The 57,421-nt window shown below is 64.8% G+C and carries 51 protein-coding genes (2 of these 51 cut by a window edge); 25 read left to right on the top strand and 26 right to left on the bottom strand.

Annotated features, from left to right (window positions below; translation table 11 throughout):
• Positions 1-1,095: the 5' portion of a hypothetical protein gene (locus AC3A35_RS05560; protein ID WP_487434924.1), read on the bottom strand. It extends 603 nt beyond the left edge of the window; the window shows 1,095 of its 1,698 coding nt (coding positions 1-1,095); it begins with the start codon at positions 1,093-1,095; its stop codon lies beyond the left edge, outside the window.
• Positions 1,096-1,444: 349 nt separating this feature from the next.
• Between AC3A35_RS05560 and AC3A35_RS05555 the strand changes: the two genes are divergently transcribed.
• The 3 genes from AC3A35_RS05555 to AC3A35_RS05545 all read left to right on the top strand — a co-directional run bounded on the left by AC3A35_RS05555 (position 1,445) and on the right by AC3A35_RS05545 (position 4,882).
• On the top strand, positions 1,445-3,157 hold the full coding sequence (locus AC3A35_RS05555; protein WP_487434922.1) for a hypothetical protein: 1,713 nt from the start codon (positions 1,445-1,447) through the stop codon (positions 3,155-3,157).
• A gap of 641 nt (positions 3,158-3,798) precedes the next feature.
• Positions 3,799-4,581 carry a hypothetical protein gene (locus AC3A35_RS05550; protein WP_487434921.1) on the top strand — a complete coding sequence of 261 codons (783 nt, stop codon included), beginning with the start codon at positions 3,799-3,801 and terminating at the stop codon, positions 4,579-4,581.
• A gap of 70 nt (positions 4,582-4,651) precedes the next feature.
• Entirely contained in the window at positions 4,652-4,882 is a 231-nt protein-coding gene (locus tag AC3A35_RS05545; RefSeq protein ID WP_487434920.1) for a hypothetical protein, read from the top strand.
• 810 nt (positions 4,883-5,692) lie between these two features.
• On the opposite strand, the gene AC3A35_RS05540 is transcribed toward AC3A35_RS05545, so the two are convergent.
• From AC3A35_RS05540 to AC3A35_RS05465, 16 genes are all read right to left on the bottom strand, one after another.
• The gene (locus AC3A35_RS05540; RefSeq protein ID WP_487434919.1) at positions 5,693-6,448 is read right to left on the bottom strand and encodes a hypothetical protein; all 756 of its coding nucleotides are present in this window, start codon (positions 6,446-6,448) and stop codon (positions 5,693-5,695) included.
• A 41-nt stretch (positions 6,449-6,489) separates the two neighbouring features.
• Positions 6,490-7,521 carry a hypothetical protein gene (locus AC3A35_RS05535; protein WP_487434918.1) on the bottom strand — a complete coding sequence of 344 codons (1,032 nt, stop codon included), beginning with the start codon at positions 7,519-7,521 and terminating at the stop codon, positions 6,490-6,492.
• Positions 7,522-7,608: 87 nt separating this feature from the next.
• The gene (locus AC3A35_RS05530) at positions 7,609-8,856 is read right to left on the bottom strand and encodes a hypothetical protein (protein ID WP_487434917.1); all 1,248 of its coding nucleotides are present in this window, start codon (positions 8,854-8,856) and stop codon (positions 7,609-7,611) included.
• 257 nt (positions 8,857-9,113) lie between these two features.
• Complete coding sequence (locus AC3A35_RS05525) at positions 9,114-10,175, bottom strand: 2Fe-2S iron-sulfur cluster-binding protein (RefSeq protein WP_487434916.1); 1,062 nt, start codon at positions 10,173-10,175, stop codon at positions 9,114-9,116.
• 10 nt (positions 10,176-10,185) lie between these two features.
• Positions 10,186-10,542, bottom strand: a complete 357-nt coding sequence (locus AC3A35_RS05520; protein ID WP_487434915.1) for a phenol hydroxylase subunit P4 — start codon at positions 10,540-10,542, stop codon at positions 10,186-10,188.
• Between the two features lie 68 nt (positions 10,543-10,610).
• Complete coding sequence (locus AC3A35_RS05515; protein ID WP_487434914.1) at positions 10,611-12,128, bottom strand: YHS domain-containing protein; 1,518 nt, start codon at positions 12,126-12,128, stop codon at positions 10,611-10,613.
• Positions 12,129-12,142: 14 nt separating this feature from the next.
• On the bottom strand, positions 12,143-12,412 hold the full coding sequence (locus AC3A35_RS05510; RefSeq protein ID WP_487434913.1) for an MmoB/DmpM family protein: 270 nt from the start codon (positions 12,410-12,412) through the stop codon (positions 12,143-12,145).
• 9 nt (positions 12,413-12,421) lie between these two features.
• The gene (locus AC3A35_RS05505; protein WP_487434912.1) at positions 12,422-13,414 is read right to left on the bottom strand and encodes an aromatic/alkene monooxygenase hydroxylase subunit beta; all 993 of its coding nucleotides are present in this window, start codon (positions 13,412-13,414) and stop codon (positions 12,422-12,424) included.
• A 15-nt stretch (positions 13,415-13,429) separates the two neighbouring features.
• Positions 13,430-13,696, bottom strand: coding sequence for a phenol hydroxylase subunit (locus AC3A35_RS05500; RefSeq protein WP_487434911.1), 267 nt, complete (start codon positions 13,694-13,696; stop codon positions 13,430-13,432).
• A 7-nt stretch (positions 13,697-13,703) separates the two neighbouring features.
• Positions 13,704-14,633: a catechol 2,3-dioxygenase gene (locus AC3A35_RS05495; protein WP_487434910.1), complete on the bottom strand. Its 930-nt coding sequence runs from the start codon at positions 14,631-14,633 to the stop codon at positions 13,704-13,706.
• A gap of 41 nt (positions 14,634-14,674) precedes the next feature.
• Complete coding sequence (locus tag AC3A35_RS05490; protein ID WP_487434909.1) at positions 14,675-14,992, bottom strand: 2Fe-2S iron-sulfur cluster-binding protein; 318 nt, start codon at positions 14,990-14,992, stop codon at positions 14,675-14,677.
• Positions 14,993-15,403: 411 nt separating this feature from the next.
• Positions 15,404-17,074: a sigma 54-interacting transcriptional regulator gene (locus AC3A35_RS05485; protein ID WP_487434908.1), complete on the bottom strand. Its 1,671-nt coding sequence runs from the start codon at positions 17,072-17,074 to the stop codon at positions 15,404-15,406.
• 150 nt (positions 17,075-17,224) lie between these two features.
• A complete protein-coding gene (locus AC3A35_RS05480; protein ID WP_487434907.1) occupies positions 17,225-19,624 on the bottom strand; it encodes an efflux RND transporter permease subunit in 2,400 nt (799 codons plus the stop codon).
• Positions 19,624-20,742, bottom strand: coding sequence for a WD40/YVTN/BNR-like repeat-containing protein (locus AC3A35_RS05475; protein ID WP_487434906.1), 1,119 nt, complete (start codon positions 20,740-20,742; stop codon positions 19,624-19,626). The genes AC3A35_RS05480 and AC3A35_RS05475 overlap by 1 nt, the downstream gene beginning before the upstream one ends.
• A 134-nt stretch (positions 20,743-20,876) precedes the next feature.
• A complete protein-coding gene (locus AC3A35_RS05470; RefSeq protein WP_487434905.1) occupies positions 20,877-22,229 on the bottom strand; it encodes a DUF1329 domain-containing protein in 1,353 nt (450 codons plus the stop codon).
• A 31-nt stretch (positions 22,230-22,260) separates the two neighbouring features.
• Positions 22,261-23,949 carry a DUF1302 domain-containing protein gene (locus AC3A35_RS05465; protein ID WP_487434904.1) on the bottom strand — a complete coding sequence of 563 codons (1,689 nt, stop codon included), beginning with the start codon at positions 23,947-23,949 and terminating at the stop codon, positions 22,261-22,263.
• Between the two features lie 202 nt (positions 23,950-24,151).
• Here AC3A35_RS05465 and AC3A35_RS05460 point away from each other — a divergent pair, with 202 nt between their 5' ends.
• Positions 24,152-25,060, top strand: a complete 909-nt coding sequence (locus AC3A35_RS05460; protein WP_487434903.1) for a LysR family transcriptional regulator — start codon at positions 24,152-24,154, stop codon at positions 25,058-25,060.
• A gap of 326 nt (positions 25,061-25,386) precedes the next feature.
• Here the strand turns inward: AC3A35_RS05460 and AC3A35_RS05455 are convergent, their stop codons facing one another.
• Positions 25,387-25,881, bottom strand: coding sequence for a cupin domain-containing protein (locus AC3A35_RS05455; RefSeq protein ID WP_487434902.1), 495 nt, complete (start codon positions 25,879-25,881; stop codon positions 25,387-25,389).
• Positions 25,882-25,941: 60 nt separating this feature from the next.
• Positions 25,942-26,919, bottom strand: a complete 978-nt coding sequence (locus AC3A35_RS05450) for a class I SAM-dependent methyltransferase (RefSeq protein ID WP_487434901.1) — start codon at positions 26,917-26,919, stop codon at positions 25,942-25,944.
• Positions 26,920-26,922: 3 nt separating this feature from the next.
• Here AC3A35_RS05450 and AC3A35_RS05445 point away from each other — a divergent pair, with 3 nt between their 5' ends.
• From AC3A35_RS05445 to AC3A35_RS05390, 12 genes are all read left to right on the top strand, one after another.
• Entirely contained in the window at positions 26,923-28,944 is a 2,022-nt protein-coding gene (locus tag AC3A35_RS05445) for a BTAD domain-containing putative transcriptional regulator (RefSeq protein WP_487434900.1), read from the top strand.
• Positions 28,945-29,164: 220 nt separating this feature from the next.
• Positions 29,165-30,478 (top strand): TolC family protein, encoded by a 1,314-nt coding sequence (locus AC3A35_RS05440; RefSeq protein ID WP_487435370.1) that lies wholly within the window; start codon positions 29,165-29,167, stop codon positions 30,476-30,478.
• A gap of 4 nt (positions 30,479-30,482) precedes the next feature.
• A complete protein-coding gene (locus AC3A35_RS05435; protein ID WP_487434899.1) occupies positions 30,483-31,883 on the top strand; it encodes a multicopper oxidase family protein in 1,401 nt (466 codons plus the stop codon).
• A gap of 93 nt (positions 31,884-31,976) precedes the next feature.
• Positions 31,977-32,477 carry a cupredoxin domain-containing protein gene (locus AC3A35_RS05430; protein WP_487434898.1) on the top strand — a complete coding sequence of 167 codons (501 nt, stop codon included), beginning with the start codon at positions 31,977-31,979 and terminating at the stop codon, positions 32,475-32,477.
• Between the two features lie 114 nt (positions 32,478-32,591).
• On the top strand, positions 32,592-32,939 hold the full coding sequence (locus AC3A35_RS05425; protein ID WP_487434897.1) for a copper-binding protein: 348 nt from the start codon (positions 32,592-32,594) through the stop codon (positions 32,937-32,939).
• A gap of 487 nt (positions 32,940-33,426) precedes the next feature.
• On the top strand, positions 33,427-34,650 hold the full coding sequence (locus tag AC3A35_RS05420) for a TolC family protein (protein WP_487434896.1): 1,224 nt from the start codon (positions 33,427-33,429) through the stop codon (positions 34,648-34,650).
• Positions 34,647-36,227, top strand: coding sequence for an efflux RND transporter periplasmic adaptor subunit (locus AC3A35_RS05415; protein WP_487434895.1), 1,581 nt, complete (start codon positions 34,647-34,649; stop codon positions 36,225-36,227). Before AC3A35_RS05420 ends, AC3A35_RS05415 begins: the two co-directional genes overlap by 4 nt.
• A 1-nt stretch (position 36,228) precedes the next feature.
• Complete coding sequence (locus AC3A35_RS05410; protein WP_487434894.1) at positions 36,229-39,393, top strand: efflux RND transporter permease subunit; 3,165 nt, start codon at positions 36,229-36,231, stop codon at positions 39,391-39,393.
• 233 nt (positions 39,394-39,626) lie between these two features.
• Positions 39,627-40,016, top strand: a complete 390-nt coding sequence (locus AC3A35_RS05405) for a c-type cytochrome (RefSeq protein WP_487434893.1) — start codon at positions 39,627-39,629, stop codon at positions 40,014-40,016.
• A 15-nt stretch (positions 40,017-40,031) separates the two neighbouring features.
• The gene (locus AC3A35_RS05400) at positions 40,032-42,413 is read left to right on the top strand and encodes a heavy metal translocating P-type ATPase (protein ID WP_487434892.1); all 2,382 of its coding nucleotides are present in this window, start codon (positions 40,032-40,034) and stop codon (positions 42,411-42,413) included.
• Entirely contained in the window at positions 42,410-42,709 is a 300-nt protein-coding gene (locus AC3A35_RS05395; RefSeq protein WP_487434891.1) for a DUF2933 domain-containing protein, read from the top strand. Before AC3A35_RS05400 ends, AC3A35_RS05395 begins: the two co-directional genes overlap by 4 nt.
• Positions 42,706-43,356 (top strand): methyltransferase family protein, encoded by a 651-nt coding sequence (locus tag AC3A35_RS05390; RefSeq protein WP_487434890.1) that lies wholly within the window; start codon positions 42,706-42,708, stop codon positions 43,354-43,356. The genes AC3A35_RS05395 and AC3A35_RS05390 overlap by 4 nt, the downstream gene beginning before the upstream one ends.
• A gap of 187 nt (positions 43,357-43,543) precedes the next feature.
• Here AC3A35_RS05390 and AC3A35_RS05385 read toward each other — a convergent pair whose 3' ends face one another.
• Positions 43,544-43,846, bottom strand: a complete 303-nt coding sequence (locus tag AC3A35_RS05385) for a hypothetical protein (RefSeq protein WP_487434889.1) — start codon at positions 43,844-43,846, stop codon at positions 43,544-43,546.
• On the opposite strand from AC3A35_RS05385, the gene AC3A35_RS05380 reads away from it, so the two are divergent.
• Positions 43,845-44,225 (top strand): hypothetical protein, encoded by a 381-nt coding sequence (locus AC3A35_RS05380; protein ID WP_487434888.1) that lies wholly within the window; start codon positions 43,845-43,847, stop codon positions 44,223-44,225. The genes AC3A35_RS05385 and AC3A35_RS05380 overlap by 2 nt on opposite strands.
• Before the next feature lie 108 nt (positions 44,226-44,333).
• Here the strand turns inward: AC3A35_RS05380 and AC3A35_RS05375 are convergent, their stop codons facing one another.
• The 3 genes from AC3A35_RS05375 to AC3A35_RS05365 all read right to left on the bottom strand — a co-directional run bounded on the left by AC3A35_RS05375 (position 44,334) and on the right by AC3A35_RS05365 (position 46,436).
• Positions 44,334-45,374: a DMT family transporter gene (locus tag AC3A35_RS05375; protein ID WP_487434887.1), complete on the bottom strand. Its 1,041-nt coding sequence runs from the start codon at positions 45,372-45,374 to the stop codon at positions 44,334-44,336.
• Positions 45,375-45,573: 199 nt separating this feature from the next.
• Positions 45,574-45,846, bottom strand: a complete 273-nt coding sequence (locus AC3A35_RS05370) for a hypothetical protein (protein ID WP_487434886.1) — start codon at positions 45,844-45,846, stop codon at positions 45,574-45,576.
• A 368-nt stretch (positions 45,847-46,214) separates the two neighbouring features.
• Positions 46,215-46,436: a hypothetical protein gene (locus tag AC3A35_RS05365; RefSeq protein WP_487434885.1), complete on the bottom strand. Its 222-nt coding sequence runs from the start codon at positions 46,434-46,436 to the stop codon at positions 46,215-46,217.
• Positions 46,437-46,621: 185 nt separating this feature from the next.
• On the opposite strand from AC3A35_RS05365, the gene AC3A35_RS05360 reads away from it, so the two are divergent.
• Both AC3A35_RS05360 and AC3A35_RS05355 read left to right on the top strand, forming a co-directional pair.
• On the top strand, positions 46,622-47,728 hold the full coding sequence (locus tag AC3A35_RS05360; RefSeq protein WP_487434884.1) for a tetratricopeptide repeat protein: 1,107 nt from the start codon (positions 46,622-46,624) through the stop codon (positions 47,726-47,728).
• Positions 47,725-48,849, top strand: a complete 1,125-nt coding sequence (locus tag AC3A35_RS05355; protein WP_487434883.1) for a HupE/UreJ family protein — start codon at positions 47,725-47,727, stop codon at positions 48,847-48,849. The genes AC3A35_RS05360 and AC3A35_RS05355 overlap by 4 nt, the downstream gene beginning before the upstream one ends.
• Before the next feature lie 104 nt (positions 48,850-48,953).
• On the opposite strand, the gene AC3A35_RS05350 is transcribed toward AC3A35_RS05355, so the two are convergent.
• On the bottom strand, positions 48,954-49,925 hold the full coding sequence (locus AC3A35_RS05350) for a helix-turn-helix domain-containing protein (RefSeq protein ID WP_487434882.1): 972 nt from the start codon (positions 49,923-49,925) through the stop codon (positions 48,954-48,956).
• 269 nt (positions 49,926-50,194) lie between these two features.
• On the opposite strand from AC3A35_RS05350, the gene eat reads away from it, so the two are divergent.
• The 3 genes from eat to eutC are packed head-to-tail and all read left to right on the top strand — an operon-like array spanning position 50,195 to position 53,819.
• Positions 50,195-51,601, top strand: coding sequence for an ethanolamine permease (eat, locus tag AC3A35_RS05345; protein ID WP_487434881.1), 1,407 nt, complete (start codon positions 50,195-50,197; stop codon positions 51,599-51,601).
• Between the two features lie 27 nt (positions 51,602-51,628).
• Positions 51,629-53,011 (top strand): ethanolamine ammonia-lyase subunit EutB, encoded by a 1,383-nt coding sequence (locus AC3A35_RS05340; RefSeq protein ID WP_487434880.1) that lies wholly within the window; start codon positions 51,629-51,631, stop codon positions 53,009-53,011.
• A gap of 19 nt (positions 53,012-53,030) precedes the next feature.
• Positions 53,031-53,819 carry an ethanolamine ammonia-lyase subunit EutC gene (gene eutC / locus AC3A35_RS05335; RefSeq protein WP_487434879.1) on the top strand — a complete coding sequence of 263 codons (789 nt, stop codon included), beginning with the start codon at positions 53,031-53,033 and terminating at the stop codon, positions 53,817-53,819.
• A 77-nt stretch (positions 53,820-53,896) separates the two neighbouring features.
• Here the strand turns inward: eutC and gcvA are convergent, their stop codons facing one another.
• Positions 53,897-54,883, bottom strand: coding sequence for a transcriptional regulator GcvA (gcvA, locus tag AC3A35_RS05330; protein WP_487434878.1), 987 nt, complete (start codon positions 54,881-54,883; stop codon positions 53,897-53,899).
• 115 nt (positions 54,884-54,998) lie between these two features.
• Between gcvA and AC3A35_RS05325 the strand changes: the two genes are divergently transcribed.
• Together AC3A35_RS05325 and AC3A35_RS05320 are read left to right on the top strand one after the other, a co-directional pair.
• The gene (locus AC3A35_RS05325; RefSeq protein ID WP_487434877.1) at positions 54,999-55,178 is read left to right on the top strand and encodes a hypothetical protein; all 180 of its coding nucleotides are present in this window, start codon (positions 54,999-55,001) and stop codon (positions 55,176-55,178) included.
• A 52-nt stretch (positions 55,179-55,230) separates the two neighbouring features.
• Positions 55,231-55,428, top strand: coding sequence for an RSP_7527 family protein (locus AC3A35_RS05320; protein ID WP_487434876.1), 198 nt, complete (start codon positions 55,231-55,233; stop codon positions 55,426-55,428).
• A 39-nt stretch (positions 55,429-55,467) separates the two neighbouring features.
• Here the strand turns inward: AC3A35_RS05320 and AC3A35_RS05315 are convergent, their stop codons facing one another.
• Positions 55,468-56,595, bottom strand: a complete 1,128-nt coding sequence (locus AC3A35_RS05315; protein WP_487434875.1) for an aminotransferase class V-fold PLP-dependent enzyme — start codon at positions 56,593-56,595, stop codon at positions 55,468-55,470.
• Between the two features lie 263 nt (positions 56,596-56,858).
• Here AC3A35_RS05315 and AC3A35_RS05310 point away from each other — a divergent pair, with 263 nt between their 5' ends.
• Positions 56,859-57,421 carry the 5' portion of a ChaN family lipoprotein gene (locus AC3A35_RS05310; RefSeq protein ID WP_487434874.1) on the top strand. 664 nt of this gene lie beyond the right edge of the window, so 563 of the gene's 1,227 nt are visible here — the first part of the coding sequence; the start codon lies at positions 56,859-56,861; its stop codon lies off the right edge, out of view.

Genomic DNA, 57,421 nt, shown 5'->3' with positions numbered 1-57,421 from the left:
CTCTTCATACGGCAGGTTGGCGAGGTACCCGACATAGGTGTGGACCTGACCGGCCTCGTTGATGTCGTAGGTTTTCAAGTACCAGGCATTCCGACAGTTGATGTAGCGGTCCTGCAGGTCATATTTCTCGGGATCATTCTTGAAGCGGGTCAAAACTTCGGACCGGAAAAATACAGGAGAGATTTCGAACGGTTTGTCGGACTGTTGGAAATAGTTGGAGAGGAATTCGGGCGCGCATGAGGTCTCCACGAGGCGCTCGTTCTTCCAGTCGTGGATCTTGAAGGTCGCGTATTGCTTGTTTTTCGGATCATCCTCGTCCTTCCACTCCTGGATTAGGTCATCAACCGTCACCGCTGGTCTGAGGATCATGCAGCCATTGGCGTAGCTAGCGTTGGCCGAGATGCCGAGCGTGTAGAAGAGATCGGCTGCGGACGTTCTCTGCACTTGGCGGTCCTGGTCCCATCCGCCGAAAGCCTTCGGTTCGAACCGCGTGAAATCGAACTTCAGGACCAGAGACATCCCGGCGACGGCCATATACGTGGCAAGGTCCTTGATGAGGATGGTCACGACAACATCACCCTCTTTCGCCTCTGGGCCTTTCAGCCAGATCACGCGAATCATGTCCTCAATATCGCCGCGCCTGTCGAGGCGGCAGTAGGCGCTGCGTTCCTCCACCCAGTACAGGTCGAGACTATGCACGAGCTTTTGATTGAGTTCGACTGGGGCGGGGCCCTCGGCGACGCCGGTGAATGACCGGCGGAAGATCAACTTCTCACCGCCGACTAGTGACTTGCAGCCCGGGTGACTCAGCGGCGGCTCCAGATAGATTCGGTGTCCTTCGCCACCGCCCCACACTCGCTGAATGGACCAGCTATTGTCGGGCATGATATGGGCATTCAGGAGGTCAGCCTGGTCAGCCGGCGTGACCTGCTCCGTCGGGGCTAGCACGCCATGGATAAGGACGGCGTCTGCGCTGGCGTAGATCACCATCTCGTCGCGCTGCGCATTGCCCTTCAGGAAGGTGATTGAGTCCTCCGCCCGGAGAAGCCATTCGGCCTTGCCAGCATTCGGTGCACGGGCAATCTCTCGGAACACCCTTTCGTCAAATCTTTGCATACGTCTGGAGTTGAAGTTGGCCCGTCTTATCGAATACTCGACCTTACGAAACCGTTAGTCTTGGTCAATGAGCATACATAGCATCGGGATACTCGTGTTTAATTGCGGCACGTCGCCGGCGATTACGTTGGCTGGCGTCGACGAGACCGTGCGGGCGCATCCGAACTGCAAGCGCGGGCTTGAATGCGGGCACGAGTGCAGGTATTGCCATGTGCCCACGAGCTGCAGCGACCGGAGCGGGCGACGATCGTAACGGGTTTTCGCGTTCAATATGTCCGCTTGCGATTGCGGATCATGGGTGTATTAGGTACTGGCAGTGAGGACAAGGATGACTGCAGAGAAGGACTTCGACTCCGACACAGCGCAGCGACTGTTGGCTACTTGGCATGCTTTGCGTGAAGGTCGGCTGAGAGTCGCCCGGCAGTTCCGCGAGCTGGCCGCAGAGTTCATGGCCGCGCCACTGACCATGGTGGGCCTCGTCGACACGAGCTGTCTGTCTGAGAAGGCGCTTTCCTTCGGCCGGACCGCGGGCATGGCGATGGGCTTTGCTGCCAGCCAGGAGAAGGAACAGTCTCCCCCGTCGCTACCAACGGCCGAGATCCAGCCCGAAATATTCAGGCTCTTCGCGCAGGTTTTCGGCGCCCTTACTGGCAGAGCTGTCGAGCTCGTCGCCACCGAACGGGAAATCCGGGACCGAATGCTCCGGCGCATGAAGCACGAACCGGACACGATGGCCAGGGCAGCGAACGGGGCTCTCGACGAGCTCGCCGCCTTCTACAAGGCCAACGCGGTCAAGACATTCCAGCACGCAAAGACGCTCGGCGGGATGCGGCTGGTGACCGGCGGCCAACGTTTCTTCGGCCCATCGGCGCTCGATGCCGTGCGCATCACAGGGCTGTACGCGGACACACAGCTGATTCCCGACCCGATCTACCCGTTCCTGTCCGCTAACCTTCATCTGAACGCCCGACATCTCCAGCTCGCGCATGCGCTCTTCTACATCCTACAATTGCGCCCCCTAGTCGACGCCGGCTTGCCGGTGCCACCGGTATTCGTCTTCCCGAGCTTTGAGGAGAATTTGGAGGAGTACGACGCCCACACGAAGCACGGCATTGAGCAACTGGCGCTTCGCATGATTGGGCCGCTCTGCGATGGTGCCGTCACGTCCATGGACGAGCTATTCGAATACGCCCGCAAGCATGGTGAGCCCTTCGCACACGCGCTGCTGTCGAACGGCCTCTTTATCCCGCCCGGCAGTCAGCCGGACCGACAACTTGGCATCGCGCAAGCCGTGAAGGAGTACATCGGCTCCGTGGAAGGCATCCGGTCCGACGCCATACTCTCTACGATGAAGGCTTTGCCGACCGGCGTTCTCCTACTAAACGGCGTTCTGGAACGACTACGGCCTCACTACCACCTGCTCGAAAACGCAGGTGAGCTCGGAGCGCAACCGCTACTCTCGCAGCCCACTCATTGGCACTATTTCGAAAAGTGTGGGTCCGCGAACGCCGAGGAGCTTCGACGCAAGAATATCCTGTCTGACCAGGCGTTTCAGACGCTGCGGGCGGTGCAGGACGACAGCCTGTCCTGGCTGGCGAACATCCCGGTCCAGACACTCGGCGAGCTCATTGCCAACAACGAGCATCGCTGGCTCCGGGACGAGCTGAACAAATACACCGCGCAGTTGGCGAGCGCCGGCACGATGGACACGAACGAGATGGTGCGCGAAGTCAGCCATGGTCTTGCTTCGCTCGTCCAGCGGCAGCAGAAGGCGATGAACGATATTGAGCGAAAGTACGCGCCGAAGAAGATGGCGGCATACTTAGGCAGTGGAGCGGGACTGGGCGTAGCGGCTGTTGCCGCGTTGCTCCCGACGCTGTCGCCGATAATTGGCGTCGCACTTCCCGCGGTTGCCGCCGCGGCGGCGATAGGAGGCGGCGTGCTTGGTTACGGCAAGGAGAAGCTCGGTGAGCAAATTGAGAAGCGGCAAGCCGCGCGATCAATGATCGGCGTTCTCGCAATGGCCCGCCCGCGTGGGTAAAGTTCATAAGCCGTTGCCGATGCGATGCCGGACGAAGGCTGGACTCCGTTTCGTTGGGGTGAGCCCTCGTCTGCACCTCCCGATCGCGTGCATCAGATTCCGTTCGTACGTCAGTCGCGGGAACGGAATCCGTCCGCTCAACCTGCAAAAGAACTCGGGCGGCCGAAAAAGTATCCCTTGCTGTCGCTCATTCAGGAACGGCTGGACGTCCGCTACGGCCGAGAATTTTCCGGTCGGGACGGTGAGCCGTCGACGACCAGTCGGCGACACCGGACACGATCGACAGCCGAGGCCCGCAGCACGAGCAGCCGCAGTCTGCTCTACTTCCGCCATTCGCTAGCCCGTTTGAAGGCAATGTGGTCGAAAATCTCGGTATAGATCAGGATGGATTCCGTGGTTCTTGAGGTGTGGAGCGGAAAGCTGCCTCCGCAAGTGCGATGTGAGAGCGATCTGATCGCGTGCTCAAGGATTCTTACCTTAAAAAGGGGGGCCTCTCGGACGCGGCACCATGCCCTGACGGATGCCGACTCGCTGACACACGCGTGCAGCTGTGGCTGAGGCGCTTGGCTGTTCGCCTGTGGTAGGCTCCGGGGCGCCTATCACGATCGACTCCTGCTAATCAACACAACGCCATATCGTCCATGCTGATTGCTACCCGCGGGCACAAAGTTGGCCAATGCAATATATGCGGCGAACACGGACAGCTGACTGAAGACCATACGCCGCCCAAAGGCTGCCAGAAACCCACGCAAGTCGAGCTACGCCACATCGTCACGTTGCTATCCGACGAGCCATTGGCGATGAAGGGCCGCTTTTCACAGAACGGGGTCAAATACAGGACGCTGTGCGCTCGGTGCAACAACAACTTGCTCGGCTTGAACTATGACCCGCCGTTTATCCAGTTCGTGAACGACATCGCGGATCACCTCAAGAGCTACCGCGACCTTCCCCAGGCAATTTGGGTACGGGCCCAACCTCAGGCCATCATGCGCGCACTCCTCGGACACATGTCCGCCCAGGGCGTTGATCGCTACCTGAAGGGCCCACTGACCGAACCGGTGCGAGACTATTTTCTCGATAAGACGCTACCACTGCCGGCCGGGCTTCGCTTGTACTACTGGACTTACCCGCACAGGCCGCACGTAATGTTCCGGGATGCAGCATACCTTGACATTCCGGCCGGCAAGCCATTTGCAATGTGGGTGCTGAAGTTCTTCCCCATCGCGTTCATGGTAGCGTGGGACGAGCCGCATGGATTGATCTATCCTATGCAAACCTTTGATCCCTCTCGCGCCGTACCGTACGAGACCGTCGTCGAGGTCCCCCTCCGAGTGTGGCAAAGGCCGCCCATGCACTGGCCGGAAGCTCCAACTGACCGATCGGTCACCGTGTATGGACAGGAAGCGATACACGTGCTGTCTTAGCGCAGTTGGCCATACAAGCGTCGGCGTGGAAAGTGCCCAGAATGAACACGATCAAGGAGGGCGTTACTAAATGAGTGTTGCACGCAAGATTTATGAGAAGACGGAGGTCGGTGCGGTGGGGTGCGCCGAGGCAGGGGAAAGCACCGTCGCGGCTTTGGAGTCGTTCCAGTCGGTCGTCGTGGCTCTGGAGGGATTGGCAGCGGAGGGCCGCATTGAGATCATTAAAAGGCATCAGGAGTCCGAGACGAGCGGACGTTTCGTGGACTTGGTGATGTTCAGGCGTTTTAAAGTAGGCAGATAAAGTGAAAGTCGTGGACGATGCATTCGCGAACGATGTGATCGCGTTGCGCGGAGCTGTATGTCGGCGTTGCCTGAAACACGCGAAAGAAGGGCGAGCTCTCGGCCGCGGCTGAGCCTCCAGATTGAGGAGTGGGGTGTATAGTCGGCGCTCGGATTTTCAGCGTGATGACCGGGTGCAGTATGACGCGTTGCGGTCACTCGTTTTGAGAGCCCGAATGTAAGTTCCGGCCGAAGCGGCGACGCTGCCAACGGCCTCCTACTACGGACAGCTGGCAAATCGTTCCGTATAAAGGAGAGCGCAAATGCGTTACGTGGCGAATCGCACAATGAAGATGGCCCTGCCGTCTGGCAGGGCCAAGATATCCCGGTGGGATTCGAACCCACAACTCCAGCTTTGCGAAAGCCGGCCAGAATCCAATTCTGCGGGCGCAGCCGTATAGTAGAGGCGATTTCTCGCCTCTGCAATATTTGAGAGTAAGACTATGCGTTCTTGCTCGAGAAGAAAGCTGACTAGTGTGCCGTGGCCCCGCGTGTTCAGGCCGGGAGCACGCTGAAGGGCATCAATAGGGTTGATCGCAGCCGGTCGTTCAGCGCAAGCTGAACGACCGTTTCGGCCGACGACCTGTCCTCGGCCGAAGGAGTCGCACGACCGCAGTTGGTCGTATGTCTGCTCTATGTCTAACTGCCGACAGGTAGTTCGAGTAGAGCCAGGCATTCGTAATGCGAAGGTCGGGAGCGATTCATCACGCCTCCTATTACCGCACCACTTGAAGCGAAAGAACCACCCCCACCAAGGTGGCCCTCTTTGCTTTCAACTCTGGGCCTCCCGGCCACGCTTAATCTCGCCCAGTGCCTCCGCCTTCGGCTTGGTTCTGGCGAGGACTCGCTTCGTAGCCTCTGGGTTCAGCCATTTGGGGCCCGCCTGCGGTCGGATGTGCTCCGCCGTCAGCAGCAGCGCCTCCACCTCCTCTGGAGTGACAACACGCCCGTAGGTGAGCTCTGCGGCGTGGGCTACAAGTTGCTCGAACGGGCTTGAGTGACCACCCAGCGAGTAGATGTCCTCCTGGGCCACTGCGTCGATCTCCAGTACGACCTCGCTTTGGCGATCCCAGTAACGACCGGCTCCGTCCGCAAAGCCTCTGATGACCGACTTGCTTCTTTCCATCGCGGCGCAGAACGCCGGACTCTGGTATAGCTCCCGCAAGTTGACGATGACTCGACTTGATGGAGGGGGATTGATGCAGAAGATAACGCCTTGGTATCCCTGGCCATCGGGCGGTACGCCGTTCTTAAACTCCTTGGCGACCTCAATGTCGAAGGTCCAGGAGGATGTTTTCTCGGTGAGGCGATCCTCACCAATGAGGTTCCACACACTGCCCTTCTCAAGGCCGACCTGCCTAAAGCAAGCCAAGGCGCAAGTACGATAACGATCCGGGAGGTAACAGCATGCCTCCTTCAGGGCCTGACCACGGCGCCTGTTTTGCTTGACATCGCCGCCGCGTTGCCAGTCACTAACTGCCTGAAGTAGAGAAATACTGAAGGGATCCGTACCGTTGTCCTGCGTCATGAGCAATCAATCCACTTTGTCTTCAGCTTGACCGGCTTTTCTCATTGATGCGAGTCACAGCCTGGCTCAGCGGTGAGCAGGAACGCCGGCATGGCATGTGGTCGCACATGGAATACGTGAGACACTACCTTCTGCCGGAAAGCCGCTTCTAATGCAGCCGAGAAATTTGCCACGTTCGCGGTAACTTGTTCTTTCCGCAGCAGGCCGCGCCAGTGCGGCCGCCCACGGTGCGGCGACTCCCAGTTCAGCAGGTGGACGAGGGCCGTGTGGGCGAACTGCACTCCTTCGTCTCCGGCGACGAAGTGCAGATGGACGTGCGAGTGGGTGTGCTCCTCCAGCTCCTTCAGGTCCCACGCGGTGAATAGCGACTGAACCTCGCCGTCGAGGTTCTCCAGACGGTTGCCCTCGCGGTCGGTGAAGGTCACGTCATCGGCGGTCATCGCCCACTGCTCCGTGTAGCCGTCGTCGGTCTTCTCGGTGCCGAGCAGCTTGTCCTTGCGGAAGCGGAGATGCACCCCAGCGCCGGCGCCGATCTTGTAGGCGACGTCGCCTGCCAAAACGCCAAGAAGGTTCTCCCGCATCGCGGTCTCCAGCGTGATGTTGAAGTTCTTGTCGGCCTTCTTCATATGCCTTGCCTCGAACAGCATCCAGAGGCTGTGGAACTTCCATGCCACCAGCAACGGCATGCCCACCAGATCCGCGTAGTTCTGTAGGCGACCCATGTATTCGGGCTTGAACGATAGGAATTTGTTCTTCTTCGACTTCACCTCGATCAGTACGGGGGACTTGTTGGTCTGGGCCGAGAATTTGGCCAGCAGATCGGGCACCTGGAACTCCTGCTTGGAGGCGATAGGCACCTGATGCTGGTCGAGCTTGTGAAGGAGCTGGCACTGCCCTAGCCAGGCGCACACAACCGAGAACTCGTCCTCAACCGGCAGGCCGATGTCCAAGCGTCGAACTCGCTCGGCCACCGCCGTAGCATCCGCGTCATATCCCAGCTCTGCCAGAACGTCCTGGATAAGTCTCGGCAGATCGGCCGGCTCGGCCCCTGTCTTCTTAGCTGCTATCTCCACGGTACGCACTCCCTGCGACGAAGTATGGAAGGATAGCCGCCGGCTTGGTATGTGGGGTAGGTCTGACATACTCCGACCGCGTGGCGGTCAGGATGGGGTCGCCCGACGCTCAAAGAAGTGTTGAATCACGCGCCTGTTGAACGCAGCAACAGCTTCCTCTTCGTTACCCTTTGCTAGTCCTTTCCGAGCAACCAAGCCGGCATCAAGTTGCGCCACTAGGGACTGTTGGCACAGCTTGAGTAGTCCGCGACGAAAACGCTGGGTGCCCGATGTGACCCAGCGAACCACGTCATGAGCACGCGCCGCCGCCCGATGCTCACCGGCCTCGGCTTGTCGGATGCGATGAGCGAACAAGTCGGAGTAGGTATCTAGGTGTCCGACCTCGTAGACCGCCTCCAACGCAGCCCACTCGTTAACGGAGATGGCGTCGAGAAGCGGTCCGTCGGCTTCAAGCGCAACGAGCTTGCGCAATCGATTGGCATCGACATAAGGCAGCGACAGCTCGATGCCAATGTGTTTGGCAAACTCATAGTGCTTCTGGATGAGGTCCACCGCCCGCGAGAACGCGTTCCCTGAAAGGCCGAACCTGTCAATGAACTCTTTCTTGACCACATTGAACTTGGGATCGGTTGCCCAAGTGGCGCGAGGAGGCAGTGCCTTTGCTAGCTGCTCCAGTTCAGATCGAGATAGTTCGGGCGTGACAGTTCCTTGGGCGTACTCATAGCTCAAAGCATCAACCTGGCGCTCGAACTCTTCGGTGCCCTCGTGCAGTTTCCTGAAGGTCTGCTCCAGCGGCGCAAGGTTGATGTGCAGCAACTGGTTCAAATGCAGTTCATCCGTTCGGGACCGGCGATACCGGAACGTCTGTCCCGTGGGGTCGATCTCCGCAAACGCTTCTATGGACGACCAAAGGGGCTGCAGATGCATCTGAAGACGCCTGTCGGCGAGCTCGCACAGCCTCGCGAATTCCTCGACCAGACGACCGAGGTCATGTTCGCCAAGAAGGGACTGATCGAAGGGCGTTTGGCGCAGGCCGGATACACGTTGGATCTGGCGTTTCAGGAATAGCTCGATGTGATGGCGCGCGTTGAAGCAGATGGGGTAGATAAGCGCATCTTGATAGACGAAAACCTGCTCATCCGTATCCGGGGACACGTAGTACTGCAGTTTGGCCACAGCAATTAAAGCGAGGGCCGCCTGCGCGAACCCTACGACATACCCATAGTCGTCATCGCTGCCGGTGTTGCCGCCAACGCATGCGTTCAGCGAAAAGTCGGGGCCGGACCTAAATACCACCTCCTGAGAGCACATTTCGCGAGCCTCCTTCTTGCTCATGTATGAGAAGCTGCCACTCAACGCGATTTACGGCTGAGCGGCAAGTAACTGCTGCATTGCTGACCGACCCAAGCGGCAGGTTGAAGGTCAGCAATGGCCGACCTGCCGTCATCGCGGCAAACGGAGCACGCCATCGCTCCAACACAACGATGACCATGCCAGCACCACCGGCGCGCCGACGCACATGACCCTGTCGGGCTTTTCTGTCGGGTGAACATGCCAGGCAGAAATCTGTATGGCCATCCACCCGGCATTGATCAGATGGCCTTGAACAGCGGACTCCTCACCTGCTGCGCATCTGCGGCCGAGATGAATTTCTCGGTGTAGATGTCGCGCTCGAACAGGCGGCCCTGCATCAGGGTGGCAATGCAAGCCTCGATCATCAGCGGCGGACCGCACAGGTAGGCCTTGTTGCCGCGAAAATCGTTATCGAAGGCTGCCTTTGCCGCCTCGTGGACGAAGCCGCGGAAACCCTGCCAGCCACTGCCTTCGGGCTCGTGCGAGAGCGCCGGGACGTAACGGAAGTTGGGGTGCTTCTCGGCCAGCGCGAGAAACGCGTCGTGATAGTAGAGTTCGTCGCGGTTGCGCTGGCCGTAGACCAGCGTGATCGGCTGGTCGAAGCCACCTTCCAGCAGATCGAGGATCATCGAGCGCGGGCTCGACAAGCCGGAGCCGCCCGCCATGAAGATCACCGGCACATTGGCGGATTTCTTGACGAAGAAGCGCCCGTAGGGGCCGGCGATGCGGATGCGGTCGCCGGCGCGCAGCTTTTCATGCACATAGGTCGTGCCCTCGCCGCCCGGCACGATGCGGACGTTGAGTTCGATTTCGCCCGCCACGGAGGGCGCACTGGCAATCGAGAACGCACGACTGCCGATGCCGCCAGGCAAGGCCAGGTTGACATACTGTCCGGCCTGGAAGCGCATGCCCTCGGGCTTGTCGAGCTTGATCCAGACGCCCTTGATGGTGGGCGTGAGGCTCTCGATGCGGCTCACGGTGCCGTCGAAATCCCGCACCGGCAGATTCTCGGCATCGGGGTCCTCGTCGATCTCGGCTTCGATCACGAGGTCGCTCTCGGCCCGGGCGCAGCAGGCCAGGCACTTGCCCTCGTCGCGCTCGAAATCCATCAGCGCAAAACTCGAGGCTTCGCCGTGCTCGACTTCGCCGTCGGCGACCTGCACCTTGCAGGTTGCACACAAACCGTGACAGCAGGCGTGGGGCAGATAGATGCCGGCACGCAATGCGGCGTCGAGAATGGTCTGCCCCTCCTCGATCTCGATGGTCTGGCCCAGGGGCTCGATGGTCAGCTCGTAGCTCATGGCCCTGCCCTTACGCTGCGTTCAGGAGCGCGTTCAGACCCGGCGTGCGAAAGCGGATCTGGTCTTTGTGGCCGATGCCGTTGGCGGCCAGGCTGCGGGAGAAATCGGGGGTAAAGGGCGCGTTGTCCTTCAACCATTCCACCGTGCTCCAGTCCACCGCAGCGGCGTCCGGGTCGGGCTGCACCAAGGCCGTCAGCGGTCCGCTTACCAGCTCTGCGAAGGGCGTCTCGGGCGGCAGGCACAGCAGAAACGGCGAGGCGAACAGCAGGTGATGGTCCCAGCTCACATACACCAGTTGCTTGCCGTTGAAGTTCTCGACGCGATCGCGCGATACGCCGACATAGTCTTTCATTGATTTGACTGTCATCTCGAAGATCCTTTTCTCGCGGCAGGGGCGCCCCGTCGCCGGGGCCACCCGCTACCGCCGGTTTCACATCAGAGGTTGGAGGTCGCGAGGCCGCGCCATTCGTTGAAGTGCTTCTGGTCGGTCGATCCGTCGTAATCGCCGTTGTCGTCACCATCACGCAGGCTGACCCAGTTCATCCACGCACCGACATCGCCCCCGAGCTCGCTGAACAGGGCCGGCATCGGCAGCCAGGACTGGATGTACTTCTCCGGCTCGTTTTCGAAGATGTCCATGCAGCCGTCCGAGCAGAACTGGTACTTCTCGCCCTTGTAGACCGTCTCGCGGTGGCAGGTCAGGGTCGGGTCGTCCGGCTCGGTGAACACGCTCGGCAACTGGCAGCACTGACACAGCCTGGCCAGGCCATAGTTCTTGAACGGCGTGCCGGCCGCCTTGAGCTTCTTGATGTGTGCCCAGCGCGGGCGGTAATACTTGTCGAAGGTGTCGGGGTACTTTGCCGACAACCAGTCCATGTCCTCGTCGGACGGAATCCAGCTGTGGAAGGACGTGCCGAAGCTCCACTGGTACAGCCCCAGCATGAACTGGTGCGACATGTGGTCGATGGCTTTCTCGGCGTCGTCCCAGCCCTTGGGCGGACGGATGCCGTAACGGGCCAGATCCTTGAACAACGCGCCGCCGTTTTCGACACCGTAGATCTCCCACGCCTCGCGCCACGACATGACCCGCTTGGGCAGCATGTAATCCATCATCGTGCTGACCAGGCCAAGCACGCGGAAGCCGCGCCAGAACCACTTGTCGATCCAGGCCTGCACGATGGGCAGGTTGTCCGGGTCCTGCTCGAGCATGAACTTGATGCATTCCAGCCCGAGCGTCATGTGGCGCGCCTCGTCCGACTGGGCCGAGAAACCGAAGGTGACGGTGGCCATGTCGCCGTTGTAGGCCGCGCCCGACATGAAGGGCACGAACAGCAGGTTGGTGAGCACGTACTCGAACGAGAAGCCGATCGCGATCATGAATTCGAAGGGGCCGGCCGACATCGCATCGTCGAAGAAGGAACGCGCCACCGAGGTGTACCAGATGCGGTCGCGCGCATCGGCGAAGGCATGAAAGCCGTCGTAGTAGCGGTTGTAGTTCGACATCGCATGGATCTGGGTCTGCGCGTGGCGCAGTTCGTCGATCGCCTGCATCTGGCAGGCGACCTGGGTGCCGACGCCCGGAAACTCGCGCCCGGCGCGGGCAAAGCCTTTATGCGCGGCATACTCGCCGGGGCTGATGGCCTGCAGGAAGATCTTCAGCGCCGACAGATAGCGCGCATCGGTGATGTTCAGGTGGCCGTTGTTCTGCGCATGGGCGTCGATGATGGCGTAGAACTTGCGCTCCTTCTCGGCCTGGTATTTCCAGTAGGCATCCATGGTCAGGCGGAAAGGGTCTTCCCACTTGTCCCAGTCGTGCACCTTGATGCCCTCGTAATTCACGTAGGGAAAGATCGCGTCCTTGTCCTGGTAGCTGGGCTCCCAGCCGAGATCGCGGGTCAGCGCGCGATAGCGCTCCTTCATACCGAGTTTCTTCTTGGTGGCTTTCATGTCCATGGCGGGCTCCTTGCTCAGCTATTCCAGGTCAGGGTCAGCGTGTCTTCGTCTTCATCCACGTTGCCCGAGAGGGTGATCAGGTTGATTTGCAGCTCTTGCAGGTCGTAGGCGCGGCCAACCTGCTCTTCGATGGTTTGGCGCCGGATCACGAGATGGTCAGGCGCGTCGATCTTGACCATCGCCGGCTGTCGATTGATGACCGCAGCCGGGTTGTCGAGCGCGATCGCGTCGATGATCGGACGGGTATCTTCGTTGGCTTGCAGGGCAATGAATACGGTTGACATGGGGGCCTCTCAGAGATCGATGCCGGTTTTGCGGATGCGCGCCTTGAAGGCTTCGACCTGTTCGGCCACGGCCTCGTCGGCCCGTACGCCAAGTGCAATCTCGATGACCGGCACCATGGCTGCAGCAGCACGACAGTTCCAGTCGGCGATCCATTGCCTGAGCTGGGTGCGGTTGTCGTCGGATTCGGCTGCAGCCACCTTGAGCACCGCATCGACCCATTTGCGGGTCTCGTCGAACCAGTCGGTCATGAACTGGGTGAGCATGGCCACGGCGCTGCCGCCCTTGACCGAGAAGTCGTCATCCACCACCCGGCCATAGACCAGCGGATACAGCAGACCGTCCAGCGCCACGTTCTGCGCCACGAACAGTTCGAACGGATCGCGCACCACCATGCAGTCCTCGACGTAGCGGCGCAGTGGTTGCCAGGCTGCATCGTCGAGCCAGGCACGCTTGCCCTCCTCCAGCGCCTCGGTGTCGCCCAGCAGCAAGCCGAGGCGCGACAGATACTGGGCGATGCCCAGGTTGTCCATCGCGTGGTACATGCAGGGCTGGGTGAAGACCGTGGCGTAGCCGTAGCCACAGATGAAGGTGTTGTTCTGGTTGGCACCCCAGGCGGCATGACGCAGGGGCATCAGCACCTTGAGCGCGGTGGCAGCCAGGTCGGGCACCATCATTGCGGCCAGCCCGCGCGACTCGACGAAGGCGAAGTTGGCTTCGGTGGTGTCCTGCTGGCGGGCGCGCGTCAGAGTGTAGGTGCTGTAGTAGAACTGGCGCGGGTCCTTCAGTGCGTACCAGTCCTTCATGACGATCCGGGTGATGCGCTCGTCGTAGAGCGCCTGATCCGGATCCCAGGTGGGACGATAGTGAAGGTTCTCCGCCGCCTGGATGTCGTAGCTACCCTCCTGGTAGCGCGAGGCCGGCTTGTCGCCGAAACGGCGGACGAGGTGGTCGAACGCATTGCGCTGCGGCTCGATGGCAACCGTGCGAAGGTCGATCTGCATGAGGTGTCTCTCCTGCTACTGTGATTGTCTGAAACGGGTGTGGGTGGCATCGGCAAGACGCCAGTCCCAGTCGCCCTGGGGGGCATCGGGATCGCGGGGCGGCAAGATCTCGACCCGGTTGGCGGCGCAGAACTCGGTGAGTGCCTCACGGGTGAGGATCATCTCGACAAAGATCTCCGCCTCGCCGATGGCAAACTCGAATTCGATGAACCCATTGCCGCGCTCGCCGCAGATGCGGACGAAGCGCCGGGTGGTGTCCATCGCGAGGGAATCGACGCTCATCGGACGCTCAGCTGACAACAGTCAGGAAGGTCTCGTGCAGCTTGCGCTGCGGGTAGTCGAGACCCTGGCCGAAGTTGTCGAAGGTCCACGTCAGCGGACCATAGTCGGGATAAGGCTGGTAGCCGCCCATGAAGGTCTCGAAGCGGTTGCCTGACGGATCCCAGGCGTAGATCGTGCAGCCGCGGGTAACACCGTGGCGGGTCGGGCCGATGTCCACCGGCACCAGGTTCATCGACATGATGTCGCCGGCGCGCAGCACCTGCTCCCAACTCTCCATCAGGAAGGAGCAGTGATGCAGCTTGCCCGGCTCCGGATACTCGGCAAAGGCAATGTCATGGACCTTGTGCGAGCAGGACAGCCAGATCGCCACATTGCCTTCACCGTCCGGAGTCAGCACGCGCTCGACGAGGTAGAAGCCAAGCACCTCGGTGAAGATCTTCTGCACCTCGGCGACGTTCGGGCCGTAGAGCAGTGCATGGTCAAGCCGCACCGGTGCAATGCCATGCTCACGCTGCGGCCCCCACGGCGCCGGATTCACTTCCGCAAGACCGTTGCCGATGGAGGTCTTGTCGGCATACAACTCCATCACATGACCCGAGGGCAGGGTGAAGCGCACCCGCTCGCCGGTTTCCAGCATCTCGCCCGCGGGGATGCGTTCGGTGGCAAGACCATAGGCCTGCAGATCGGCGTCGAGCTTGTCGAGGGTCGCCTTGTCGAGCACCTTGAAACCGAAGAAATCCAGCCCGGCACGGTCGGCCTGCCGGATCACGTAGCTGTTGTGATCGCGTTCATCCCAGCACTTGAAATAGACCCGCCCTTCCGCATCGCGCCCCGTCTCGACCAGCCCGAGCACGTCGCGATAGAAGCGCACGCTCTCCTCCAGATCAAGCACGCGAACCTGGGCATGGCCAGGGCGAAGAACACCAGTGAGTGCCATATCTCATCTCCTCTTTCTTGTGGATATATCGAACGGAAAAATCAGCGAACGGAAGCGGGATGGCAGACCTTTCTCTGCAGTTTTCCGATCACCTTCAGGGAAAGGTCGCTGGAGGGGTACACACGGCAGGCCAGCAGCCTGTGGTGCGCGACATCGTCGTCACTGACGTGATCCCGACTCATCACGCGGGCGTGAAATTCGCCGGCAAGCACTTCGATCTTGCACACGCCGCAGCCACCGCCCCTGCACCCCATGGGTATCCCGCGCAGCCCGAGGCGATTCAGGCCTTCCAACAGCGACTCGCGCGGCGCGCAGGCATAGCTGACGCCCGTGCCTTCAATCCTGACCGTGTGTGACATGGCCCCTCCTTGTGTGTATCGACGCGTTTGTCAATCGGCGGCTTGAATCAACCCTGTTAATGCCGCGCTAAGCATTACTAATGCACACGCCGTGCCACGCTACCAAGCAACTGATTTATATGGATAAATATGTGAGCGGAAAAATCGACCCGTCCGCAGGCCTGACGCTTTGGTCCAATTCCCCCTTTCGCCTGACAAAAGCGTCAAGCTGCAATGCAACAATCAGAGGCGACAAGGAAACGCCCGCGTAGCCATCGAACACTGGCTACGCGGGCGCGGGGACTGGATCTGGTGGAAGGCGGGCCGAACGCCCTGACGGTCGGGCGTCAGTCCGTCATCGCGACCTCGGCCGGGGCGTGTCGGCCCGAAGCACAGCGACGGGGGATCCGCCCAAGGTGGCGGCGAGAGGTATCAGGCGGCGGGGACGGCGCCCTGGCGCAAGCGGTAGGCGAGTTGGCGACGGGTGATCCCGAGCAGTCGTGCAGCGTGGGTGAGATTGCCGTTGGCACGCCGGACGGCCAGCTCCAGCAGGTGGGCTTCGTGCTGCTCGAGCTTGAAGCCGTCACGCAGGATCGCTTCGCACAAACGGCTGCGGCTCGCCTCATCCTCATTGCCGACGACGCCCGCATGATCGACTCCGGCACCGCCGGGGATGACCGGCGCACCACCGGCAAACAGGTGGTCGATCTCGATCAAGCCCCCGTTGGGTGCCAGCAACACGCCGCGTTCGATGAGGTTCTCCAGTTCGCGCACATTGCCCGGCCACTGGTAGGCCGACAGCGCCTGCATCGCCCCGTCACTGATGCCCTGGAGCTTCTTGTGGTACGAAGCCTCATACTTTTCGAGGAGCGACGCCGCCAGCAGCGGAATGTCGCTGCGGCGCTCGCGCAGCGGCGGAATCACCACCGGATAGGTGGCCAGCCGGTAATACAGATCGGCCCTGAAACGCCCGTCCGCGATCGCCTGCTGGAGATCCACGTTGGTCGCCGCCACCAGGCGTACGTCGATCTTGCGTGTCTGCTCGTCGCCGAGGCGTTCCACCTCGCCGGTCTGCAACACCCGCAGCAGCTTCACCTGGGCCGCGGGCGACAGGTCGCCCACCTCATCAAGGAATAGCGTGCCCCCGTGGGCCCGTTCGAACCGCCCCGCCCGCGAGGACTGGGCCCCCGTGTAGGCGCCCTTCTGCACGCCGAACAGCTCGGACTCGATCAGGTCGTGGGGTATGGCCGCACAGTTGACCGCCACGAAGGGCTGCGCGGAGCGGCTGCCGTGCTCGTGGATCCAGCGTGCAAACATCTCCTTGCCGACCCCGGTCTCACCCAGCAGGAGCACCGTGATCGGACTGCTGGCGGCCTTGCTGACCAGATCGAAAGCGGCCCGGAAGCCGGTCGAAGCGCCAATCAGGTTACCGGCCGACTCGACCGCACACCGGCGCAGGCGTGAAAGCTCCTCGCGCATCTCATCGAGCTGACCCTGGAGGTTGTCCGGCTTGAAGTAGTCCAGGTACGCGTCATCGCCCCAGGCCTCGGCGGGTTTGCCGACAATATGGCACTGGTGGTCGCCCTTGGCGATACAGGACGTTTCGCGAAAAACAATGAAGCGGTTGAAGAACTGGGTGACGTAACCCGAGGCATAACCGACCAGACTCCAGCACGCCGGATCGTCACCGATACCGAATTGCTGCAGGTGGGAGTCGGCCTCCCAGGAGTTCTCCCAATCCACTTCGCCGACAAAACTGCCCCGCTCCCAGTCGAGCTCGGCCTGCGTGATGGTCGCCTTGACCAGCCCTTCGAAGGCATGCAACTCGGGGCCGATGCGAAACACGTCATACGGATCGCCCGCACCGTAGAGTTTTTTCGCCAGCTCCGCATCCTGTTGTCCGGATGCGAAGCCCATGCGAATCAGCAGCCCACGAGCGCGCTCCACCCCAAGGGAGTCAAACAGTTCCCGCCGCAACGCGCCCATCGCGCGAGCGTGGAACAGCAACATGCGATTCTCGTCCAGCCAGATCTCGCCCCGATCGATATTGAAGCGCAGCCGGGAACGCAGATTGAACTGTTCGATAAGCCTCTGTTGCGCCATTCCGTCTCCACCTCGGCCTCGGTGGGCCGTTGTTGTAATGTCACTGGCCGTACTTTAACCCCCAACACCGCGCGCCCCAATGTCACCGTGGCCAGCTCCGAACCATCGAGCGGCACCAGCGGGTGACGCGACATGCTCCGTTCCTCTCCTTCAGGCCACGACGCCTTCGTTCGGTCGCAGCAGGAAATGACTCAGTGCCGGCAGCAGGATCAGCGCCCCGAGCATGTTCCAGATGAACATGAATGCCAGCAGGATGCCCATGTCGGCCTGGAACTTGATCGGCGACCACACCCAGGTGGCCACCGCCAGTCCCAGCGTGATCCCGGTCATCACCACGACCTTGCCCGTGAACAACAGCGCCTTGTAATAGGCCTCGGAGAGGCTCATGCCCTCCTTCATCCGCGCCAGCACCACTGTCATCACATACAAGGCGTAATCGACGCCGATACCGACCCCGAGCGCGATCACCGGCAAGGTCGCCACCTTCACCCCGATCTTCAGCCACACCATCAACGCCTGACACAGCACCGAGGTAATCATCAACGGCAGTACCGCGCACACCACCGCGCGCCACGAGCGGAAGGTGATGAAGCTGAGCACGATCACCGCGCAGTACACCAGGATCAGCATCTGCGTGTTGGCCTTCTCGACCACGATATTGGTCGCCGCCTCGATACCGGCGTTGCCGGCCGCGTTGAGAAAGCGCAGCTCGTCCGTGCCGTACTGCGCGGCAAACGCCTCCACCGTCCTGACCACACTGTTGAGTGTGTCGGCCTTGTGATCCTTGAGGTAGGCGTACACCGTGAGCAGATCGCAGTTCTGGTTGAACATCTCGCGCGGTGCGCGGGTGATGATGGCATTGAGCATGTCCTGCGAGCGCGGGATCTCGAACCACTTCAGACTGCCCTCGTTCATGCCGGCGTTGGCAACCTTGGCCAGCCCCGCGAGCGAACTGGTGCCCTCGACGCCGGGCAGCTGCTGCAACTCACGTTCGAGCGCATCGACTGCCATCAGCGTGTCGTACTGCCCGCAGGCGTATTGCGGGGTCCTGACCATCACGATGTAGACATCGCTGCTGGCCGCGTAGTTGGCGCCCATGAAGGCGTTGTCGCGGTTGTAACGCGACTCCGGGCGTAACTCGGGCGCCCCGGGGTCGGTGTCGCCGATCTTGAGCTGGGCGCCGCCCAGTACGCCGATCGCCCCCATCACCGCGCCCGCCAGCACCCCGATGGTGGCCCATTTGCGCTGAGTGAACAGATCCAGGAAAGACCAGAATGGGTGGCGCCTGTGCTCAAGATCGCTGGCTTCGAGGCGCTCCGCCAGGTTGCTGCGCTGTGCGGCCGCCGCACTGACACCGGTGTAGGAAAGCAGGATCGGCAGCACCGCCAAGTTGGTGAAGATCAGTACCGCCACGCCCAGGCTGGCGGTGACCGCAAGATCCTGAATCACCGGGATGTCGATCACCATCAGTACCGCAAAGCCGATCGCATCGGTGATGAGTGCGATCATCCCGGTCAGGAACAGACGGCGGAAGGTATAGCGGGCGGCCACCATCTTGTGCGTGCCGCGACCGATGTCCTGCATGATGCCGTTCATCTTCTGCGCGCCATGGCTCATGCCGATGGCAAATACAACGAAAGGCACCAGGATGGAATAAGGGTCGAGCTCATAACCGAATGTTGGCAGCAGGCCGAACAACCACACCACCGCGGTCAACGAGCACAGCATGACCAGCAAGGTACTGCGCAGGCAGCGCGTGTACCAGTACAGCACCGAAGTGCAGATCGCGATTGCAGCGGCGAAGAAAAACATCACCTGCTGCAGCCCGTCGATCAGATCGCCCACCACCTTGGCAAAGCCGGTGATGTGGATGCTGATCCGCTCCGACTCATATTTCGTTCGCAATGCCTCCAGACGCTGCGACAGCGCATGGTAGTCGATACGCTCTCCAGTCTCGGCCATGCGATCCTGCAGTGGCACCATCACGATGCTCGACTGGTAGTTGGCGGCCACCAGTTGCCCGATTTCGCCTGAGCGTTCGACGTTTACGCGCACCTGCTCGAGGCTGTCCGAGGAGCCATCATAATCATCTGGAATCACGGGCCCGCCATCGAGTCCTTCCTCGGTCACGCCGGTCCAGCGTACCGCCGGCGCCCACAGCGATTTCATGAAGGGCCGGTCGACGCCCGGCATCAGGAACAGTTCATCGCCGAGCTTGCGTACCGTGTCGAGATACCCGGCATCAAAAATATCGCCGTCCCGCGCCTCGACCGCGATGCGCAGGCTGTTACCCATGCCTGAGAGCTGGCTGCGGTTTTCCAGATAGTTCACGATGTACGGATGGCCGGTCGGAATCATCTTCTCGAACGCGGCGTTGAGCGACAGCCCGAGTGCCTTGTAGCCAAAGAAGACAGTCGCGATCAGACACAGCGCGAGTACCAGCGCGCGGTTGTTGAACAGCAGGCGTTCAAGCAGCGAGCCCGAACGACGGTCGAACCCCTGGAGTCCGTCCGCAAGGCTTGGGCCGGACAATGTGTTTGCGATACTCATCACTTTGCTTCCGCTACAAGTTTGCGATGTTCGACGCGAGCAAGGCCGCGTGCACCCGAGAAAACCAGATCCCCATCTGCGGTCTCGACCATGCCGGTCAGCCCGCTACCGGGGTGGTCGGGTAGAGCGACGAAGTTGCGCGCACCGTCGGTGCTGCGCAGCACACGTCCGCTCTCATCGGCCAGCACGACCGATCCATCCGACAACAATCGTCCGGCACTAATCGTGATTTCCTGATCGATCGAAACCTGCGCCCAGCTTTGCCCGCTGTCGTGGCTTCGCCAGACGTTGCCGCGTAAGCCGAAAGCCAGAAGCGTGTCTGCATCCAGCGCCAGCACCCCGAAGTAGGTGCCGGTGTAGGGCGTGGGGATGGCCGTGAAGCTTGTGCCACCATCCTGCGAGCGAAACAGCACACCCTGCTCGCCGGCAATCAGGACGTCCCGGCCACGCGCCTGGACCTGATAGAGGTGATTGCCCCGTGCGTTCGGGATCCGCCCGGTCAGCGATTGCCAGGTCGCACCGCCGTCGTCGGTCACCAGCGCCAAGCCGTAGGCACCGACCGCGTAGCCGCGTTGATCATTGGCGAAATACACCCCCAGCAAGGGCTTGTCCGGCCCTTCTTCGACCAAACGTTCGGCATCGCGTACGTCACGCGCGGCAGACGCGTTGCCCGCGGCCAGACGCATGCGGGCCTCATCCAGCACGATGGCGGCCGCCTGACGGCCATCGAGCTGACGCGTCCAGCTGTCGCCACCATCTGCGCTATGCAGGATCACACCACTGTGCCCCACCGCCCATCCCCGATCGGGGCCGGCAAAATGTACGTCGGTCAGCGCCACGCTTACCGGTACCGCGCGGGCCTGTCGCCAACTGCGGCCGTGATCGTCGGACAACACAACGTTGCCACGCACACCCACCGCCACCACCCGTTCGGCGGCGCGGGCAAGTGCCAGTTGAGTGGAGGCCTGTGCCCGGACATCGGCCCGCGCCGCGAGCTCGAGCAGGTCGGGCACCTTGTGCGGCTCGGCCGCCACGGCGGATCCGCACAGCAGCCAGAAAAGAGAGAACAGGATGGCAACGTGGGGCACGCGCCGACCGGATGGAGTCTTGAAAACCATGGTACGTACTCGCTCGCAGCACCCGTCCGTCACGCGACACCATTGAAAGCGGTGCGAACCGACGGGCGCATCAGGAGTGGAAGGCAGCTGCCGGCCCGGAATCGGGCCGGCAGGCAACAGAGACGAACGCTGGATCAGCGCGAGGCTTCGGCAGCCACTGCGTCACCGGTGAAGTAGGTTTCCGGCTTGCGCGGCACGACCTTGAAGTCTTCATCATTGAGCGCCTGAATCACGCTCATGGTGCCAGCCTGCAGGTTGAACACGGTCGCGGTCTTGATCAGCGTCGCCGGGATGGACGGCACCACGAAGGGGGTCACCTGGGTCGTGCGCCACAGCTTGTCCTCGGCGTCGTAGCCGTCGACCAGCGCGATCAGCCAGGTGTCCTCGTCAAGGTAGTAGCGCCGCTTCGGCACCGCATGGCGCTTGCCGCCCGCGACATTGGCCTCGACCACCCACACCCGATGCTTCTCCCAGCGCACGTGGTCGGGGTTGAGGTGGTTCTTCGCGATGGCATCGTCGAGCCTGGCGCCGATGAGTCCGTTGTTGTTGTACGGAATCAGCATTTCCTGCTTGCCGACCAGCTTCCATTCGTAGCGATCGAGCGCGCCGAAGAAGCCCTGTACCTCGTCGAAGTAATTGGCACCCGACGCGACAAAGTCCGGCGTGTCGTAGGACACCGTCGGCGCCCGGCGCACGCGGCGCTGGCCGACCAGATACTGCCAGGCCTGGCGTGCATTCTTCTGATCGATGCCGTCCCGGATCACCAGCGACTCGCCGGCCTTGAACGGCGGCTCGAGGGTGTTGAAGCGAAACATCGCATACTCGCCGGACCAGTTCTCCGGCGTCGCATCCTCGTAATACTGCGGATACTGGAAGGCAATCTCGTTGCGCGTCGCCAGCGTATGCGAACCGTCGGCATTGCCGACGATGTTCTTGAAGCGATACTCGATCGATGGCGCCTCGACGCGCATCAGGAAGTTCCACATCACCTCGACCCCGTCCTTCGGGATCGGGAACGGCGTACCACCGATGCAGCCGGAGATGGAGTAGCCGCCGTCCCGTGTCTCACACCGGGTCGCATTCTTCGCGACGTTGTCGTACACACGCTGGGGTGCGGCCGCGGTGCGGTGGGTAGGATAGACGTCGAGGCGGAAGCTGTCGGGGTACTTCTGCAACAGCGCCTGGGTGCCGTCGGTCAGCAAGGCAGCATGTTCAGCCATGTTCTTGGCCGTGACCTGGAACTTCGGCTTTTCGCCAGCGAATATCTCGGTCGGAATATCCCCCATCTTCTTGCCCGGCAGCGGTTTGGTGACGCCCCCTTCCCACGGCGGAATGCTGCCATCAGTGTTTCCGGCCTTTTCCGCGCCCAGCGGCGTCAGCGTGCTCTTGAGCCTGGCCGCCTCGTCCGCGCTCACGCCGGCCTGGGTACTCTGTGCGCCCATCAGGACGGTCGCCAGCGCCGCCCACAGAAGCTTGTGCTTGATCATCGTTTGTCTCCTCGTTCGCCGATGGCTTGAATCAGAAAGTGCGCTGAACGGACAGCGAGATGAAGTCGCGGTCGCCATGGAAGTTGTTGTATGAAAGCTCGGGCACGGCCGTGTTGTATTTGATGACGGAGCCCGCACGCCCGAAGTAGTGGGTGAAATTCAGGCTGGCCTGCCAGGTTCTCTGGTAGTCGCCCTTGATCCCCAGACTCACGTTGCCGCCATGCTCGGCCGGGAACAGCGCACCATTGACCGACGAGCGCCCCCCCAGTCCATAGCTCAGCCCGATCGGCACCTGCAGATCGAGACCAGGCGTGACCTGGAAATACTCGGGAGTGAACACGAACTGGATCGCACTCGCATCTCGGGTCGCCAGCGGATCGAGCTGGTCGGCGTTGTCGGTGATCTTGAGTCGCCGGTTGTAGGCGAACTCGCCGATGAACGATGCGCCGTCCCACAGCGCGCTCGCACCCATGACGCTGATTGCCGACAGGTTCAGGTGCATCGTCCGGCCCTTCGGGAATGCGGCGTTGTCATCCCCGTCGGAAAGCGGCCCGGTGATCACGGTATTGCCGGTTGCCACCAAAGGCATGTTGTCGCGGAACGACATCTCGCCGGCAATATTCGTCTCGCCCAGCAAGGTGCTGAAGCTGCCGCCCACGGTGCGGATATTCTCGCCAAACACCTGGACGTAGTCGCCAACGCTGCCCGGCTGGACATTCACGCCAGGCCGAAGATAGAACTGCGGCATCTTGTCGTGAAACTGCGCCGCATAGAATCCGTACTCCGCATTGCCGCTCTTCAGGCGGACCTGCACACCACCCTGCCCGGAATCCTTCGCTTCGATGTCCTTGCCGCGGAACACGGCTGCACCCGGCCCGAGGATCACGCTCTCGCCCCCCTCGTCCACGAAGTCGGCAAAGCTGAAATAGCTTCCCGCCGCCGGCAGGCGCGACTTGCGCCACTCGGCCTGGAAATAGACGCCGATGGTCACATCCGCGTTGACCTGGAGTTGCGCCGACACCTGCCCTACCGGCCGCGCCACTTCCTTGAACTGCGAGTTCGGAACGGCCAGTGCGCGAGCGAGGTCGAGCGGCGTCTGCGCGCCCGCAATCCCGTTTGAACCGAAGAACAGGCTCTCACCGTACAACTGGGTGAAACGCCCTCCCTTCAGGTTCAGGCTCATGCCGGCCGGGGCCAGGTTTCCATAGACGAAGGCATCCAGAAACTCTGCGTCGCGCCCATGCAGACGCTTGGTGTCGTCGGTAAACCTGTTGTACGAGGCTGATCGCGAATTGACCAGTGCGCCGCCCAGGGCACCCGGGTTGTCGTTGGATTCGTTGTACACCTGGTCGTACCAGGCGGCACCACTTACGCGAAAGCCAAACGCGCGCTTGTAACGGAAGTCGAACTCCGACAGCACATCCAGACGGTTGGAAATCAGTCCACGATCAAAATTGAGGTCACCATCGTTGGTGTTTGCCTGCGGTCCGATCGAATTGTCGGCCACATCGGAATCAACGCCACGCACCCGCCACCCGGCGCTGTACTTGACCGTGTTGTCCCACGAGACCCGGATATCCGGATTGCCGGTATCGATCTGAACGGCGGCTGCGCCACCGCTCGCCAGCAGGGCCCCAGCGGCAGCGATCGCCGCACTCAGGCGGCTTGCGCGCGGCCCCGGTCGAGCCTGAGCACCTTTGGTGCAAGGACGCTTGTTCATCTCTTCCTCCTCATGCGTGGTGTGTCTTTCGTCTTGTCGTCCAGCTGGCGGTGAAGGTCTTGGGCCTGTTACGCAGCGGGGTAAGGCGAAAGTTATCGGCAGGGAGGATTACCGTCCAATACCATTAATCTCCCCACTCCATACCCTTAAGGTATGATTCAGCGCGAGCGACCTGTCGTCGGATGAGGAGGGAAAACGAACAATGGATCTACGTCATCTGCGCTACTTCGTTGCCGTCGCGGAAGAAGAGAACATCGGTCGCGCAGCGACACGTCTGCATATATCCCAACCGCCCCTGACCCGCCAGATTCAACAGCTTGAAGAGGAGCTTGGGGTATCGCTGTTCATCCGTACGCCGCGAGGCATGGAATTGACCCAGGCCGGCGAACTTTTCCTCGACGAGGCGCGCAATATCCGGGCACTGGTGGAGCAAGCCACCGAACGGACGCAAAGGGCCGGCCAGGGAAAACTGGGGCGCCTCGATATCGGCATCTTTGGATCCGCCATCCTGGACGTGATTCCGAAACTGCTATTGAGTTTTCGAAACGGCTATCCGGACGTCAAGGTTGTTCTTCACACCATGACGAAAGCGGAGCAGATCGAAGCCGTGCGGCAGCGCCGCATCTCGGTCGGCTTCAACCGCATGCTGGAGCCGCTGGACGATATCGTGATCAAACAGGTCGCCACCGAAGGGCTGCTGGTCGCATTGCACAATGATCATCCGCTGGCGAGACAAGCGCACATCCGCTTCGCCGAGCTCAAGGATCATCCGATGATCCTTTTTCCGACCGGCGCACGTCCAAGCTTCATCGACAAGGTCATCGGCCTTTGCATCGAGAACGGCTTCCATCCGCAGGTGTCCCAGGAAGTCGGTGATGCGGTGACCGGCGTTGCCCTGGTCGCCAGTGGCTTCGGCATCTGTCTGGTGCCGGAATCGGCAACCACGCTTCAATTTCCCGGCGTGATCTACCGACGGCTCACCGACCCGCCTCCCAACCTGATCGTGGATCTGAGCTGCATCTACCGGAGAGGCGACCAGTCGCCGATCCTCGCTGCCTTCCTGCAGACGGTTGACGACTTCAGAAACGGCACGCCCGAGCAAGCCGTCTGAGCACATGGCGAGACGGTGAAAGGCGCCCCAGCGTTGGCGCAGGTATCAGTTTTCCCCCGGTACCGCTGTATCCGGTTGACCAACACCCGCCCCAAGCGAACGCGCCAGTTCTTTCGCGCGGACCGCTTGCCACTGGGCTTCGGTCAGCCCGTGACTGCCATCGCAGTACTCGCGACGGCCACAACCGCAACGACCGACATCTTCCGGATTATTCGCAACGCGCATTTGACCACCCAATGAAAAAGCGCCTGATTATCCCTCAGGCGGGGCTCCGGTGCTTACCGCCGTGCCGCCCGGCAGGTTCGCCGGGCGGCACGGAAGGGCTGTCACTGCCCGCGCGGGTCATCCCTGGGATCGACGTACTTGACGTCGAACGGTCCCACGCCGTTGATCTGCACGATCGTCTCGCCGTCCGCCCATGCAAAGTGCGGCATGCCGGCCGGAAGATGAACGAAGCTCGCCACCGGCAAGATGTTGGCCGGCTGACGATCGATTTTTTCGCCGGAACCGACCCCGAACCGCCCTGCGATCACCGTGACCATCTCGTCCTTGGAGTGGCGGTGCGGAGGCACCGTGAACCCGGACGGAAACTTCAGCCGCAACACGAAGGGCCCTTCCTTGGCGGGGTGGCCCAGCAGGATTGCGGCCTGGGCGCCCGGCGGCAGGGACGGTGGCGCCGCGCCCCAGGCGATCGACTCGGACGACACCACGGTGTGATGCGGATCTTGCGCGCGGGCGGGCACATGTTGAAACAGGGCGATGGCCGCGAGCGACAGGGAAAGCAGGCCGGCTACGCCGCGTGCAGATGTATTGTGTGTCATGACAGAATTCCTTTTTGACTTGGTTCGGGAGGGGAGGCCTTGTCGGCATCAGCGCTGGCTTCAGGCCCGGGTGATCACGACCTCGACGTACTCGCTCGGCACGACCATCGCGCCATCGGTTGCGCGATTGAAACGAGCGATCAGTCCGATGATGTCGTCGGTCAGCGCCGCCTGCGCCGCGGGTTCCAGCGCCGCATAGGCCTTGAGCACCGGCCCGTAGTAGGACTTGAACACGTGCAGCCAGTGTTCCGGCGAGCGATAGCGAAACACGAACCGGGTCGGCTCGATCCGGATCGATGCGGCCGCCGGTCCGAACAGTTCCTCGATGCGCGGGTGCGTGCCCCACAGCGCCGGCGACTTCACCCCGGCCGGGGGTGGCACATGCTTGCCGATGGTTTTGAACAGTTGGCCGATGAAGCCATCCGGGGTCCAGTTGGCAAGGCCGATCCTGCCACCGGACCGGCATACCCGCGCCAGCTCGGCCGCGGCACGCGCCTGGTCGGGCGTGAACATCACGCCGAAGGTCGACATCACGACGTCGAAGCTGCCGGCGTCGAACGGCAGCGCTTCCGCGTCGGCAAGCTCGAAACCGATCTGCAGGCGGTCGGCGACAGCACGTTCGCGGGCGCGCTCGAGCAGGCTCGGGACGTAGTCGGTCGCGACCACCTCGCACCAGCGCCGCGCCGCCGCCAGGGCCGCATTGCCGTTGCCGGAGGCGACGTCGAGCACTTTCTGCCCGGCATGGATGTCCAAAGTTTCGCAAAGTTGTTCCCCGACGATCTGCAGCGTGGTGCCGACGACAGCGTAGTCGCCGGACGACCATGCGCCTTGCTGCCGCGCCTTGACGGCGCTAAGGTCAGGGGGTGGGGTCACCGGGGTCCGGTCGGCAACGGCATACGATGTATCCATGGTTTTCTCCAGCAGGTTGAGGGTTTCTCGGTGGCTCACGCCCGGCTGTCGATGACCGTGCCGCAAGCCTGGGATCGAATTTAGGACGCAGGAGTGGGAGCGAGCGTGGGAGCCGGCGTGGAAACGCACGAGATGGCATCCGGACCGTCCGATCGCGCGGTCGCGGACAGCTTTCGCCTGCGCGTGCAGCTACTCGGACCGTTGTCGATTTACCGGCAGGGCGTCGCGCTGCCGCTGCCGGCGTCACGCAAGGTGCGCGCCGTGATCGCCTATCTCGCACTCGCGCCGCGCGCCGTCGGGCGCGGTCAGCTGTGCGAACTGCTGTGGGATGTCCCCAACGATCCGCGCGGCGAACTGCGCTGGTGCCTCAGCAAGATGCGCAGCGTGCTCGACGAGCCCGACCGGCGACGGGTCGAGCGCCGCGGCGACGGCGTCGCGCTCGATCTTTCGGACTGTTTCGTCGACGTGCTCGAGATCGGGCGGGCGCAGCAGCAAGGCATCGATCGGCTCGCACCGGAACGTTTGCGTGCGCTGGCGGCCCTGTTTGCAGGGGATTTCCTCGAAGGGCTGGAAGTCGACCGCAGTCCGGAGTTCAGCGGCTGGCTCACCGCCCAACGCTGCCGGCTGCGCGCCTGCCGTGCCGCCGTGCTCGAACATCTGGTGGCGAGCATCGCCCCCGAATCGGACGAGGTGTTCGGCTATCTCGACGAACTGCTGCAGCTCGCGCCATTCGACCGCCGCGCCCACGCCATGCTGCTCAACGCGCTGGCGGCGCGCGGCCGCATCCACGAGGGCGATGCGCACGTACTCGCGACCGTCCGTCTGTTCGAAGCAGAGGGGCTGGACGGGGCACCGCTGCGCGAGAGCTGGAAGCTTGCGCGCGGCCGGCAGAGCACCCGGTCCGAACAATCCGGCGTGCTTGCGCTGTCGTTGCCCCAGATCCCCTCCGCTGCGGAAGTGCTGGTCGACGCGGCGCGCCGGGCCTCGATCGCGGTGATGCCCTTTGCCGACAGCACCGGCGACACCCACAGTCGGCTCGCCGACGGTCTCGCGCACGATGTCATCACCCGCCTCGCCAAGCTGCGCAACCTGTTCGTGATCGCGCACGGCACGATGTCCGCGCTCGGCGCACGCAGCGTCGGCGCCGAGGAGGCAGGCCGCCTGCTGAACGTCGACTATGTCGCCGGTGGATCGGTGCGGCACAAGGGCGACCGCGTCCGCGTGACCGCCGAACTGTGCGAGGCCCGCTCTGCCCGTATCGTGTGGACGGACGACTTCGAGCACAGGCTCGACGACGCACTCGAGGTGCTCGAGCTGATCGGCGATCGCATCGTCTCCTCGATCTCCAGCGAAATCGAACTCGCCGAGCGCAACCGTGCCATCCTCACGCCGCCCACGTCGATGAATGCGTGGGAGGCGTATCACCGCGGCCTGTGGCACATGTATCGCTACGAACCGCAACACAACCGCCAGGCCACCCAGTTCTTCGAGATGGCGGCGCGCCTCGACCCGACCTGGGCGCGCGCGTTGTCCGCGCTGTCCTTCACCCACTTCCAGAACGCCTTTCAACGCTGGGCCGAGCGCGAGCCCGAGATCGACCGCGCCTTCCGGGCTGCCGAGCAAAGCCTCGTCGCCGACGACCGCGACCCTTCCGCGCACTGGGCGATGGGCCGCGCGCTGTGGTTGCGCGGCCGTCACGCGCACAGCCTGGTCGAACTGGAGAAGGCGGTCGAACTCAGTCCGAGCTTCGCGCACGGCCACTACACATTGGCATTCGTACACGCCCAGTCGGGCGATCCGCACCTGGGCATCGGCTGTTCCGACCACTCGCGCCAGCTGAGTCCGTTCGATCCGCTGCTGTGCGTGATGCTGAGCGCGCGCGCGCTGGCCCTCGTGCGCCTCGGCCGCTTCGACGAGGCCGCGGACTGGGCAGTCAAGGGCGCGAGCCGGCCGAACACCTTCTCGCATCTGCGGGCGATCGCCGCCGCCTGCCTGGGCCTGGCAGGTCGACCCGACGAAGGGCGCGAGGTCGCAGCCACCCTTCACCGCATGCTGCCTGACTATCGCATCGACGACCTGGTGACGACGTTTCAGTTCGCGCCCGAAGCGGTCGAATTGCTGCGCAAGGGCGGGCGCCTGAGCTCGCTGACCTGATCCGGCTCGGCCTCGCCCGGTAAGGAAGCGACCCGTCGTGCACTCCCCCCGCCCGCCTCAGATTACAAATTTGTAATCTGCACCTCAGCGCGCGGTCAGGGTGCATGCACCACCATGGGCGCAGGTGTCACCCGACGGACAGCGCCCGTCGAGCGAGCCGCAGCTGCGCGCGACCGGCGCGCGACGCGCAAACCCCCGATAAAGAAGGAGCCCGGCCTTGGTGAAACCCAAAACCCTCGCCGCATTGCTGATCGCGGGCCTCTTTCCCGTGCTGGCGATCGCGGCGCAAGCATACGACCCCGACGCACCGACCCGCCCCCCCCGATACACGCCCCTGCCGGCTTCGCCCCCTGCGCTGCCGACGCTGGGGGAGCGCGATTGGCGCAGCGCCAACGATACGGTCGGCGCCTACACCCGCGGACACATCGACATCCTGAAGTGGGAGGCCGAGAACACCCCGGCGTCGACTTCGGGCGGCACCCCGGGCGCCACCGGGCTGACCCTCATGGAAGCGATGCGGATGGCCCTCGCCAGCCGACCCGAGCTCCTCGCCCGCAGCGACATGAACGCGTTCGAGCGCGCCCGTGCCGACATCGCGGTGATCGAGTTCAGCCGCGACCTGCACCACGCCTGGATCAACGCGGTCGCCGCCCGGCAGAACCTGCGCCACGCGCAGCGTGCCTTCGACACCGTTGGCACGGCAGCCGAGCTCGCAGTGCGCATGACCCAGGTCGGCAACTGGGGCCAGGACCGCCTGCTGCGCGAGCAGCTCGCATTGCGCGAGGCCGGGATCGAACTGGCGCGCGCGCGCCAGCAAGCCACCACCAGCAACGAGGCGCTGGCCCGCGAGCTCGGATCGTGGGAAGACGCGGCAACGCTAGCCCTGCCCCAGGATCTGCCCGAATTGCCCGCCTCACCACGCAGCGCGGAAGGACTGGAGGCCGGCGCGTTGCGCAATCACCCGCAATTGAAGCTGACTGCAATCGAAGCCGAGCGCGCGCAGCGCGGGCTGGGCGCACAGGCGCTGGAAGGCTGGAACCGGGCCGTGCGCGTGGCAATCGACAGCATTCCGGAGCGCACCGGCGCGGACGCCGACCCGCTGGCCCAGCTCGTCACCTCGGCGCCGGTACTCGACCTGCGCCGTGCCGCCATCGGGCACGAAGCCGAACGGGTGACCAAAGCCCATGCCGAGGCCACGGCCCTCGCGGTGAAGATCCGCTCCCAGGTGCGCGAGGCCTATCACCAGTACCGCATGGCCCACGACCTCGCCGTGCAGGCACAGGACAGCCTGCAACTGCGCGCCGCGGCCCAGGAAGACATGGTGTTGCGCTACAACGGCATGCTCAAGAGCACCTGGGACCTGCTTGCCACCGCGCGCGAGCGCCTTGCGGCCGAAGCGGCCGCGGTCGAGGCACGGCGCGACTTCTGGCTCGCCCATGCCAAGCTGCAGGCGGTGCTGGCCGGCGGCGACTATCCCGGGCCGGACCCGATCGGCGCCGGTGGCGCCGGCAAGAATGACGGTGGAGAACACTGAAACCATGAATCGACGTCAATTCATCGGCAATGCCGCCCTCGGCGCGGTCGCTGCAGCCGGCATCGGCAAGGCCGCGATGGCGGCGCTGCCCGAACCGGTCATCCAGACCTCGGCGGACACCGCGCCGCCCCTCGTACCGCCGAGCGGACGCCCCTACCACCCCGTCGCCACCCTCAACGGCTGGACCGCGCCGTGGCGGATGAACCAGGGGGTGAAGGAATTCCACCTGGTGGCCGAACCGGTCGAGCGCGAGATCGCGCCTGGCATGGTGGCCCGCCTGTGGGGCTACAACGGCCAGTCGCCGGGGCCGACGATCGAGGTGGTCGAGGGCGATCGGGTGCGCATCTTCGTCACCAACCGCCTGCCCGAGCACACCTCGGTCCATTGGCACGGCCAGCGCCTGCCCAACGGCATGGACGGCGTCGGCGGGCTGACCCAGCCGCAGATCCCGCCGGGCAAGACCTTCGTCTATGAGTTCGCCGCCCGCCGTCCGGGCACCTTCATGTACCACCCCCACGCCGACGAGATGACGCAGATGGCGATGGGCATGATGGGTTTCTGGGTCACCCACCCGCGCAATCCGCACCCGCTGATCGAACGGGTGGACCGCGACTTCTGCTTCCTGCTCAACGCCTACGACATCGACCCGGGCAGCCTCGTGCCCAAGGTCAACACCATGCTCGACTTCAACCTGTGGACCTGGAACAGCCGCGCCTTTCCCGGCATCGACTCGCTCAACGTCAGGAAGGGCGACCGCGTGCGGGTGCGCATCGGCAACCTGACCATGACCAACCACCCGATCCACATCCACGGCCACGAGTTCGAGGTGACCGGCACCGACGGCGGCCCCACGCGGCGGGAGTCGCGCTGGCCGGAGGTCACCACCGACGTCGCAGTCGGCCAGATGCGCCAGGTCGAATTCATCGCCGACGAGGAAGGCGACTGGGCGATGCACTGCCACAAGTCGCACCACACCATGAACGCGATGGGCCACGACGTACCGACCATGATCGGCATCGACCACCGCGGCCTGGTCGGCAGACTCCAGCAGGCCGAACCCGAGTACATGGTGATGGGCGAGCGCGGCATGGCCGACATGGGCGAGATGGAGATGCCGCTTCCCGATCAGACCTTGCCGATGATGACCGGTCAGGGGCCGTTCGGCGCGATCGAGATGGGCGGGATGTTTACCGTGCTCAAGGTACGCCGCGAGCAGAAACCCGGAGATTATTCCGACCCCGGCTGGTTCAAGCACCCGCCGGGCACGGTCGCCCGCGAATGGACCGGGGCGCTGGACGCGCCCGCTCGCAGCAAGGATGCCGGCGCGGCGGCAATGCCGCGCACCGACTCTGCAGCGGAGGTGAAGCTTGCGGTGCGCAAGCCGAACGGGCATGGCGGCCACTGAGCGCAAACCCGAGGGCGATCGAATGGTCGCCGCAACATGCGGTCGAATACCCACAACAATGATTGCAGTAACCCCAACGAGATGGAGCCTGTCATGAAAAATCGTCGCCGTTTCCTGTCCGCCGGCCTCGCCGCCGGTCTGTTTACCCTCGGCCGGGGCGCCCTGGCTCACAGCAGTGCTCCGCATGCCGCAAAGCCCGCCGAGCCGGTGGCGAAGGAGCAGCAGGCGTGGGGCATCGCCGGCGAGGCGAACGCGGTCACCCGCACGATCCCGATCGTGATGACCGACGCCATGCGTTTCGTCCCCGATCGCATCGAGGTGGGTCTGGGCGAGACCATCCGCTTCACCCACCGCAACGACGGCAAGGTGATGCACGAGATGGTGATCGGCACACCACCGGCGCTCGCCGAGCATGCCGAACTGATGATGAAGTTTCCCGGCATGGAGCACGACGAACCGTGGATGGCCCACGTCGCGCCGGGCGGCTCCGGCGAGATCGTATGGACCTTCAACCGCGCTGGCGACTTCGAGTTTGCCTGCCTGATCCCCGGGCACTACCAGGCCGGGATGGTGGGCCGGCTGATCGTGAGCTGACCCGGATCAAGGCAACGCGACCGTTTCTGACAAGAATGTAATCACGGGGTCAGCTTGAGGTCGTGCCGATCCCTTCATACTTTGAACATGCTGAAATCAAGACAAGGATCGATCATGAAGTTCGCAGTCGCCCTCGCTTCCCTTGCCACCGTCGCGGCCCTTGCCGCGGGTCCGGCATTTGCAGCCAATGAACATGACGCCCACCACGCAGCCGCACCGGCGGCAGCCGGCGCCGCAGACGCGGTCGCCGACGGCACCGTGAAGAAGGTGGACAAGGCCGCAGGCAAGATCACAATCAGCCACGGCCCGCTCGTCACGCTCGACATGCCGCCGATGACGATGGTGTTTCGCGCGAGCGATCCGGCGATGGTGGACAAGGTCAAGGCCGGCGACAAGATCCGTTTCACCGCGGATCGCGTGGGCGGCGTGTTTACCGTGACCACGCTCGAGCTGGCTCAGTAAGGTCAGCGTTCGAACCACCCGGGGCAAGAAAGAGTGCGTGTCGCAGAGAGGCCTTGGCGGGATCGTCGAGCGTTGCCGTGGGTACTGCTCTCCGAGTCAAGCCCCCATTGCTGGAACTGGTGCTGTAGATGCCGTTATCCGACTCAGCCCCCGCCTGGGCACAGCCGCTGTAGGGCGGGTTTCAACCCGCCGCTTCAAGCGATGCGCCGCCGGCGCCGGCTGACGTGTCGGTGGTCCTCAAGGCGTCCGTGGTCCTTCAGGTAGGCCGGGCGGGGAATTTGCTCCGCGGGCTGCGGAACTCGCCCTTCGGGCTCGGACAGTCCTCGCCCGCTCCACAAACACCCCGCCCGGCCTACTGGCCTGTGGGGTCCCGACGGCAGTAAAAAAACATCAGGAATAATCGCCGGAGTCGGTTGTCATGCAACGTAGTCCAAGCATCCAGAGACGCCCGTTCCATTTTCTCGCCGCGTTATCGCTAGGCGTTGCCTTGGCTGCAGGCACCGGCGCAGCGCTTGCCGATTCCTCTCTCGGCGCCTCCCTCCCCGCGCTGCTCGAACACGCCCGACTGCACAACCCGGCCTTCGCCGCCGATCGCGCCGAGGCGGAGGCGGCCCGCGAGCGCATCGGATCGGCCGGCGCGCTACCCGACCCGAGCTTCCAGATCGAGTTGATGGACGTCACCAACACCATGCGTGGCGGCGGAACAACGCTATTGCCGGGTCAGGTCGGCGAGACCCGCTACCGTATCGTCCAGCCGCTGCCGGCGTGGGGCAAGCGCGACATTGACAGCCGCGCCGCCGAAGTCCGAGCCGGCCGTGCGGATGCCGGGCGCGAAGCGGCGTGGGTCGAGCTCGCCGCCGAGCTCAAGGCCGCCTGGCTGCGCTATTACGCGGCCGACCGCGAGGCGGTGCTGAACCGCGAAGCGCTGGCGCTGCTGCAGGGGCTGGAGGAGACCACCCTGGCGCGCTACCGGCTGGGGCTGCTGCCGCAACAGGCCGTGCTGCGAGCACAGCGCGAAATTACCTCCCTGCGCCTGGCACAGGTGGCGGTGGAACAAAAGCGTAGCGCCGCCGTGGCGGCGCTCAATGCGCTCCTCGCACGACCCGCCGACAGCGCGCTCGCGGCGCCGTCCGATCCGCCCGCACTGCCGCCTTCGCCACCGTTCAACCGTATCGCCGAACGCGCGCGCGCAACCAACCCGGCATTGGCAGCCGCGGCACTCGGGGTGGATGTCGCCCGCCTCGAGCGCGAGCGCACCTGGCGCGACCGCTATCCCGATTTCAGCATCGGGCTGACCAACAACCGCCCGCGCGGCGGCGAGGATTCGTGGGACGTGATGTTCGAAGTGATGATCCCGCTGCAGCAGTCGGCCCGCCGCTCACGCGAGCGCGAAGCCGAGTACATGGTAAGCGCCGCCGACGCCCGCCGGGCCGCGACCGACGCCCGATTGCAGGGCGAACTCGGCAGTGCCCACGCGGCATTTGCGGCCGGACGCGAAACCCTGCGTCTGCTGCGCGGCACCTTGATGGCGCAGGCCGCAGCCACCCGCGATGCAGCCCGCAGCGCCTTCGCCAATGCCCGGGTTGACTTCGACACCGTGCTCGAGGCCGAACGCCAGCTGATCGACATCCGCATGCAGGCGCTCGACACCGAGGTGAAAACCCACCTCGCGCTCGCCGAACTCGAAAAACTTGCAGGAGACGTACAGTGAAACCCTCGGCGCAACTTACTCTGGCCGCGATCGCGGTCGCACTCGCACTGGGCGCGGGTTACTGGGCGGGCAGCGGCCACCGCACACTGCCGGCCGCGGACTCCGCCGCCCCGTCGGCGTCCGCAGCCGGCAACGACGCCCTCGCCGGTGCCGAACGCAAGATCCTCTACTACCGTAACCCGATGGGCCTGCCGGACACCTCGCCGGAGCCGAAGAAGGATTCGATGGGGATGGATTACATCCCGGTGTACGCCGACGACCGCCCGGACGATAGCGGCGTGGTCAGCGTGAGCCCGGCACGGCTGCAGATGCTCGGGGTCAAGACCGCGCTCGCCGAGGCCCGTGTGCTCGACCTCCCGGTGCGCGCCACCGGCCGGATCGAACTCGACGAACGTGCGCAGGTCGTGGTCGCGCCGCGCTTCGAAGGCTGGATCGAGCGCCTCCACGTGAATGCGGTGGGCGATCCGGTCAAGCGCGGCCAGGCCCTGTTCACCGTATATAGCCCGGAACTGCAGTCGGCCGGCGAGGAGTTGCGCATCGCCGAACGCCTGCAGCGCGACAGCGCCGCATCGGACCCGGTCGCCACCGAGGCCGCACGACGGCTCGCCGATGCCACCCGCGCGCGCCTGCGCAACTGGGAGGTCGGCGGGCAGACCGCGGCGCGCCAGACTTTCCATGCGCCGGCCAACGGCGTGGTGCTGGAAATGAATGCGGTGCAGGGCGCACGCTTCATGGCGGGCGAGTCGATCTACCGCATTGCCGATCTGTCCACGGTGTGGGTGATGGCCGACATCTTCGAGCAGGATCTGGCACGGATGAAGGTTGGCCAGATTGCGAGCGTGAGCGTCGATGCTTTTCCCGATCGCCGCTTCGACGCGAAACTGAGCTATCTCTATCCGACCCTGAACGCCGCCACCCGCAGTACCACGGTGCGGCTCGAACTCGACAATCGCGAGGGCTTGCTGCGCCCGGGCATGTTCGCCCACGTCGAGCTCGCAACCGGCGCCGGCACGCCGCGGACCACGGTGCCGACCTCGGCCGTGATCGACGACGGCACCCGCCAGGTGGTGCTGCTCGCGCTCGGCGAGGGCCGCTTCCGCCCGCAGCCGGTGCGGCTCGGCCAGCGTGGCCGGGATCATGTCGAAGTGCTCGAAGGCGTGCAGCCGGGCGACCAGGTGGTGGTGTCGGCCAACTTCCTGATCGACTCGGAGAGCCAGCTGAAGGCGGCGTTCTCCAACCTCACCGCGGCGACGCCGGCCGAGGGCGGCGCATCGGCCCCGACGCCGGTGTACGAGGGCGAGGGGACGTTCGACGCGCTCGACGCCGCGGCGGGGACGGTGACGCTGACCCACGGCGACATCCCGGCACTGAAGTGGCCGGCGATGACGATGGACTTCGGCCTGGCGTCGACCGAACTGGTGGCGGGCCTCGCCCCCGGCGCGCCGATTCGCTTCGCGTTCGAACAGCGTGCCCCGGGCGAATTCGTCGTCACCCGGATCGACAAGGCGGCCGGCGGCGCGGCCACCACCCCCGGGCCCGCGGCACCGGCCCGCGCCACCACCCACGAGGGGCACTGACATGCTCGGCCGGCTGATCGACTGGTCCACCCACAACGTCTTCCTGGTGGTGCTGGGCACGCTGTTCCTGATCGGCGGCGGGCTCTACGCGGTGAAGAACACACCGCTCGACGCCCTCCCCGACCTCTCCGACGTGCAGGTGATCGTCTATACCGAATACCCCGGCCAGGCGCCGCAGGTGGTCGAGGACCAGGTCACCTATCCGCTCACCACCTCCATGCTGGCGGTGCCGCAGGCCAAGGTGGTGCGCGGCTTCTCCATGTTCGGCGCGTCTTATGTGTATGTGATCTTCGAGGACGGCACCGACATCTACTGGGCACGCTCGCGGGTGCTCGAATACCTCAGCTCGGCGGCCGGCAGGTTGCCACCCGGGGTCGCGCCGCAAATCGGGCCCGATGCCACCGGCGTGGGCTGGGTGTACCAGTACGCGGTGACCGGGCGCGACATGTCGCTCGCCGACACCCGCAGCCTGCAGGACTGGTTCGTGCGCTACCAGCTCACCCAGGCCGGGGGCGTGTCCGAGGTGGCGAGCGTCGGTGGCTTCGTGCGCGAGTATCAGGTCACCGTCGATCCGCACCGGCTTGCCACCTACGGCATTGCCCTCGACGAAGTCAGCAAGCTCATCCGCGCGTCGAACCGCGACGTCGGCGGGCGCGTGGTCGAGATGGCCGAGAAGGAATACATGGTGCGTGGCCGCGGCTATCTGAGCGGCGTGAACGACATCGAGAATCTCGTGCTCAAGAGCGTGGGCGGCACCCCGATACGGATCGCCGACATCGGCCGCGTCGAGCTGGTGCCGGCCGAGCGCCGCGGCATCGCCGAACTCAACGGCGAAGGCGAAGTCGCCTCCGGCATCGTCATGGCGCGCTTCGGCGAGAACGCGCTCGACGTGATCGCCAACGTCAAGGCCAAGATCGCCGAGATCACCCCCGGGCTGCCGGACGGCGTCGACATCGTGCCGGTGTACGACCGCTCGACGCTGATCGAGCGCGCCATCGACAACCTCAAATGGACGCTGCTCGAGGAAAGCCTGATCGTCGCCGCGGTGTGCGTGGTGTTCCTGCTCCACGTGCGCAGCGCGCTGGTGGCCATCATCACCCTGCCGCTGGGCATCCTGATCGCCTTCATCGCCATGCGCACGCTCGGCCTCGGCTCCAACATCATGAGCCTGGGCGGAATCGCGATCGCGATCGGGGCGATGGTGGACGCCGCGATCGTGATGATCGAGAACGCGCACAAACGGCTCGAACACCTGCCGCCCGAAGCAAGCCAGGACGAACGCGGGCAGGCCATCATCCGCGCGTGCAAGGAGGTCGGCCCGGCGCTGTTCTTCTCGCTGCTGATCATCACCGTGTCCTTCCTGCCGGTGTTCACGCTGGAAGGCCAGGAGGGCCGGCTGTTCTCGCCGCTGGCCTTCACCAAGACCTTCGCCATGGCCGGCGCCGCGCTGCTGTCGGTGACGCTGGTGCCGGTGCTGATGCTGTTCTTCGTGCGCGGCCACATCCTGCCCGAGGCCAGGAACCCGGTGAACCGCTTCCTGATCTGGGTGTATCGCCCGATCATCCGCGGCGTGATGCGCCACAAGTGGCTCACCCTGGTCGCGGCCGTGGTGGCGATGGCGGTGACCATCTTCCCGGCGCGCCAGATCGGCTCCGAGTTCATGCCCACGCTCAACGAAGGGGCCATCTTCTACATGCCGGCCGCACTGCCGGGCATGTCGGTAACCGAGGCCGGGCGCCTGCTCGCCACCACCAACCGCATCATCAAGACCTTCCCCGAGGTCGAATCGGTCTATGGCAAGGCCGGCCGCGCCAACTCGGCCACCGACCCGGCGCCGCTGGAGATGTTCGAAACGGTGATCAACCTCAAGCCGCAGGCCGGCTGGCGCCCCGGGGTGACGGTGGATACGCTGATCGCGGAGATGGACGCCGCGCTCAAGTTCCCCGGCCTCGCCAACTCGTGGACGATGCCGATCAAGGCCCGCATCGACATGTTGTCGACCGGCATCCGCACCCCGATCGGAGTCAAGGTGTTCGGCAAGGATCTGGAAACCCTGGAGCAGGTCGCGCGCCAGGTGGAAGCCGCGGTGCGCACCGTGCCCGGTACCTCCAGCGCCTACGCCGAGCGCGTCGCCGGCGGCTATTACGTCGATATCGACCCGCGCCGCGACCAGCTCGCGCGCTACGGGCTGTCGGTCGACATGGTGCTGGAAGTGGTCGCGACCGCGCTCGGCGGTGACATGGTCACCACCACCGTCGAGGGCCTGGAGCGCTACAACGTGACCGTGCGCTATCCGCGCGGCCTGCGCGACGACCCGCAGCGCATCGCCAGCGAAGTCTATGTGCCGACGATGAACGGCCCGATCCCCCTCGGCCAGCTCGCCACCGTCAGCCTGCAGCGCGGCGCGCCGGCGATCCGTACCGAGAACGCGTTGCTCGCCGCCTACGTCTACGTCGACACCCGCGAGGCCGACCTCGGCGCCTTCGTCAAGAAGGCGCAGCAGGTCGTGGCCGAGCAGGTGAGCTATCCGCCCGGCTACTACGCCACCTGGAGCGGGCAGTTCGAGAACATGGAGCGCGCCAAGGAGAAACTGAAGCTCGTGGTGCCTTTCACCCTGGCGCTGATCTTCGTGCTGCTCTACCTCAACTTCCGCCGCCTGACCGAGACCCTGATCGTGATGCTGTCGGTACCCTTCGCGCTGGTCGGCGGGGTGTGGCTGATGTGGTGGCTGGGCTACCAGATGAGCGTGGCGGTGGCGGTCGGCTTCATCGCGCTCGCCGGGGTCGCGGCCGAGACCGGCGTGATCATGCTGATCTACCTCGACAACGCATGGGAGGAGATCAAGGCCCAGCGCGTTGCCGAGGGGCTCGAGCCGACCACCGCCGATCTGTATCACGCCATCATGGAAGGTGCGGTCGAACGTGTCCGCCCCAAGATGATGACCGTGGTCGCGATCATGGCCGGTCTGTTGCCGATCATGTGGGGCACGGGTACCGGTTCGGAGGTGATGAGCCGGATCGCGGCACCGATGGTGGGTGGCATGATTTCCTCGACGGTGCTGACCCTGGCCGTGATTCCGGCGCTGTACGCGCTGGTCAAGCAGCGCCAGTTGCGCCGCAGCGCGCCCCTCGTCGCGCAGTTTGCCGCGCCGGTGACGGAAACGTAATGCCCGGGTCACCCGCGAGCAAGCGTTCACGGGGCAAGCTATCAAGGTCAAGGCCGGCATTTCGGCCGGCATCGCGAACGGGAGCGACTACGATGAAGAACTGGCTAAAGCGCAAATGGGCAAATTTCCGCAATTGGTGCCGTGAGAACGAAAGCGCCCATCGCTCGGCACCCGCGTCACCATGTTGCGCTGCCCCACCACCGGGCGCAGGGCACTCTCGCAAGGTTTGAACGATGACAAGCAAGCTTCGCTGGCCACTGCTGATCGGGGTGCTGACCGGCCTGGTCAGTCTGCCGGCGGCGGCCCAGGGCTGGAAGATCCCTCAGCCCAGCCCGGGCCTGATGCCCAATCCGGTGCAGGGCAAGGCGCTTTATGCACAGCACTGTGCGTCATGCCACGGCGCGGAACTGAAAGGATCCGACCAGGGGCCGCCGATGCTGCACAAGATCTACGAACCGTCCCATCACGCCGACATGGCGTTTCAACTGGCCGTGGCCAGCGGCGTCCGCGCCCATCATTGGAAGTTCGGCGACATGAAGCCGGTGCCGGGTATCGACCCCGACGCGGTTGCGCATATCACCGCCTTCGTCCGCAGCGAACAACGCAAGGCAGGCATTCAATAGAGGGTAGCGCTCATCATGTCGACCGACCACCGTCACGCCCATAGTGCCATTTCGTCGGACCATGAAGCTGCTCATGTTGATCCGGAGCACTCCCCGGCAAGCGACGACAAGGATCCCGTGTGCGGCATGACGGTGAAGCCGGACTCGCCCCATCATGTGCTTCATGCGGGGCACACCTGGCGATTCTGCAGCGCAAAGTGCCAGACCAGATTCGAGGCCGACCCTGAGCGATATCTGAGTCCTGCTGCGGAGGACAGCGAACCCGTCGCAGAGGGTACCGCCGGGGGTCGCGCCGAGGGTACCGAATACACCTGCCCGATGCACCCCGAGATCCGCCAGATCGGCCCCGGTACCTGCCCGAAATGTGGCATGGCGCTCGAGCCGGTGATGCCCGAACTCGAGGCCGAAGACAATCCTGAACTGAGGGATTTCCGTCGCCGCTTCTGGTGGACGCTGCCGCTGACCGCGGTCGTCACCGCCATCGCCATGTCGGGCGGACTCTTCGACACGCTGCTCGGGGCGGCCCGGCCGTGGGTGGAGCTGGTGCTCGCCACCCCGGTCGTGTTGTGGGCGGGCTTGCCGTTCTTCATCCGCGGTTTCCAGTCGGTGGTCAAGCGCAGCCCCAACATGTGGACGCTGATCGGACTGGGCACGGGGGCCGCCTACGTGTATAGCGTGATTGCCACCGTGGCGCCCGCGCTGTTCCCGCCGTCGTTCCGCATGGGCGATCACGTCGCGGTCTATTTCGAGGCCGCGGCGGTGATCATCTCGCTGACCCTGCTCGGCCAGGTGCTGGAACTCAAGGCCCGTTCGGAAACGGGTGCGGCGATCAAGGCGCTGCTCGGACTCGCACCGAAAACCGCGCGCCGCATCCGCGACGATGGCAGCGAGGAAGACATCCCGCTGACCCATGTCCACGCCGGCGACCACCTGCGCGTACGCCCGGGCGAAAAGGTCCCGGTCGACGGCGCAGTGCTGGAGGGCGCCAGCGCAGTCGATGAATCCATGCTCACCGGCGAGCCGCTACCGGTCAGCAAGGCCGCCGGGGACAAGCTCATCGGCGCCACGCTCAACACCAGCGGCGCACTGGTCATGGTCGCCGAGAAGATCGGCTCGCAAACGGTACTGGCGCAGATCGTGCAGATGGTGGCGCAGGCCCAGCGCTCGCGGGCGCCCATGCAGCGCATGGCCGACTACGTCGCCGGCTATTTCGTGGTCGGCGTGGTGCTGATCGCGGTGCTGACGCTGTTGATCTGGGGCCTGTTCGGCCCGCAGCCGAGTTGGGCCTACGGCCTGATCAACGCGGTTTCGGTGCTGATCATCGCCTGCCCGTGCGCCCTCGGGCTGGCTACGCCGATGTCGGTGATGGTCGCCACCGGCAAGGCTGCAACCAACGGCGTGCTGTTCCGCGACGCCGCCGCGATCGAGTCGCTGCGCAAGGTCGATACCCTGATCGTGGACAAGACCGGCACCCTGACCGAGGGTCGCCCTGCCTTCCACGGCGTGATGGCGGCGCCGGACTGGGACGACACCGAGGTGCTGCGCGTCGCGGCCAGCCTGGACCAGGGGAGCGAGCACCCGCTCGCCCACGCCATCGTCGCCGAGGCGAACCGGCAGTCACTGAACCTGAGCAAACCGGAGGCGTTCGAGTCCTCGTCGGGCATCGGCGTGGGCGGCACGGTCGATGGCCAGGCCGTCGTGCTCGGCAATACCGCGCTGATGGAAGACCACGGCATCGACTGGCACCCCTTGCAGGCGCAGGCCGAAGCGATGCGCCTCGACGGCGCGAGCGTGATGTTCCTCGCCGTCGCCGACAAGCTCGCGGGCATCGTGGCGGTCGCCGACCCGATCAAGACCTCGACCGCCGAAGCGCTCGATCTGCTGCGCGCCAGCGGCCTGCACATCATCATGGCTACCGGCGACGGCCTCACCACCGCGCAGGCGGTCGGCCGCAGGCTCGGCATCGACGAGGTCTACGGCGAGGTCAAACCGAAGGACAAGGACGATCTGGTGGCGAAACTGCAGGCCACCGGCCGTATCGTCGCCATGGCCGGCGACGGCATCAACGACGCCCCCGCGCTGGCGCGTGCCGACGTCGGCATCGCCATGGGTACCGGCACCGACGTGGCGATGAGCAGCGCGCACATCACCCTGGTCAAGGGCGACCTGCGCGGCATTGCCGCGGCACGCAAGATCTCGGTCGCCACCGTCGGCAACATGCGCCAGAACCTGGGGTTCGCCTTTCTCTACAACTCGCTGGGGGTACCGATTGCCGCCGGCGTTCTGTTCCCCTTCGTCGGCCTGTTGCTGTCGCCGATGATCGCTGCGCTGGCGATGAGCCTCAGTTCCGTCTCGGTGGTCGGGAATGCATTGAGGCTGCGCGGCGCGAAGACTTGAGCAGGCCGACGGATCACGAAGCGGAGTACCTGGAGATCATGAAGCCGACCGAGCGACCGCAAGCTTCACCGGCCCCGGAACCCGCCTCGAAGCGGGGACGGCTGGTCTTCATCGCGTTCGTGGCAATCGCGCTCTTCTTTCTCGCGGCCGAGCATCGGGCCCACCTGTTCGGCTTCCTGCCGTGGCTGCTTGTGCTGCTGTGCCCGCTGATGCACTTTTTCATGCACGGCGGCCACGGAAACGGCGGACATCGCCACGGCGCTCACCCGGCGGACGGCACCGGAGACGACAAATGAACGAACCCTCCGCCTACGGCCTGTGGTCGCTGGTGCTGCTGAACTCGGTGATCTTCATCGCGTTTGCGTTCAGCTTTGCCAAACCGCAGACGACGCGCGACTGGCGCTCCTTCGGCGCCTATTCGGCCTTCATCGTCGCGCTGTTCACCGAGATGTACGGCTTTCCGCTGACCATCTATCTGCTGTCGGGCTGGCTGTCGGCGCGTTTCCCGGGCGTGGACTGGCTGTCGCACGACGCCGGCCATCTGCTCGAGACGATGCTCGGCTGGAAGACCAACCCGCACTTCGGCCCCTTCCACATCCTCAGCACGGTGTTCATCGTTGCCGGCTTCTGGCTGCTCGCGAAGGCCTGGCCGGTGCTGTACGCCGCCCAGCGCGCGCACCGCGTCGCCATCACCGGGCCGTACGCGCGCATCCGCCATCCGCAATACGTCGGCTTCGTGCTGATCATGTTCGGTTTCCTGCTGCAGTGGCCGACGCTGATCACGCTGGCGATGTTCCCGATCCTGCTCGTCGTCTACGCCCGGCTCGCACGCCGCGAGGAAAGCGATTCACTGGCCGCATTGGGCGACGCGTACCGCCAGTACATGGCGCGCACGCCGGCCTTCATTCCGCAATGGGGCCACACCCCGCCGCCCGCTGCCTAGAACGGACCGTCTCCGCGTGGACCACCCGATCGCCGGAAAGCGTCCAGTTCGCGAGCAGGATCGCGAGCCAGGCTTCCGTCAGCCACGAAGTCGGTAGCAAGAAAGGCCTCCAGCTTTCAGTGCGGTTCATCCGGAATTCACGCGCGGACCATGACCTCCACCGCCGCGCGCCGCACGGAACGCGGCATCACCTTCCACCGGAGCGGACCAGGCGCGCATGACGTTCGTTCTCCGCTGCCGGCTTGAAAAAGGCACCGAACAGGCTCCGCCACAGCCCGGCTTGTCCGATGCCTGCCCTCACCCGCAATACAACGAGCTTGCGCCGAACCGGGCCGCCCCGGGCACATTTGTGATGACGCGATCGTAATCGCCGCGTCACGTCGCCAACAGCAGCCAAAACAGATAATGGCTCCAGCATGAAGGAACGGAAGGGGCCGACGAGATGCGCCCCGTCCTGTCGATGATCAACTTGTCCAAGGAGCACAGTCATGAAAACCTCGAACCGCGCCATCCTCTCCGTCGTTGCCCTGAGTCTGACCGCAGCCATGTCAGGGGCCGCGCTGGCGCAGTCCCTCGAAACCCGATTCAACGCCTACGACCTTGCCGGTGAACCGGGCACGACCGCCCCGAGGGGTCAGGCAGGACGCGCCGGACCGGACGCCGTGCCGGACCAGACGACCGCAAGGGGCGCATCGACGGCGCCGATCGAGGTCCAGCACAGCGCCTATCTGCTCGCCACGGAACTGGGCGTGGCCCCCATGACGGGCCAGGCCGGGCGTCCCGGACCGGCGTCCATTGCCACGGCCAGCGCGCGCGCGGCGGTACCAGCGGAGATCCGCTTCAGCATCATCGATCTGCCTGGCCAGTAACACCGGCCGCGGCGTGGGGCGCCGGGCGTACGCCCCACGCCCGGGCGACGACGCGAGGGCGCGGAGCGGCTAAAGACCGGGGTGCTGCGATCGCGATTGCGCGGCACCTCAGTGCGGATGGCGGTGGTGGATATCCGGAAAATGCGGGTGCTTGTGGACCATCGGCGGATGACGGTGCCAGTGCTCGTGCGGGCGCTCAGGGTCCCATTCGAACGCGTGCAGATGCTGGTGGTGGGCGTCATGCGTGTGGGCGTGGCAATGCTCGAGCGGCTCGTGCACATGTTGGTGCTCGTGGTGCTCGGTCAGGTGCAGCCACACGCCCCAGCCCATCAGGCCGGCGGCCAGCCAGAATGCCGGCGGCGTCGATTCGCCGAGCACCCCCAGCGCCACCGCCGCGCCGATGAACGGCGCAGTGGAGAAGTACGCCCCGGTGCGTGCGGTGCCGAGGCCGCGCAAGGCCAGCACGAACACGACGAAGCTGGCGCCGTAGCCCAGCAGCCCGACCGCCAGCGCCGCAACGAACGTCCCCGCGTCCGGCACGGTCGCCCCGAGCCAGACCGCCAGCAGGCAATTGACCGTGCCGGCGATCAGCCCCTTGCTGCTGGCGATGAACACCGCATCCGAACCCGACACCCTGCGGGTCAGATTGTTGTCGATGGCCCAGCACAGGCAGGCAAGCGCGACCGCGAGCGGCCCGATCCGGCTCGACGCGCCGCCTTCCCCCGACGGCCATGACAGCACCACGCCGCCGGCGACGATCACCATCATCCCCAGCACGATGCGCCGGCCGGCGTTCTCCTTGAACACCACCCATGCGATCAGCGCCGTGAGTACCGCCTCCAGATTCAGCAGCAGTGACGCGGTCGCGCCGCTGGTGGAGGTCAGCCCGAACATCAGCGCCACCGGGCCGAGCACCCCGCCAAAGCCGATGGCGCCCAGCAGCCAGGGCCACTCCGAGGGCACGAGGCCCGATGGCGTCCACCCCCGATCCCGGATCAGGCGCACCAGCGCAAGGCCAAGGCCACTGCCCAGATAGAGCAGCCCGGCCAGCAATATCGGGGACAGCCCGCCGAGCAGCAACTTGGCCACGGGCGTGCTCGCCCCGAACAGGGCGGCCGCCAGCAGCGCATGGACGACACTGCGATTCATCGATTGCCGATCCGGCTCGAACGCGGCTGACGCATCATCCTCTCCATGCTCGTGGCCCCCGTTCCGACCAGACATGTCCGCGACTGTTCCCCACAACGATGCAGCTGCGTCGGCGCCCGGGCGACGACGCGCGCCGAGTACACGCAAGAAGGGCCGCGATGGCGGCCCTTGCTTTGGTGCTACGGGTGGCTGACGGGGTTCAGAACTTGGCCACCAACCCGGCTTCCGCTCCGCCCAGGGCGGTGGAGTCGTCCTGCACCTTGCGGGTGAACTTCCAGCCGACCGGGGTGTTGACGAAAGCGAATCCGGTCTGCTTGTCGATATAGACGTCGAACGATCCCGTACTGGACTTCGCGACGGCGTCGGTCGAAACCAGGCGCTTGCCATAGATGGCAGCGTCGGCCGGAGCAGCCTGGACGACGATGCTGGTGCCAACCAAAGCGGCGGCGGCGAGGATGAGGTTCAGTTTCATGGTGGACTCCTTTCCGGTAATAAAAGGCTCACCAGGGTTGCGGCGTGCCGTTGTGCAGCACACTTGTTGTCCATGGCATCATTGCTGAATGGCGCTATTAGACGGCGGAATGGCGCGTCGCAGCAAATCGTATGTACTGATGTTTCCATAAACTTCCCTTTGCCATTCCCCAAGTCGGATGGAATGGGCGACGGGCCGCCTGTGGCCAGGCAGCGCGTTGAACCGGTCGAAGGAAAGGAGAGGGCCGCCGCATCGGTCCGATGGACGAGGGCTGGGCTTCGGGGAGGACACCAGGAAGGCGCCCCGGTTCCGGTGGCACCCGCGGAGAGCGGACCGCTGGGGTCCGCCCTTCCGCCAGCATCCGGCAATTACTTCTTCTTCTCGTCCATCTTTTCAGCAGGCTTTTCTTCCAGCTTCTTGCACTCCGCCTTCATCTTTTCATCCGCCTTCATCGGATCCATCTTCTTGCAGGCCTCCATTTTCTCCGCCATCTCCTTGTCCGACATGGCACCACCGTGGGACATGGCAAGAACGCCAGCGGACGCAGTTGCGACGCTCGCAACGACTAACGCGGAAAGCAGCTTTTTCATGATTGGTCTCCTGAGGTTTTATGAGACGATCCAACGGCACAAGGGCCGTTTCTCACTGTAGTGCAATGATGAAAGCGCGACAAACTACCCGGTTGATGCTGGTCTGCCGATGCCTGCTGACGGGTGCAGTGTTGGCGTCGGCGCCGCATATCCAGGCCAGACCCTACACCCCCGCAGATGACGCGATGGTCATCGAGCGCCTGCCCTTTCGCGCCGGCGACACCGACGCGCGTGAGCTCGCGGAGCTGCGTGCGGCCGTGGCGCGGGAACCGAGCGACCAGGCGGCGGCCGTTGCGCTGGCGCAGAAGTATTTCGATCTGGCGACGGCACGAGGGGATCCGCGCTACGTCGGCTATGCAGATGCACTCGTGACGCGATTCTCCATGGACCTCACGGCGCCACTGCTGCTGGTGCGGGGAACGCTACGGCAGTACCGCCACGATTTTCAAGGCGCGCTGGATGACTATGCCGCGGCGCTGAGACTGGTTCCGGATCTTGCCGGCGCGCATGCATGGCGTGGCGCCATCTACCTGGTGCAGGCGGACTATGCGCGCGCGGCGACGGAGTGCGACGCCTTGCAGCGTCTCGGCCGCGCGGTTCTGCATGGCGGTTGCGCCGGCCTGACGCTGGCCTATACCGGGCAGCTGGACAAGGCCTACACGACATTGCAGCAGGCACTTGCCACGGCCACTGATCCTGGGCACCGGCTCTGGCTGCATACCCGACTCGGCGAAGTGGCGGCCTGGCAAGGGCGAACCGAAACGGCCGAGCGTCACTATCGACAGGCCTTGGCGATCGGCATGGACGACGGATATCTGCTCGCGGCATGGTGCGACTTCCTGCTCGACCAGGGCCGTCCGTCCGAGGTCGTCGAGCAGCTTGCCGCCTGGGTGTCTTCGGACGGGCTCCTGCTTCGCTTGTCCGAGGCCGAGACGCTGCTCGATCTGGCGGCCGCGCCGACTCACCGACAGGCGCTGGACGACCGCTTCGCCGCCGCCAGGCTGCGGGGCGATACCACCCATCTCGCCGAAGAGGCCCGGTTCCGCTTGCGATTGAAGGGGAACCCCAGTTCGGCCGTGGCCCTGGCGGCCGAGAACTTCCGCGTGCAGAAGGAGCCGCGCGACGCGCGTATCCTGCTCGAGGCCGCCATTGCCGCAAAGGATCCCGGCGCTGCCCGCGCCGCCCTGGACTGGCTGCAATCCAGCGGATTCGAAGACGCCAGGCTGCAGCGGCTCGGCAGGCAACTGACCCGGCAGGGCGTGCCCGAACCCAGCCAAGGCGTAGGCCGATGAAACGGCGCCTGGTGCTGTTGTTGGTCCTGTTGTGCGCGCACGTTTCGGCGTGGGCGCACAAAGCCAGCGACAGCTACCTGGTGGTTGAGGCGCGCGGTCCCGCGGTGATCGCGCAGTGGGACATTGCCTTGCGTGATATCGACTTCGCGCTGGGCCTGGACGGCGACGGCAACGGGGACATCACCTGGGGCGAATTGCGCACGCGGCAAGCCAGCGTGGCGGCATGGGCCCTGAGCCGGCTGGAACTTCGACGCGGTGGATCGTGCGCGCTGCGCTTGACCTCGATGCAGGTGGATGCCCATACCGACGGCGGGTACGCCGTCTTGCACCTCGCCGGGGCATGCCCTGCCTCGTCCGGGGATCTGCAGCTCGGCTATCGGCTGCTCTTCGACCTCGATGGCCTCCACCGCGGATTGTTGCGCCTGACCGTCGACGGTACGACCCACACCACCGTGCTATCCCCCGCGAGGGGAGCGGTGCAATTCGGATCCGACGAATCTTCCCGCCTGGCGCAGTTTCGGGAATATCTGGTGGAGGGCATCTGGCACATCTGGATCGGGTTCGACCACATCCTGTTCCTGCTGGCCTTGTTGCTGCCCGCCGTCCTTGTGCGCTCGGAAAACCGTTGGCACGGCGTTACCCGCTTTGGCGACGCGCTGCGCGAGGTCCTGTGGGTGGTGACCTCGTTCACCGTCGCGCACTCGATCACGCTGTCGCTCGCCGCATTGGGGTGGATTGCGCTGCCATCGCGCCTGGTGGAGTCGGCCATTGCGCTGTCGGTCGTGGTGGCGGCCGCCAACAATGTCTGGCCCGTGGTCGAGCACCGGCGCTGGATGGTGGCCTTTTGCTTCGGATTGATCCATGGCTTCGGGTTTGCCAGCGTACTGGCGGAGCTCGGCCTGCCCGCCGACGCCTTGCTGCTGTCGCTGGTCGCCTTCAATCTCGGCGTGGAGTTCGGCCAACTGGCGATCGTGGCAGGGTTTCTGCCGCTGGCCTTTGCGCTGCGTCATTCAGCGTTCTATGTGCGCGGGGTCTTCGTTTGGGGCTCGCTGCTCACACTGCTGGTCGCGTCCGTCTGGCTGATCGAACGGTCCCTGAACCTCAAGCTGTCGAGCGCCTAGCCGACCCGAACAGAAGCACAAAACCGCCTCCTGCGGCCTTTCCAGGCGATGTGACCGGGTCACGCCGGCGGCCTTTGGCGACGGCGGATAAGCACGGTCCCGGGTCAGCCCGGACGGCGCGACGCCGACGGCAGCTCGCCGAACATCTGGCGGTAGTCGCGGGCGAACTGGCTCAGGTGGGTGAAACCCCAGGCGTAGGCGATGCTGGACACGGGCCGGTGCTCGTGGCCGTATTTGAGCTGGCGGCGCACTTCGTTCAACCGCAGCGACCGCATATAGGCCAGCGGCGCCATGCCGGTCACATCCTCGACACAGTTCTGCAGCGCACGCCGGCTCAGGTGAAAGCGCGTGCACAGCTCGGGAATGGTGGGCGGGTACTCGGGATGCTGCAGCACGTAGTCCCTGATCCCATCCACCGTGTGCTGGCGCTGGAGTCGGGTCCGGTTGCCGGCGTGGCCAATCTCCCGGTCGGCCAGCAGCAGGCGGGCGAGCACGGCGAAGATGCGCTCCTGCAACGCGGTCGCGGTGATCGGGGGCGCATCGGCGGCAGCCAGGATTGCCGCCAGGGTGGCGCACAGCTCCCGTTTCAGCGCCACCGGCAGGTTGAGCACGTCGCCCTGTTGCAGCAACCGGTCCAGACTCTGGCGTTCGGTCACTTCGAGGTATTCGGCGAAGGTGTTGCGCTCCACCACGATGCCGAACAGGTTGAAGTCGGCGGCGGTCAGCAGGTCGAACTCGGCACCACCGTCGCGCAGACACACGGCCTGGGCCGAAAGCGGCTTGCCCCCCAGGGAGATCATGCCGTCGAGGGCGGCCGGCACCCCGAACCACACCGATTGCGACCACGCAGCGCAGGTCTGGCGCAGTCGCCGGTTGGCGCGCTCCACGAAGACCTGGGTCCTGGGTAGCCAGAGTTCGGTGACGGAGCCGGTGAACGCGCCGGGCGACAACTGATCGTAACGCTGATTCCAGCGCGAAAGGTTGTGGGCGTGTTCGTCCGCATCATGGGCCCGCATGACCTGCAGACGCGCAGGCTGATGCGGACCCGGGATGCGGCAGGCGGGTGCAGTAATCATGATTCGGTTCTCCGCGCGCAACCGGGGGCACGGTCACGCCCAGCAATTCATGTGCCGATGGTGAATCGCCGTGTACGCGTGGATTCCTGGCCATGCACACGACGGCCCCCGGTATTTCTGCACCGCCATAGCGCACCGGCGCCTTTTCCGGCACTGCGCTGGTGCAGTGCTGTCCGGTGTGCCGAGAATTGCTATCGCGGTGCCGAATCTTGATAGAGCGCCCGCGGGGTTTTGTTCATGATGGGCCATCAACCGACCTGGAGCACGTCATGAGCACACCACCGCACAGCCTGTCCGCGGGCAACGGAGCCCACCCCACACTTTCCGCCAGCCTGGGCACCTGGCAACTGTGGGGGATCGCCGTCGGCCTGGTGATTTCCGGCGAATACTTCGGTTGGAGCTTCGGCTGGGCTTCGGCGGGAACGCTCGGCTTCCTGGTGACCGCCATCGCGGTCGCGATCATGTACGGCACCTTCATTTTCAGCTTCACCGAGCTGACCACCAGCATTCCCCATGCAGGCGGCCCCTTCGCCTACAGTTATCACGCCTTCGGCCCGAGCGGCGGCTATCTCGCCGGGATGGCGACCCTGATCGAGTTCGTGTTCGCCCCGCCCGCCATCGCCCTGGCCATCGGCGCTTACCTGAACGTGCAGTTCGCCGCCCTCGACCCCAAGCTCGCCGCCGTGGGCGCCTACGTGGTATTCATGGCGCTCAACATCGTCGGCGTGCGGATCGCCGCCACCTTCGAGCTGTTCGTCACCCTGCTGGCGATCTTCGAGTTGCTGGTCTTCATGGGCGTGGTCGCGCCGGGCTTCTCGGTGGCCAACTTCGTCGCCGGCGGCTGGGCCGGTGCGGACAGCTTCTCCGTCGCCGCCATTCCGGGAATGTTTGCCGCGATTCCGTTCGCGATCTGGTTCTTCCTCGCGATCGAGGGCGTCGCCATGGCGGCCGAGGAAGCCAGGGACCCGAAGCGCTCGATCCCCATCGCCTATACCGGCGGCATCCTCACGCTGATGGCACTGGCCATCGGCGTGATGGTGTTCGCCGGTGGCGCGGGCGACTGGCGCCAGCTCGCCAACATCAATGACCCGCTGCCGCAGGCGATGAAGATGATCGTGGGCGAGTCCAGCGGCTGGCTGCACATGCTGGTGTGGCTGGGCCTGTTCGGCCTGGTCGCGTCCTTCCACGGCATCATCCTCGGCTACTCGCGCCAGATCTACGCCCAGGCGCGGGCCGGCTACCTGCCCGCCTGGCTGGCCGAGGTGCACCCCCGGTTCAAGACCCCTCACCGCGCCATCCTTGCCGGCGGCGTGGTCGGCATCGCCGCCATCTTCAGCGACGAGTGGCTCCAGTTCGGCGGCCAAACCCTGACCGCCAACATCGTCACCATGGCCGTCCTCGGCGCGTTGCTTATGTACGTGCTGAGCATGGCGGCCCTGTTCAAGCTACGGGCCTCGGAGCCCAGGCTGGATCGTCCCTACAAGACACCGTTCTATCCGCTCTTCCCCGCCGTCGCCCTGATCGGCGCGCTGATCTCGCTGGTCACCGTGGTCTGGTTCAACCCGATGCTGACAGGCCTGTTTGTGGTGATCCTGGCGCTCGGCTACGGCTATTTCCAGCTGACCCATCACCAGCGTGCCGCGGCGCCCTTCGACGCGCTGCTCGAAGCCGAGTAGTCGCGCTTTGCATCGGCTCCGACCGTCATGATCTACAGCTCCACCATCGGCATCCGGCGGCACCTTTTCGCCGACCTGAAGACCTTGCTGGCCAAGGCAAGCCCCCTGCGTTCCGGGGACTTGCTGGCCGGGGTGGCCGCGGCCTCGGAAGAGGAGCGCATGGCCGCCAGGCTGGCCCTGGCCGAGGTCCCCCTCGACCGTTTCCTGCACGAAGCGGTGATTCCCTACGAGGACGACGAGGTCACCCGCACCATCATCGACCACCACGAGGCGGGCGCCTTCGATGTGGTGGCCGGCCTGAGCGTGGGCGAGTTCCGCGACTGGCTGCTGTCCGATGCGGCCGACGGCACCGCCCTCGCGGCGCTCGCACCCGGCCTCACCCCGGAAATGGTGGCCGCGGTGAGCAAGCTGATGCGCAACCAGGACCTGATCCTGGTGGCGGCGAAATGCCGCGTCGTCACCCGCTTTCGCAACACCCTCGGGCTGCCGGGACGGCTCGCGGTGCGGCTGCAGCCCAATCATCCCACCGACGATCCCAGGGGCATCGCCGCCGCGATGATCGACGGCCTGCTCTATGGCGCGGGCGACGCGGTGATCGGCATCAACCCGGCCACCGACAACCTCGCCGCGATTACCGCGCTATTGCAACTCATCGACGACGTGCGCTGCAGCTACGAGGTGCCCACCCAGAGCTGCGTGCTGACCCACGTCACCAACACCGTCCGCGCCATCGACAAGGGGGCCCCGGTGGACCTGGTGTTCCAGTCCATCGGCGGCACCGAGGCGGTGAACCGCAGCTTCGGCGTCAGCGCCGCGCTGCTCGCCGAGGCGGATGCCGCTGCGCGCAGCCTCGGCCGCGGCACCGTGGGCGACAACGTCATGTACTTCGAAACCGGCCAGGGCAGTGCGCTGTCCGCCGACGGCCACCACGGCGCCGACCAGCAAACCCTGGAGGCGAGGGCCTACGGCCTGGCCCGCCGCTACCGTCCGCTGCTGGTCAATACCGTGGTCGGCTTCATCGGCCCCGAATATCTTTACGACGGCAAGCAGATCATCCGCGCCGGACTGGAAGACCATTTCTGCGGCAAGCTCCTCGGCCTGCCGATGGGCTGCGACATCTGCTACACCAACCACGCCGAAGCCGACCAGGACGACATGGACACCTTGCTCACCCTGCTCGGGGTGGCCGGGATCAACTTCATCATCGGCGTACCGGGCGCGGACGACATCATGCTCAACTATCAGAGCACCTCCTTCCACGATGCCCTGTACCTGCGCCGCCTGCTGCGCCAACGCCGCGCCCCGGAATTCGAGGACTGGCTCGAATGCATGGGTATCGCCGACGACCGCGGCCGCCTGCTGCCGCAGGGCGACGAGCAACCCCTGCTCGGGCTGGCGGCGAGTTTCTGACCTCGATGCGAGTGCGACCATGACCCGACCCGTCCCCGTCACCCGCGACCCCTGGCACGGCCTGAAGGACTTCACCACCGCCCGGGTCGCCCTCGGCCGCAGCGGCATCAGCCTGCCCACCGCCGAAGTGCTGCGTTTCGGCCTCGCCCATGCGCAGGCGCGCGATGCAGTGCATCAGCCGCTGGACGTCGCCGCACTCCGCGACCGCCTGCAGCGGGCCGGGTTCACCACCCTGGCGGTCGCCAGCGAGGCCGAGAACCGCAGCGCCTATCTGCGTCGGCCCGACTGGGGGCGGCGTCTCGACCGCGACAGCGCCACCGTGCTCGAGGAAGCGGCGGGCACACGATGGGGAGCGGCGCCCAGACTCGCGTTTGTGGTCGCCGACGGCCTGTCCTCGCTGGCCACCCAGTCCCACAGCCTGGCCCTGCTGCTCGCGCTGGAACCCTATGTTCCCGAGATCCGCACGCTGCCCGTGGTGGTGGCGACCCAGGCCCGGGTCGCCCTCGGCGACGAAATCGGCCAACTGCTGGGCGCGGAACAGGTCGTGATGCTTGTCGGCGAGCGCCCGGGACTCTCCTCGCCGGACAGCCTGGGCCTCTATCTCACCTGCAATCCCCGTCCGGGACGCACCGACGCCGAGCGCAACTGCATCTCCAACGTGCGTCCGCAAGGACTGGACTACCCCCACGCCGCGCGCCGGCTGGCCTATCTGATCGCCGGCGCGCGCAGGCTGGGCAAATCAGGCGTGGATCTGAAAGACGATAGCGACCGCCTGCCCGGCCAGACGCCTTTTCCCGCTCTGGCGTGAAGCGTTTCCGATCACCCGTTCTTGCCCCATACGCGTCACCGCGCGCTGGCGACCGTCGCGAACGGGCAACTTCTCCATCACGGTGCGGACGAGACCGTTCCGCCAGGCAGGCGCGCAACGACAGCGGCCGCCTCCGCCAGCAACCAGGATCGAAACGCCTCCACCGCCGGGCGGTCGGCGATCGCTTCGGGGGTGACGATGTAGTAGGCGAAGCTGCGCGCGATGGAGATGGCGAATGGCGCCACCAGCCGCCCGGCCGCGATCTCGCCCGCTACCAGTGGCCGCGAAAGCAGGCCGACGCCGAGCCCGTCGAGGGCGGCGGCAATGGCGAGGCCGGAGTCGGTGAAGTGCGGACCGGCGCTCGCGTCCACGCCATCGACGCCGGCCGCCCCCAGCCATTCCGCCCAGCTCGGGCGCTCCTTGTGGTCCTGGATGGTGTCGTCGTGGATCAGGGTGTGAAAACGGAGGTCGCCGGGATCGCGCAGCGGCAACTTGGAGCGCAGCAACTGCGGACTGCACACCGCGGTGTAGTCGGGTACGAACATCCGGTCGATGCGAAATCCGGGATAGCGTCCGGTTCCGTAACGGATCCAGATCTCGGGCTGATCCCGCCGCGACATGCGCCCTTCCGCAACCAGACCGAGGGCCGCATCACCGCCGTCGATCATCTTGACCGAACCGGCAAGATGCAACTCGATCTCGGGATGGTCGCGGGTGAAGCCTTGCAGACGGGGCACCAGCCAGCGCGAAGCAAAGGAGGGCGGGGCCAGCACCACCAGCCGCGCTCCGGGGGCCAAGCCGCGCACACAGGCCACCGCCGCGGCAAAACAATCCATGCCCTCGCGCAGCTTGGGCAACATCGCCTCGCCTTCCGGGGTGAGTTCCAGCGCCCGGGTCAGGCGGCGGAACAGGGTGACGCCGAGGTGCTCTTCCAGACCACGGACCTGATGGCTGATTGCGGTCGGCGTGACCGACAACTCCTCCGCCGCACGCTTGAAGCTCAGGTGGCGCGCGGCGGCCTCGAAGGCACGAAGTGCGTTGAGTGGCGGCAATCGCTCGGGCATATGGATGAGTTTTTCTTATCCGTCAGGTGATAAAGCATCGTTTGTTGCGGCGCAACATCGTGACCTAGAGTAGCACCGTACCCACACGATGGGAACAACGCCAAGGAGCATCACCATGGAACAGAACCGCAACGAGATCGAGGCCCTCATCGAGGACGCCCGCCGCCTTCGCAGCGCCGATGCCGGACAACATATCGTCGCCGGCTGGCACACCGCACTGAAATGGGTCGAGAGCCTGTCGAAAAGCGTTCGCGAAGCTGTCCATGCGGGTCACAACCAGACCGCTCACCACTGACTGACGCCCCGCCGTGCCCACACGACGGGCACGGCGCGAAGGAGCCTGGAAAATGCACACCCCGACCGATATCGAAGCGCTCGTCCGCGAAGCCAACCGGCTGCGCGCACAGGCGATTGCCGACGCACTGCGCACCGCATGGGACGGCGCAAGGCGCCTTGCAGACCGCATTATGCTGCGCAGCCCGCTCGTGGCCAGCCGGCGAGCCCGTCCACCGCTGACTCCGTGCAGGCAGCACCCGCACGCCTGACGAACGGCGGGATTGGCCGCGCGCCGTCGGCGCTGCCGCCTACAGTACCTGGTCGAGCGCCTTCTGCAGGCTGGCCACGGTGCGCTCGACGGCGTGCAGTTTGTCGAGCCCGAACAGGCCGAGACGGAAGGTCTTGAAGTCCTCCGGTTCGTCGCACTGCAACGGGACCCCCGCGGCCGACTGCACACCGGCGGCAATGAACTTGCTGCCACTGCGGATGCCGTCGTCCTCGGTGTAGCTAACCACCACGCCGGGCGCCTTGAAGCCGTCTGCGGCGACGCTGCGGATGCCGCGACCTTCGAGCAGCGCACGCACCCGGACGCCGAGTTCCTCCTGCTCCGCACGGACCTTGTCGAAGCCATAGGCCTCGGTTTCCTTCATCACGTCACGCAAGCGGGTGAGCGCATCGGTGGGCATGGTGGCGTGGTAGGCATGGGCGCCGCCCTCGTAGGTCTCCATGATCTGCAGCCATTTCTTCAGATCGCACGCGAAGCTGGTGCTGGCGGTCGCGTCGATGCGCTCGCGGGCGAGCGGGCTGAACATCACCATCGCGCAGCACGGCGACGCCGTCCATCCCTTCTGCGGCGCGCTGATCAGGATATCCACGCCGTTGGCAGCCATATCCACCCAGATTGCGCCGGATGCGATGCAGTCGAGCACGAACAGCCCGCCTACCGCATGCACCGCTTCGGTGACCGCGCGGATGTAGTCGTCGGGCAGGATGATTCCCGACGAGGTCTCGACGTGGGGCGCGAACACCACGTCCGGACGATGGTGGTGAATCGCCGCGACCACATCCTCGATCGGCGCGGGGGCGTAGGGGGCCTGCGGTCCGGACGCTGCGGGTCGCGCCTTGAGCACCACCGACTCGGCGGGGATGAGTCCCATGTCGAAGATCTGCGTCCACCGATAACTGAACCATCCGTTGCGAATCACCAGGGTGCGCTTGCCGGTGGCAAACTGGCGCGCCACCGCCTCCATGCCGAAGGTGCCGCTACCGGGCACGATGGCGACCGCATGGGCGTGATAGACCCGCTTCAGGATCGCCGAAATATCGCGCATCACCCCCTGGAAGGCTTGCGACATGTGGTTCAGCGATCGATCGGTATACACCACCGAGTATTCGAGCAGGCCGTCGGGATCGACATCGGGTCGTAATGCGGGCATGGTCATCTCCTTGTGATTGTGCGGGGCCGCCTCGTCCGTCTCCGGCACAAGTGCGGCGGATATCGGGAGTGGGTCGGGCAGCCTGCCGGACCTGGCTTGCGATTGTAGCGGCTCGCGCCGACGCGGGGGGGTGTGTGACCTGAAACCGCATCGGATAACGGCTGCGACACACCGCAGGGCCGCCCCGAGTGGGCATTTCGGTCCTTCCGGAACTCGGATCGGGGCGGATGCTCTACTGGTTTCATCAACCTGGCGTCTCCATCATGAATGCAAAATCGGTCTGGATGGTGCTGGCAGCCTGCTCAGGGCTCGGCATCGGCAGCGCGGCCCTGTCGCGCGAGGCTCCGGGGGTGGTGGACAGCGGGCCGCCGGCCTGTCTTGCGCCTGCCGCCTGGGCGGTGCCGGACACCGCAACGCCGCGCCCGGACCGGGCGCCCGCGGTCTTCGCCGCCATGGCCAGCCGCGACGTGGTGTTGCTGGGCGAACAGCATGACGATGCCGACCATCACCGCTGGCAGTTGCAGACCCTTGCGGCCCTGCATGCGCAACGGCCGGACATGGTGATCGGCTTCGAGATGTTCCCGCGTCGCCTGCAGCCGGTGCTCGATCGCTGGGTCGCAGGGGACTTGAGCGAAGCCCGCTTTCTCGAGCAGGCCGAGTGGGACACGGTGTGGACCATGCCGGCCGAGCTCTATCTGCCGCTGTTCCAGTTTGCCCGCCTGAACCGCATCCCGATGGTGGCGCTCAACGTGGACCAGCAGTTGATCCGCGCGATTTCCGCCCACGGCTGGGCCGCCATCCCCGCGGCCGAGCGCGAGGGGGTGGG

The sequence above is a fragment of the Azoarcus sp. Soil_N_20 genome (genome assembly GCF_057656155.1).
The sequence above is the reverse complement of the archived record's forward strand: the minus strand, read 5'-3'. Positions and strand labels throughout refer to the sequence as shown.

What these genes read in the sequence shown, in the direction of transcription:
- AC3A35_RS05495 (WP_487434910.1), bottom strand. Translation starts at nt 14,633, where the DNA reads ATGGCACTCACTGGTGTTCTTCGCCCTGGCCATGCCCAGGTTCGCGTG.
- AC3A35_RS05340 (WP_487434880.1), top strand. Translation starts at nt 51,629, where the DNA reads ATGATCTACAGCTCCACCATCGGCATCCGGCGGCACCTTTTCGCCGAC.
- AC3A35_RS05465 (WP_487434904.1), bottom strand. Translation starts at nt 23,949, where the DNA reads ATGAACAAGCGTCCTTGCACCAAAGGTGCTCAGGCTCGACCGGGGCCG.
- AC3A35_RS05540 (WP_487434919.1), bottom strand. Translation starts at nt 6,448, where the DNA reads ATGACGCAGGACAACGGTACGGATCCCTTCAGTATTTCTCTACTTCAG.
- AC3A35_RS05350 (WP_487434882.1), bottom strand. Translation starts at nt 49,925, where the DNA reads ATGATTACTGCACCCGCCTGCCGCATCCCGGGTCCGCATCAGCCTGCG.
- AC3A35_RS05320 (WP_487434876.1), top strand. Translation starts at nt 55,231, where the DNA reads ATGCACACCCCGACCGATATCGAAGCGCTCGTCCGCGAAGCCAACCGG.
- AC3A35_RS05515 (WP_487434914.1), bottom strand. Translation starts at nt 12,128, where the DNA reads ATGGACATGAAAGCCACCAAGAAGAAACTCGGTATGAAGGAGCGCTAT.
- AC3A35_RS05370 (WP_487434886.1), bottom strand. Translation starts at nt 45,846, where the DNA reads ATGAAACTGAACCTCATCCTCGCCGCCGCCGCTTTGGTTGGCACCAGC.
- AC3A35_RS05410 (WP_487434894.1), top strand. Translation starts at nt 36,229, where the DNA reads ATGCTCGGCCGGCTGATCGACTGGTCCACCCACAACGTCTTCCTGGTG.
- AC3A35_RS05445 (WP_487434900.1), top strand. Translation starts at nt 26,923, where the DNA reads ATGGCATCCGGACCGTCCGATCGCGCGGTCGCGGACAGCTTTCGCCTG.
- AC3A35_RS05530 (WP_487434917.1), bottom strand. Translation starts at nt 8,856, where the DNA reads ATGAGCAAGAAGGAGGCTCGCGAAATGTGCTCTCAGGAGGTGGTATTT.
- AC3A35_RS05355 (WP_487434883.1), top strand. Translation starts at nt 47,725, where the DNA reads ATGAAACGGCGCCTGGTGCTGTTGTTGGTCCTGTTGTGCGCGCACGTT.
- AC3A35_RS05380 (WP_487434888.1), top strand. Translation starts at nt 43,845, where the DNA reads ATGAAAACCTCGAACCGCGCCATCCTCTCCGTCGTTGCCCTGAGTCTG.
- AC3A35_RS05510 (WP_487434913.1), bottom strand. Translation starts at nt 12,412, where the DNA reads ATGTCAACCGTATTCATTGCCCTGCAAGCCAACGAAGATACCCGTCCG.
- AC3A35_RS05525 (WP_487434916.1), bottom strand. Translation starts at nt 10,175, where the DNA reads ATGAGCTACGAGCTGACCATCGAGCCCCTGGGCCAGACCATCGAGATC.
- AC3A35_RS05455 (WP_487434902.1), bottom strand. Translation starts at nt 25,881, where the DNA reads ATGACACACAATACATCTGCACGCGGCGTAGCCGGCCTGCTTTCCCTG.
- AC3A35_RS05500 (WP_487434911.1), bottom strand. Translation starts at nt 13,696, where the DNA reads ATGAGCGTCGATTCCCTCGCGATGGACACCACCCGGCGCTTCGTCCGC.
- AC3A35_RS05430 (WP_487434898.1), top strand. Translation starts at nt 31,977, where the DNA reads ATGAAAAATCGTCGCCGTTTCCTGTCCGCCGGCCTCGCCGCCGGTCTG.
- AC3A35_RS05385 (WP_487434889.1), bottom strand. Translation starts at nt 43,846, where the DNA reads ATGACTGTGCTCCTTGGACAAGTTGATCATCGACAGGACGGGGCGCAT.
- AC3A35_RS05365 (WP_487434885.1), bottom strand. Translation starts at nt 46,436, where the DNA reads ATGAAAAAGCTGCTTTCCGCGTTAGTCGTTGCGAGCGTCGCAACTGCG.
- AC3A35_RS05505 (WP_487434912.1), bottom strand. Translation starts at nt 13,414, where the DNA reads ATGCAGATCGACCTTCGCACGGTTGCCATCGAGCCGCAGCGCAATGCG.
- AC3A35_RS05555 (WP_487434922.1), top strand. Translation starts at nt 1,445, where the DNA reads ATGACTGCAGAGAAGGACTTCGACTCCGACACAGCGCAGCGACTGTTG.
- AC3A35_RS05390 (WP_487434890.1), top strand. Translation starts at nt 42,706, where the DNA reads ATGAACGAACCCTCCGCCTACGGCCTGTGGTCGCTGGTGCTGCTGAAC.
- AC3A35_RS05435 (WP_487434899.1), top strand. Translation starts at nt 30,483, where the DNA reads ATGAATCGACGTCAATTCATCGGCAATGCCGCCCTCGGCGCGGTCGCT.
- eat (WP_487434881.1), top strand. Translation starts at nt 50,195, where the DNA reads ATGAGCACACCACCGCACAGCCTGTCCGCGGGCAACGGAGCCCACCCC.
- AC3A35_RS05425 (WP_487434897.1), top strand. Translation starts at nt 32,592, where the DNA reads ATGAAGTTCGCAGTCGCCCTCGCTTCCCTTGCCACCGTCGCGGCCCTT.
- AC3A35_RS05520 (WP_487434915.1), bottom strand. Translation starts at nt 10,542, where the DNA reads ATGACAGTCAAATCAATGAAAGACTATGTCGGCGTATCGCGCGATCGC.
- AC3A35_RS05485 (WP_487434908.1), bottom strand. Translation starts at nt 17,074, where the DNA reads ATGGCGCAACAGAGGCTTATCGAACAGTTCAATCTGCGTTCCCGGCTG.
- gcvA (WP_487434878.1), bottom strand. Translation starts at nt 54,883, where the DNA reads ATGCCCGAGCGATTGCCGCCACTCAACGCACTTCGTGCCTTCGAGGCC.
- eutC (WP_487434879.1), top strand. Translation starts at nt 53,031, where the DNA reads ATGACCCGACCCGTCCCCGTCACCCGCGACCCCTGGCACGGCCTGAAG.
- AC3A35_RS05325 (WP_487434877.1), top strand. Translation starts at nt 54,999, where the DNA reads ATGGAACAGAACCGCAACGAGATCGAGGCCCTCATCGAGGACGCCCGC.
- AC3A35_RS05480 (WP_487434907.1), bottom strand. Translation starts at nt 19,624, where the DNA reads ATGAGTATCGCAAACACATTGTCCGGCCCAAGCCTTGCGGACGGACTC.
- AC3A35_RS05475 (WP_487434906.1), bottom strand. Translation starts at nt 20,742, where the DNA reads ATGGTTTTCAAGACTCCATCCGGTCGGCGCGTGCCCCACGTTGCCATC.
- AC3A35_RS05545 (WP_487434920.1), top strand. Translation starts at nt 4,652, where the DNA reads ATGAGTGTTGCACGCAAGATTTATGAGAAGACGGAGGTCGGTGCGGTG.
- AC3A35_RS05490 (WP_487434909.1), bottom strand. Translation starts at nt 14,992, where the DNA reads ATGTCACACACGGTCAGGATTGAAGGCACGGGCGTCAGCTATGCCTGC.
- AC3A35_RS05375 (WP_487434887.1), bottom strand. Translation starts at nt 45,374, where the DNA reads ATGAATCGCAGTGTCGTCCATGCGCTGCTGGCGGCCGCCCTGTTCGGG.
- AC3A35_RS05550 (WP_487434921.1), top strand. Translation starts at nt 3,799, where the DNA reads ATGCTGATTGCTACCCGCGGGCACAAAGTTGGCCAATGCAATATATGC.
- AC3A35_RS05405 (WP_487434893.1), top strand. Translation starts at nt 39,627, where the DNA reads ATGACAAGCAAGCTTCGCTGGCCACTGCTGATCGGGGTGCTGACCGGC.
- AC3A35_RS05470 (WP_487434905.1), bottom strand. Translation starts at nt 22,229, where the DNA reads ATGATCAAGCACAAGCTTCTGTGGGCGGCGCTGGCGACCGTCCTGATG.
- AC3A35_RS05315 (WP_487434875.1), bottom strand. Translation starts at nt 56,595, where the DNA reads ATGCCCGCATTACGACCCGATGTCGATCCCGACGGCCTGCTCGAATAC.
- AC3A35_RS05460 (WP_487434903.1), top strand. Translation starts at nt 24,152, where the DNA reads ATGGATCTACGTCATCTGCGCTACTTCGTTGCCGTCGCGGAAGAAGAG.
- AC3A35_RS05400 (WP_487434892.1), top strand. Translation starts at nt 40,032, where the DNA reads ATGTCGACCGACCACCGTCACGCCCATAGTGCCATTTCGTCGGACCAT.
- AC3A35_RS05360 (WP_487434884.1), top strand. Translation starts at nt 46,622, where the DNA reads ATGGTCATCGAGCGCCTGCCCTTTCGCGCCGGCGACACCGACGCGCGT.